The following is a 55,830-nucleotide window of genomic DNA, read 5'->3' on the forward strand; positions in this document are numbered from 1 at the left end:
ACCATGGCCGAGGCTGTCCATCGGCTCGGTCAGGAATGGACCGAAGCTGCGCTGCGCGTACAACGTCATGGATGGGATGACTGAATGATCACTTCCGCGCTCTCATCCCCAAAATGAGGCGGTTCCACGTCACCGTCAACAGCGGCACGCTGATCGATGAGAACGGCGATCCTGTGGAAGCGTCCGGTATCACGGTCGAGATGTTTGAGGACGTGACCAGTTCCTTTGGAGAGCCCGACCAGACTTTGACGGATCAGAGTTCAGATGCCAGCGGCAACTTCTCCTGGGAATTCAGTATCGGCGAACTGACGGGCACCGAAGCCGTATTCGTACGCTACACCGAGCTTAACCCTGGCAATCCGCCGGCACGGTTCGGCGCTGGGGTGTTCACGCCGACGTATGAATGAAAAAGCCCGGTCGCGAGCACCGGGCTTGAAGTGGAAAGGGTAGTCTGAATTCAGACGAACCTATTTCGCCGATTCGCACCGGGGCTTGCAGGTGGGCCAATTGGCACGGCTGCCTACAACGTGCCTCCCGTCTTCATCCATTCCGCCTTAAACCAGCGCTCGAACGCTCCCAAGCGGCCGGCGGGGTTCTCGGCCGCGACGCTGCGGATAGCGTCCTCGAACGCGTCGTGACGGGCCTGCGCGATCCGTGCGGCGATGACTCTCTTGAGCCGGCGAGTGCGGGCGGCGCGCTTCGCTGCATCGGTGCGCTTTCTCATGGCGCGGCCCTCCGCAGTCGGAGTTGCAGCCGCTCATTCGGCGATAGCCCGGTCCACACGCGGCGCAGCTGTTCGGGTTTGAACCAGACAAACCGATCAAGCTCGCCATCACTGCAGCGGATCTTGCGATCAAGGGATTGCGCCAACCAGCAGTGCCGCGAGCTTGGATCGAATTTGGTGATGAGCACGCGAATGCCGTCGTTTTCAGGCTTGTCGCGGCTACCAGCGACTTCGGCGAGGACGCCCACCTTGAGCCGGGAGTAGTGCTTGATGTTCGCGACGCCCCGAGGCAGCCGACCGCGGCGCTTGCTCCGCTCGGGCGCCTTGAACAGCGAATGCGGGTACATCCGCAGGACGTTAGCGGCCATTGCTGCCTCCCTGGCGCCGCAGAAAGGCGACGAGCTGCTGGCAGGCAGTGCCGGCGGCGTTCACCCGGGCTTGCAGTTCGGGATCGTTGGGCGAGAGCGCTGCGACCGAGCGCAGGTGATTGGCGAGCATTTGGAGCATCTCAACCTTACGGACAGTATCTCGTGACACATTTGCAAGTTCGGCAACCGACTCATCGGTGCGAACTGGTTTTGCTTCGTCAGAATTCTGACGAAGCAATGTGCCGCCTTGCCCGCCCTGCTGACGAGCGAGACGACGGGAGCGGGAATCGGTTCCGCAGATTTCTGCAGAACCGGTATCTGTTCCGGCAGAAGTGGGTACGGATAACAGAAACGCCGGGGCGCACCCGGTATGCTTAGAGTCAGGCATGACAGCACCTCTATCTCAGGTGAGGTTGTGCTTAGGGCCGTCGCGGTGCTCTAACACTGCGGCGGCCCGCTCTGTCAGGTGACTCAGTGGTGACTCAGCAAACGCTGAAAGTGCTCAGAATTGCTGAAAATGCGGGAATTTGCTGGTGCCGGCTGAGGGACTCGAACCCCCGACCCTCTGATTACAAATCAGATGCACTACCAACTGTGCTAAGCCGGCCCGGGAGAGGGGCGGCATTGTATGCCAGTTCGGGGCTGGCGGCTACCGGGGTGGGGCGTGTCAACGGTAGCGGATGACGTAGAGGTCGGCGCTGCCGGCGCCGGCTTCGAGCGCTGGCTGGAGAAAAAAATTGCACGCTTGCTGGTACCCCGATCCGGCGGCGGCTCGACCCACTCGCCGAGGAAAGCGTCGGCTTGTTGCCTCCGCCTGACGATGCCATGCTTCGCGTTTGCCCGCAGAATTGGCGCGTGACGTGGTGTCATCGGTGGCGCATGCGCGCGTCCTCTAACGAAGGAGAAAATGAATGAAGCACTCATCATCCATGGCAGGGGCATCGGCGGCAGGGCGCCTCGCGCAAGTGTCAGCGCTGGCGATATTCGCTGCGCTTGCGGCGTGTTCGAAACAGGAGCCCGCAACGCAGGCGGCCGCCGAGACTACGCAGCCCGCGGCCGCCGATCCGTTGTCCGCCAGCATTGCAGGCGAGTGGCGCAGCGCCGAGGACAAGGCGCGCGACGAATATCGTCATCCGCAAGAAGCGCTGGAGTTCTGGGGGCTCGCGCCGGGAATGACGATTCTGGAGGTGCAGCCTGGCGGTGGTTGGTGGAGCGACATTCTTGCGCCATATGCAAAGGCGACGGGCGGCAAGTACTACGCGACCGCAGCCGACTTGGGCAATCCCGAGTTGTCGGAGGCCGCAAAGCAGAGCCGTGCTGAATTCGCAGCGCGCTTCGCCGCCAAGCCCGATGTGTATGGCACGGTGGAGCTGGTGAACTTCGGACCGAAGTCTGCTCCGCTGCCGGAGAACACGTTTGACTTCGCGTTGACCGCACGCTCGTTTCACGGCTGGATGGGCAGCGGCGTTACCGAGAAATATCTCAATGATCTGTACGGCGCGCTCAAGCCCGGCGGCATTCTCGCGATCGAGCAGCATCGCGCCAATCCGGGCGAGCAGGATCCGAAGGCCACCAGCGGCTACGTCACCGAGGCGTACGTCATCGAGCAGGCACAGAAGGCCGGCTTCGAGCTGGTGGAGAAGTCCGAGATCAATGCCAACGCGAAAGACACCAAGGATCACCCGTTCGGCGTGTGGACGCTGCCGCCGACCAAGCGCACGAGGCCCTACAGCGAGGGTCCGAATGCGCACGATCCGAATTTCGACCGCACCAAGTACGATGCGATCGGCGAGTCGGACCGCATGACGCTGAAGTTCCGCAAGCCGCAGAGCGCCACCACCTGACGCCCGCACTCGCGCGAGCTGCGGACCGTCCGCCGAGCCCATCCCGGTGGCGGGATGCAGACAAAGCCAGCCGAGCAATCGGCTGGCTTTGTCAATTCAACGATTTGAATTTGGCCGCGGCGTTCAGATCTCGTAGTCGAGCACCCAACGCTCGGCTACCCGCGGAGCCATGAACTGCTTGACCGGCACGTGCAGCGGATGCTCGGCATATTCCTCCAGCGCTGCACGATCCTTGAATTCGGTGTACACGCCCAAGTCCACCGGCGAGCCCTCGGCGAAATTGATTCCGACTTCCAGGCTCAACAGGCAAGGGATTTTGCCGCGCATGCCTTCCAGCTCCTGCTTGATGAGCGCCGTGTCGGCCTTGTTCTTGAGCCGCCAGAGAACGATGTGTTTGATCATGCCTTGCTCCGCCATCGCGAGATAAAAAAACAGGTGCGCGATAGTACCAACTTCGAATATCTAGAGCGCGGTGGCGAGGTCGCTGCGGCGTAACGCGAGATACGCGGCCAGCAGAATCGACCAGCACACCGTCAGCAGGATCGGAACGAGCTCCAGGCCCAGGTGCTGTGCCACCAATCCACATAGCGCAGGCAGCACGGCCAGGCCGACGGCGGCAATGGATATCTGAAAGCCGACGGTGTTGGCGGTGTGGCGTGGTCCTACACGCGCCGGCGTGGTTGCGATCAAGGACGGGAAAATGGGCCCCGCCGCGAATCCCATCAGCGAGATGGCGACTGTATCCACCAGTGGATGCAGATTCAGGGCAAGCGTGACTACGCCGCCGAGTGCGGCGATGAGACAAAGCCGGATCACCGCGTCGGGGCTCGTTGCGGCCGGCAGGAATGCATAACCCAATCGGCTTGCAAACAATCCGCCCCAGTACAGAGTGACGGCGGTGCCCGCGGCAGCTGTCGCGATGTCGCGCGACTCGAATAGCAGCGAGAAAACCCAAGCGCCGGCCGCCGCTTCACATCCCGTGTACAGGAAGAACACGAGAAGCGACAGCTGCACCTTACCGAGCCGCAATGTCTCGACCAGGCGTGCGGGGCGGCGATGTTCCTCGTGATGGACTACGGGCGGTGGCCACTGCTTGCGCGACAGGACGAAGGCGATTGCGAGCGCGATCTCCACGCCGACAATGATGCGATAGCCGAGTTGCCAGTCCTGTCCCGCCGCGAGAACGGCCGTCATCAGCGCCGGACCTGCCGCGGCTCCTACGCCATAGAAGGCATGCAGCACGTTCACGAGCCTCGCTGAATAGCTCGTGGCCGCGTAAGTGTTGATGGCCGCGTCGATCGCGCCGGCGCCGAAGCCGGTCATCAACCCGAGCGTCACCAGCACGATCCAGGAAGGCGCGATGGTGTAGCCGAACAAGCTGAGCGCCGTGATCACGCAGGAGATCGTCAGTAACTCGCCGATGCCGATGCGGCTCAGGATCGCGCCGGTGGCCATGCTTGCCATCACCGAGCCGACGGTGGCGGTAATGAACAGGGCGCCGAGCGCATCCTGGTTCAGATCGAAATGAGCACGCAGCGCCGGCCACGCGACACCGATGACGGCATCGGGCAGGCCGAGCGCAATGAAGCCGACGAAGCTCAGTGCGAGCAGCAGCTTGTTGGTTTTTGACATGGAGCTGAACGCACATCCGAGCGGCTGGCAAGTATTACCTGACAGCCCGGCCAGCAAAAGTGCTGACGACGACCGGCTGGCCAAAGTGTCCGCATGCTCCTACTCTTGCCGCATGCCCAACATCAGCATCAGAGCAGTCATCCTTGCCAGCCTCGCCGTGCTCGGCGTCGACTTCGTTTCCAGCATGGTGCTGACGCAGATGTTCGGCGGCCCCAGCTTCGGTTCAGGGATGTCGCAGGAGCAGATTCGCAGCGCCTACCAGGTGCTGCTCCAGGACGTGCGCTATCTCACGTTGGGGTTGATCCTGGGCACGGCATCCACCGTGCTCGGCGGCTATCTGGCGGCGCGGCTGGCGGGCAGCGTGCCTTACTTCAATGCGCTGGCGTTTGGCGTGCTTGGTTTGCTCCTGAGCATGATCGGCGCGGGCGAACTGCCGACCTGGTTCAAGGTCATCGGCCTGCTGTTGACCCTGCCGGCCGCGCTGCTCGGCGGGCATCTGGCCAAGCTGCACATGAGCAAGCCCGTGTCATGAGCCACTGCCCTATGGGCGCATGATGCGGGGGTGCGGGATACGGCCCGTTCGGGCTGTAATCCCTTTCGAGCTATAACGTCGGGGCTATAACCAAGGATAGCTGAAAGATAGGCAATCCCACCGTAGCCCGTGCCGGCGCGGCTTCGTATCCTCGGGATCCTTTGCACTTCGAGGAGCTTGCCATGCCGCGTTATCTCATCGAGCGTACTTTTCCCGACGGCCTGGGTCTGCCCGCCAACGCCGAGGGCGCCAAGGCGGCCGCCACCGTGATCGGCAACAACGCGCAGGAAGGGGTGACCTGGATTCATTCCTACGTCACGCCGGATCGCAAGAAGACCTACTGCATCTACGATGGACCCTCGCCCGAGGCCATCCGGTCGGTCGCCGAACGCAACGGCTTGCCCGTGGATCGCATAACGGAAGTGCGCGTGCTCGATCCCTATTTCTTACATTGACACGCCATCCCGCGCCGGCGCCGCCCGCCGGCGCGCATTCGCGTTGGGCGCGCTGAGAGTCGTGACGATTCCGCTACGCGTGCTGCTGCGCAACGCCGCCGAAGGCCAGTTTTGTTGCGCCCGCTACGATCAAAGCGCGAGCATGCGCAACTTCCACCACTTGGGCAACAGCTCGCGCACCTCGCGACGCGCGTAGCGATCGTCGATCAGATACAAGACACCGCGATCGTTGCGTGTACGAATCACTCGCCCTGCGGCCTGAATCACTTTCTGCAGGCCGGGATATAAATAGGTGTACGCATCGCCGGCCTCGAACAGTTGATCCATGCGCAAGCGCATCTGCTCGGTCACATCGTTGAGTTGCGGCAGGCCGAGAGTGGCAATGAATGCCCCAATTACGCGTTCGCCGGGTAGATCGATGCCTTCGCCGAATGCGCCGCCCAGCGCGGCCAGCGCAATACTGCGTCCGTCCGGCGCGAAGGCATCCAGAAATTCCTGGCGCTCGCTCTCGGTCATGTTGCGGCTTTGCAGGCGATTGGGAATGTGCGCAGCGACGCGGTCCAGTTGCTCGGCAATTCTCGCCAGGTAGTCGAAGCTGCTGGCGAACACGAAGTAGTTGCCGGGCAGCCGTTCGTACTGCCGGACGATCAGCTCGACCATGGGCGCAATGGAATCGTCGCGATGCCGATAGCGCGTAGAAATGTGCCGCACTATCCACACCTCGAGCTGCTCCGCCGAGAACGGTGATTCCACATTCAGCCAACGGGTCGTCTCCGGCAGTCCCAATAGATCCAGATAGAACTCGCGCGGTGTGAGCGTGGCCGAGAACAGCGCCACGCAATGCGCATGAGTGAAGCGCAATTTCAGGAAAGGGGCGGGCACGACATTCCTGATGGTGAATGTCGCGTGTTCCGGATGGGTGATGTCGAACAACGAGTGCTCGGCGAATTCCTGAGCGAGCCCGTTGAATGCCAGCGCATCGAAGAACAGCCGCTCCAGGCCATCGGGCAGCACCATGGCTTGATCGGCCAGCGTGGTGTGACGATCGATATAAGTGTCCAGTGCTTTCAGCAGCGACTTGGGCACGGCCTCATAAACCTGATAAGGCTCCGACTGCGCGTTTGCTATTCGCTGGAATTCACGGCTCAGTCGCTGGGTCGCGCCACGGAGCATGGGCGGCGCTTGCTTGCGAGCCTGCCGCAGTGTCTCGGCGTCGAGCGTGGCAGAGTACATGCGCCGTGCACGCTCGATCAGGTTGTGCGCTTCATCCACCAGCACGCCGACGCGCCAGCCTTGTTCCTGGGCCAGCAAGTACAAGAAGGCGCTGCGATCGAAGTAATAGTTGTAGTCGCCGATGATCACATCGCTCCAGCGCGCCAGCTCCTGTGACAGGAAATACGGGCAGACGCGGTGCTCAGTGGCGACGCTGCCAATGACGGAGCGCGTCATCGTGCCGCGTTCGAGCGCGGCGGCTCGAGCGCCGGGCAGCCGGTCATAGAATCGCTTGGCGAGCGGGCAAGAGTCGCCATGGCAAGCCAGGTCCGGATGTTTGCAGACCTTCTCGCGCGCGGTGATTTCCAGAACACGCAGCTCCGATGTCGTGAGCACACGCAACGCATCCAGCGCGAGCCGGCGGCCCGTTGTCTTGGCGGTGAGATAAAAAATGCGATCGATCTTCTGCGCGCCCAACGCCTTGAGCATGGGAAAGAGCGTGCCCATGGTCTTGCCGACGCCGGTCGGGGCCTGCGCCAGTAGATGCTCGCCCATCGCAGCTGCTCGATAGACAGCCTCGGCGAGCTGACGTTGCGCGGGATAGAAATCGAAAGGAAAGCTCAGCGATTGCAACGCTCGATCGCGAGCCTCGCGACGCTCGAGCTCGGAGCGCCCCCAGGCCGCGTATCGGCAGCAGTGCTCTTCGAAGAATGCTTGCAGTTCCTCGGCCTGGAAGTCCTGGGCGAACACCGTTTCATCCTCGGTGTCCACATGGACATACACCAGCGTGAGGCGAATCTGCGGCAGCTGCTGCTTCCGACACAGCATGGCGCCATACATTTTCACTTGTGCCCAATGCAGCTCGCGATGGTTCTCGGGCATGCGGGCGAGATCGCCGCGATATGTTTTGCACTCGTCGAGGCGCCGCTCCTTGCTATCGTAGCCGTCAGCACGGCCGCGAACTCGCAGGCCATCATGTGTGCCTTCGAGGGTGACTTCGACTTCATAGTCGCGTCCGCGACGCGCCGCCATCAGGATGTGGCCGGCGATGCCTTCACGTGAGGTTGGAGCGGGAGTAAAGCGCAGGTCCAGATCGCCGCGCTTGGCAGTGAACTGGCAGAGCACTCGCACGGCCACCGACATATCGGTGGCGGCGGCTGAAGAGAGCGGCGAAGGCGCCGCTTGCGGGGAGATCCCGGGCGACATGGAGACACGCTGAGCATGTGGTTATATACAGTAACATGCTGCCTGGCTCCTGCCTATCGAAAGCGGCACGATCGCGACTCGTGCGAGCGGCGGTACTGTCAGTCGTAACAGCGTGTCGCCTCGCGTGTCGGCGGATGCCGCACGGAAGGACGCAGCCGGAGAGCGAGCTCAACGACTAGCTCGGGCTACCAATTGAACAGCGTGCCGTCCTCGAGCCGGTTCACCGGCAGGCTCGCCGCGCGATAGGGATATTTCGCGGCCAGCGCTTCGTCGAGATCCACGCCATGGCCGGGCGCCGTGCCCGGGTGCAGATAGCCGTCCGAGAACGTATAGGCGTGCGGGAACACCGCGTCGGTCTCGGGTGTGTGTCGCATGTACTCCTGAATGCCGAAGTTCGGCACCCAGAGATCGAAATGCAGCGCGGCGCCCATGCACACCGGCGACAGATCCGTCGCGCCGTGGAAACCGGTTCTCACATTGTTCAGCTCCGCCAGATGAGCGATGCGACGCACGTGGCTGATGCCGCCGGCGTGCACGATGGTCGTGCGGATGTAGTCGATCAACTGTTCGTCGATGAGTTGCTTGGCATCCCACACCGAGTTGAACACTTCGCCGACGGCGAGCGGCGTCGTGGTGTGCTGACGAATCGTGCGGAAGCCTGCCTGGTTCTCCGCGGGCGTGCAGTCTTCCAGCCAGAACGGCCGAAACGGCTCCAGGTCTTTTCCCAGGCGGCCGGCTTCCAGCGGCGTGAGGCGGTGATGCACGTCGTGCAGCAGGTGCACCTCCCAGCCCAAAGCTTCGCGCGCGGCAGCGAACAGCTTCGGCACCGTCGGCATGTACTTGCTCGTCGACCAGACATTCTCGGTGGGCCGGGCACTGTCGGCAGGCTCGTAGTACAGCTTGTCCTTGGACACGCCATACGTCGAGGCGAGGCCCGGCACCCCGCTTTGCAGGCGGATGGCTTTGTAACCCATGTCCTTGTAGTGCCTGGCCTGCGCGATGGTCTCGTCCATGTCCTTGCCGTTGGCGTGGCCGTACACCATTACGCCGGTGCGGCTGGCGCCGCCGAGCAGATCGTAGAGCGGCATGTTGGCGTTCTTGGCCTTGATGTCCCACAGCGCGACGTCCACCGCGGCGATGGCCGTCATGGTCACCGGGCCAGTGCGCCAATAGGCGCCCCGATAAAAGAACTGCCAGATGTCCTCGATCTGCCGCGCATCGCGGCCGAGCAGGCAGGGGACGATGTGGTCGGTGAGATAGCTGGCCACCGCCAGCTCGCGGCCATTCAGGGTGGCATCGCCCAGGCCGTAAACACCGCTCTTGGTGGTGATCTTGAGCGTGACGAAATTGCGGCCCGGGCAGGTGATGATGACTCGGGCATCGACGATCGTGTGCATGGCGCTGTCTGGCAGATACTGGTCATGCCACTCTGGCCTGACCAGTGCGCGATGTCAACGCTGGATTGCGGGGTGCCGGACTTTTCCGCGCGGCGAGCTGAACGGCAGGGGCGCCCCTAAGGCCAATGGTGCTTAGTTAACCGTCTTTGTCGCAGCGGTTCGCGGATGGCGGATAGCGGTTAGCCAGAAATGAGCTAAATCCTGGCCTCCGTTCTGCCCTAACCGCCAACCACTGGAGGGCGCTAACTAAGTGCCATTGCCCCTAAGGGCTCCTGCAGGTGATCGAGAGCAGGGCGATCGCTACTTGCCGCCGGCGTAGCGCTTGCGTTGCTCGGCGATCTGCTGGCGGGCGCGCTCCAGCTCCTCGACCTCGGTGGCTTTGAGCAAAGCGTCGATGACGCGCGACAGATGCTCTCGCATGGCCGCTCGCGCCGCGTCCGGATTGTGTTGACGAAGCGCCTTGAGTATTGCGGTGTGCTCATCGATGCGGGGCTTGATACCCGTGGCGCGCACCTTTGCGCTCAACGACCGACTTTGCGGCGAGCGAGTACGTGCATCCCACAACATCTTCACGGCTGCGATGATTCCGCTGTTTTGAGTGGCCGTGGCGATCACTTCGTGAAAACGCCTGTCCGCGTCTTCGCTCTGCATCACGTCGTGCTCGTTTTCAGTGCGCATTTCGTTGACGAGCTCGGCCAGCTCCGCGAGCTGGGAATCATCGATGCGGGTAGCAGCGAGCGCAGCCGACTCGCCCTCGATGCAACGACGGGCCTCGAGCAATTCAAAGGGGCCGATGTCGGTCGCGCCCGCCTTGCCACCCGGCGGCGCGGTGTTGGTGACATACACACCGGAACCGACGCGCACTTCGACCAGACGGTCCAGCTCCAGCGCAATGATGGCTTCGCGAATCGTGGGGCGGGACACCGAGAACACCTGCGCCAGCTCGCGCTCGGATGGCAACCTCTGGCCGACTTTGTAATCGCCGCGCGCAATGCCACTGGCGAGCTTCTGCGCGATGCGTTCGTACAGGCGCTGTGATTCAGGTGGCATTGGCGGCTGACGGCCCAGGCTGCGATGGGGGGATTATTGCTGGCTTGACCAATTGTCACAAGCGCCGGGTGCTGGCAACGGCACCGGTTGTCGCGGTGGGCCTATGTCGTTGCTTAGAGAGAGAATAACGGCAATTTTCCACCGCGATGCCGGGCGCCGGCCATTGGTCAGGCCAATTCCCGTGGCGCGCCTTGGTAAGCTAGCGGCACTCTCTCCATTGGCATCGCAATGAACCTGGGCATCCTCGAGACCGGCGCGCCGCCGGCAGATCTGAAAGACCGTTTTGGCTCCTATGGCGATATGTTCCGCCGACTGCTGGGACCCGGCTACCGCTACTCGTATTACGACCTGCGCGCCGGCAAGTTGCCCGACCCGGCCAGCAGTCACGATGCGTATCTCATCAGCGGCTCCGCCTCCGGCGTGCATGACGGCGATCCCTGGATCGAGGCGCTGAAAACGTTCATTCGGGAACTGTCCGGCGGCACGCCGCTGGTGGGCATTTGTTTCGGCCACCAGATCATGGCGGAAGCCTACGGCGGACGGGTGATCAAGTCGCCGAAGGGCTGGGGCGTTGGCCTGCACAGCTACGAGATCAAACGTCGTGCCGCATGGATGAGCTCGGATGGCGTACCGACACTGAAGATTCCGGTATCGCACCAGGATCAGGTGACCGAGCTGCCGCAAGGCGCGACGGTGCTCGCAGCCAGCGAGTTCACGCCTTACGCCGTGATCGAATATTCGGAGCGCCGCGCGATTTCGTTTCAAGGGCATCCGGAGTTTTCGCCGGAGTATGCCGCAGCGTTGATCGACTTGCGTCGAGGCACGCTCTACCGGCAGGACTTCGCGGACGCCGCGGTTGCGTCATTGCAAGAGCCGAACGATGCGCAGCGAGTGGCCAGCTGGGTTCGTAACTTTCTCGATGCGTCCCGCTAGCGTCAGGAGAGGCGGCTGACTGGAGTTGCAGCGGGCCAGGCAACCGCTACCTTCAGTCCGCCCAGTTCCGAACGCAGCAACGTAATCGTGCCGCGCGTGGCATCGACCAGGTCGTGCGCGATGGCCAGACCGAGGCCGTGACCGGAGCCGGCTTCGTCGAGTCGGCCACCACGTAGCAATGCTTCGGCGACTTTATCGGGCCCGATGCCTGGCCCATCGTCTTCCACCAGCAACACACCGCCTTCGACGGCTTCTCCGGTGATGCGAACACGGCGCCGTGCGTAACGCGCGGCGTTCTCGATCAGGGCTCCGGCGATTTCCAGCAAGTCCTCACTCGCCACCGGCAGGCGCAAATCCTCCGGAATGTTCACTTCGAACACCAGCCTGGCGCCGAACTCGGTTCTCTCGACCACGCCGATCAATGATTCGATCAATGGCAATGCCGTGGTGCTATCGCCGCTTGGAGCGGCACGCAGGGCTGCTGCGCGACTGCGTGCCAGCTCGCTTTCGATGGCCAGCCTTGCAGCTGCGATCGCGCGATCGAGGCCATCGGCAGCTTCAACTGCACCGGCTTCTCGCGCACGGCGGCTTTGCGCCGACAATGCAGCCAACGGCGTTTTCAATCCGTGTGCGAGATCGGCGGCACGTCGCCGGGCACGGCTCAAATCCTTCTCACGTGCATCGGCCAACTCGTTGATGGCGAGCGTGAGCGGCTCGATTTCCGCCACATGCGCGGCGGCCATGCGTTCCCGCGGATTGCGCTTCAATGTTTCCACTTCATTGCGCACATGGCGCAGCGGTCTCAAGCCCAGCTCCACATGGATCCAGGCAGCGGCGGACAGGATGAACCAGAGGATCGCCAGGAACAGCGCCAGCTCGTGACCAAACTCTTCGCGCGCGTCGTGCAGCGATTTTTGTTCGTGCGCGAGTTGGATCAGCACGTCGGCGCCGCTGCGCTCCGGCCGAACGTAACGTTCGACCAGTAACACCTGTTGATTGAACGGCCCGTCGATCACGCGCTTGCGCCATTGCGATGAAGTGGCGTTGACCGGCGGAGGCAGGTGCTGATCCCACAGCGACCGCGAGCTCAGGGCGGCTTTGTCGGTGGAGACCTGCCAGTACAGGCCGCTGGCGGGCTCGAAGAACCTGGCATCGCCCGGCTCTCGTTCGAGCGCGGGAGCGCCGTCGGGACCGACCGATACGGCGGCGGCGAGTTGCAGTCCTTCACGAATCAGGTCGGCTTCGATGCGGCGCTCGACATGCCGCTCGAACAGCAGCGTCATGACCACCCAGGCGGCGGCCAGCGCGAGAAAGATCGCGATCGCGGCGCTCAGCAGCAGCCGAACGCGCAAGGATCGCGGCATCACCCACCATCACCCGCGAGCAGATAGCCGAAGCCGCGCCGGGTCTCGATGACTTGCGGCCCGATCTTGCGGCGTAGCCGTACCACCAGCGCTTCGATGGCATTGGTGTCACCGGGCTCGTCGGCGCCATACAAGTGTTCGGCGAGCTCGCCGGCCGAAACCGCGCGGCCGGATTGATGCGCGAGGTAATCGAGGAAACGAAATTCCAGTTGTGATAGACGGATCGGCCGGCCCGCGTAAGTGGCCGACATGCGATGCGTGTCGAGCACCAGTTGGCCGACTTCGATGATGGAGGAGGCGCGGCCCGCGGCACGCCGCACGAGCCCACGGACGCGGGCGATCAGCTCGCCCATTTCGAACGGCTTGCCCAGATAGTCGTCGGCGCCGGCTTCGATGCCCGCGACTTTTTCGGTCCAGTCATTGCGGGCCGACAGGATCAGGACCGGAAAGGTGCGCTGGGCGCTGCGCCAGCGTTTGAGCACCGACAGACCATCGATGCGCGGCAGGCCGAGATCGAGCACCGCCACGTCGTAATCCTCGACGCTGCCCTTGTACCAGGCATCCTCGCCTTCGCTGGAGATGTCGACCACGAAGCCGGCGCTGGACAAGGCCTGCGCCAGGTCCTGGGCCACCGCGGTCTCGTCTTCGATCACCAGCGCACGCAATCAATCGTCCTCGATGCTCAGCACCTTGCCGGTGCGTGCGTCTATTTTCACTTCGCGCACGCGGCCGGTGCTAGTGAGTATTTTTATTTCATAGACCAGGCCCTTGTTCTCGTCCTCCAGCTCCACCTCGATCACGTCGCCGGGCACCTGCTGATTGGCGATGGCCAGGATCTTGGTGAGCGGCAGCACTTCGCCCCGCTGCAGGGCTTCGCGGACCACGTTGTGCTCGTGCTTCTTGTCCCGCTTGTCGGCGTGTCCCGTAGACATGCCCAGGCTGAGCATGCTCAGCAGCAGGACCAGGGTGATGGAGTATCTGGATTTCATGCCGCTACTGTGACTGCCGGGACCTGACAGCAGGCTGACGGGGCGTGGCGGGCTGGTGTCAGTGCGCGGGGAGTAGTGTCTTTCGCCATGACGGCCCGGACCCAAACCAGTCGCAAAACGGTTGATTGGGGGCGGGAGTCGGATTCAACCAGTTCTATAGGCAGTTGTAACAGGAACGAGGAGAAGTGACATGACTATCGTAAAGGGCAGTGGCATTCGTGGCGGCATGTTGGGCGCGATGTTGGCGGCTGTCGTGGCCCTGGCAGGCATTGGCGGCGCGGCGGCCTGGGCGCAGACCGCGGGGCAAGAGCGGGTGGTCAAGGTGCCCGACAACGCGTTGAGCGCCGGTGAAATCGAGGCCCGGCTCACGGCCCAGGGCATCAGGGTGAAGGAGATCAAGATCCGCGATCTGCTCGCCAAGGTCGAGGGTTACGACGCGCAGGGGCGCGAGATCGAGGTCGTAATCGACCGCCGCAACGGCGAGATGCTGTCGCACGAGTTCGACGACTGACAGGCCCGCCTGAACGGCGGCCGGCATCGACCGAAGCCCGTTCTTCCGACAGGAGGAGCGGGCTTTTTCGCTGGTGTCGGTCGATCAGGGCGAAGACAGGCCCGCCGTGATCTGCTTGGCTGCGTTGGCCTGCACGACCGTCAGCGCGGCCACATTCACTATCCTGCGCACCGTCACCGACGGCGTCAGGATGTTCACCGCCGCCGAACATCCCAGCAGGATGGGGCCGACCGCCACGTTCTGGCCGGCGGCGGTCTTCAGCAGGTTATAAGCGATATTGGCCGCGTCCAGGTTCGGCAGCACCAGCAGGTTCGCCGAGCCTTGCAGCGTCGTTTCGGGCAGCGCCGTCTTGCGAATTTTTTCGTCGAGCGCCGAGTCGCCGTGCATTTCGCCGTCGATTTCCAGTTCCGGCGCGTGGGCGCGCACCAGTTCCAGCACGCGCCGCATCTTGACCGCCGACGGCGCGTCGCTGGTGCCGAAGTTGGAATGTGAGATCAACGCGACCTTGGGCTCGATACCGAAATTTCTCACTTCTTCCGCCGCGAGCAGTGTGATCTCCGCCAGTTGCTCGGCGCTGGGGTCCAGATTCACGTGCGTATCGACGATGAACAGCTGCCGGCCGGGCAGCACCAGCGCGCTCATCGCGCCGTACACGGTCGTGCCCGGCTTCTTGCCCAACACGCGGTCGACATATTTCAAATGCCGCGCGCTGCTGCTGATGGTGCCGCAGATCATGCAGTCGCCTTCGCCTTTTCTCATCAGCATCGCCGCGATCAACGTGGTGCGCCGGCGCAGCTCGAGCTTGGCGAACTGTGCCGTGACGCCCTGGCGTCCCATCAGGCGGCGGTATTCCTCCCAATACTCGCGATAGCGCGGGTCGTACTCAGGATCCACGTTGGTGAAGTGCTCGTCGCGCTTGAGGCGCAACCCGTATTTCTGGATGCGTTTGTCGATGACGCTACGCCGCCCGATCAGGATGGGCTTCGCCAGCTTCTCGTCCACCAGGATCTGCGCGGCATGCAGCACGCGCTCTTCTTCGCCCTCGGCAAAGATGATGCGCGTGTGCTGGCCGATGCGGCGCGCTGCCGCGAACACCGGCTGCATGAACGTACCGGCGTGATACACGAACTGCTGCAGCTTCTGGCGATAGTCGTCGAAATCGGCAATCGGCCGGGTCGCGACGCCGCTCTCCATGGCCGCCTTGGCCACCGCCGGCGCGATCTTCACGATCAGCCGCGGGTCGAAGGGCTTGGGAATGATGTATCTGGGACCGAAGTTCAGGTCTTCGGTGTTGTAGGCGCTGGCAACGATGTCGCTTTGTTCCTGGCGCGCCAGCTCGGCGATGGCATGCACCGCTGCGATTTCCATCGAGCGCGTGATCGTGGTCGCGCCGACATCGAGCGCACCCCGGAAGATGTAGGGGAAGCACAGGACGTTGTTCACCTGGTTCGGATAGTCGGTGCGGCCAGTGGCCATCACGGCATCGTCGCGCACTGCCATGACTTCTTCCGGCAGGATCTCGGGCGTCGGATTGGCGAGCGCGAGAATGAGCGGGCGCGGTTTCATCGTCGCGACCATGTGCGGTTTGAGTACACCGCCAGCGGACAGGCCGAGGAATATGTCGGCGTCGACGATGACCTCGGCCAGCGTGCGCAACTGCGTGGGCTGCGCGAAGCGCTCCTTCTCGGGGTCCATCAACTCTTTGCGGCCGGCGTAGACCACCCCGGCGAGATCGGTGAGCCACACGTTCTCGCGCGGCAGACCGATGTCCACCAGCAAGTCGACGCATGCGAGGGCCGCGGCGCCGGCGCCGCTGACCGCGAGCTTCACCGATTTGATGTCCTTGCCGACCACTTGCAGGCCATTGAGCACGGCGGCGGCGACGATGATGGCCGTGCCGTGCTGATCGTCATGGAACACGGGAATTTTCAAGCGCTCGCGCAGGCGCCGCTCGACGATGAAGCATTCCGGGGCCTTGATGTCCTCGAGGTTGATGCCGCCGAACGTGGGCTCGAGCGCGGCGATCACATTGATCAACTGCTCCGGATCGTGCACGTCCAGCTCGATGTCGAACACGTCGATGCCGGCAAATTTCTTGAACAGCACCGCCTTGCCTTCCATGACCGGCTTGGCGGCCAGCGGACCGATGGCACCCAGGCCGAGCACGGCCGTGCCGTTGGTGATGACCGCAACCAGGTTGCCGCGCGCCGTGTAACGAAATGCGGCGAGCGGATCTTCGGCGATGGCCTCGCATGCCGCGGCGACGCCGGGAGAATAGGCCAGCGCCAGGTCGCGCTGATTGGTCAGCTGCTTGGTGGCCGTGATGGCCAGTTTTCCGGGGGTGGGGCGCTCGTGATACTCAAGGGCCGCCTGGCGAAGATTATCCCGTGCGTTCGCTGACAAGGAGCTGTCTTGACTCATTAAGCTTGGGCTCGGTGACTGATCGGTAACGACGTGACCAATTTTGGGGGCGTCACTGTATTCGATTCGCCGCCTGGGTGCATGTGAAGTGCGCCTGATGTGCCCCCGGGGGCTGGAGCCGCCGGCCGCGACCGCCTATCCTATGCTCCGCCTACTCATCGGTAGGTGATTTAGCATATGAGTAATGCCCCTGAAATGACCCTTCCCTGCGAGTTTGTGGCGCCCATCCGGCGGTCTAAAGAGGTCAAGGCAGTCTGCGCGGCCTTGCGCGCTCTGGTGGAGCGCGGTGAGCTTCGAGGTTTTCAGGAAGGCAAGCTGCGGGTCGGCCGCATGCCTCTGGATCTGGAATGGCCGGATGGCCGGGTCAGCCGCCTGCGCATCGACATCGAAGCCGCGACGCTGACGTTCTCTGCCTTGTTCGAAGCGAGCGCGGGCTCGCCGTTGCTCCGGGAACTGAAAACTTTGTTGCGCGCGGCGCAATTGCCCGGTCGCGAGCCACCTCGCATCGATCCGGCTCGAGCGATGTTGCAAATGACGGAGCAGGCCGGCGCGGTGTCGTTATCGATCGTCGTCGTCCGCGGGGAATACGAATATTGCACGCGGCACCTGGTCGAGCTGGCCCGTGAGGCCCTGATGTTGGCGCACGATCTCGTGCCGCACGCCCCAAATTATCGGCCCGCCGTCGCGAGCCGATAACGGTAGCGGAGCGCGCTTTAGTAGGACTTGCCGTCGAACGGATTGCGCTTGACGCTGGCTAGATCGAAGTTCTCCAGGCAGCGCACATTGATGGCCGCCACCTTGCCGCCTTGAGGATTGGCGCCGAAACCGAACGGCGCGCAGCCGCAGCGTTTGCAGAATTGATGCTGGATGACGTGCTTGTTGAACGTGTAGGTGGCCAGGCTGGCCTCGCCGCTCTTCAATGTGAACTGCTCGGCCGGCACGAACGTCAGCAAATAGCCTTTGCGGCTGCAATGCGAGCAGTTGCACTCGATCACCGCGTCGAACTCGGCTTCGAAGTCGAACGTGACATCGCCGCAATGACAGCTGCCTGAATATTTCATGATTGTTCCCTCGATTTTATCGTTGCACAAATGTTAACAGCTCCTGTCGCTCGCATCAGGAGCCGCGGATGTAAGCACGGCTTGCAGGTTTGCGAGTGTATCCGCTTCATTGGCGGGCTTGTCGGTACGCCAGCGTAAGATTCTCGGGAAACGCAATGCGATGCCCGACTTGTGCCGGCTCGACGCTGCAATTCCTTCGTAGGCGAGCTCGAAGACCTGGGTCGGTTCAACAGCGCGCACCGGGCCAAACCTTTCCAATGTGTGCGCGCGAATCCAGCGATCGAGCTGTTCGATCTCCGGATGGCTCAATCCCGAGTAGGCCTTGGCGACCGGCACCAGCTCGTTGTCGCGCCAGACACCGAAGGTGTAGTCGGTGTGCAGATTGGAGCGCCGGCCCTGGCCGGGTTGCGCGTAGATCATCACCGCATCGAAGGAGTGGGGCTCGATCTTCCATTTCCACCATGCGCCGCGCTGGCGGCCCGTGCCATAGCTGGAATCCAGCGCCTTCAGCATCAGTCCCTCGACATTTCTTTCTCGCGACTCGGCGCGTGCCGCGGCGAGCTCTTGCCAGCTTGCGGCCGTGACGATGGGTGAGACTTGTAACACGGGCGATGCGTTGGCCAGCAACTGCTGCAGTTGCTGGCGCCGTTCGCGCAATGGCACGGCGCGAAAGTCGCGACCCTCGACTTCCAGCAAGTCGTATGCGACAAGTTGCACCGGCACGGCGGTCAGAATCGCCGCTGTCAGCTTCTTGCGGCCGATGCGCTGTTGTAACAGCGAGAATGGCTGGATGCGGCCATCCTTCCATGCGACCACTTCACCATCGAGCACCACACCGTCCGGCAGTGAGCCGGCGGCATCGATGATTTCGGGGAAGCGCTCGGTGATGCGCTCCTCGCCCCGCGACCACAAGTGACATTCGCCGGCGCGTCGAATGAGCTGGCCGCGAATGCCGTCCCATTTCCATTCGGCCTGCCATGCGCAGCGGTTGCCAAGCTCCGCCGGATCGCCTTCGAGCGGGGAAGCCAGGAAGAAAGGATAGGGAACCGCCGGATCGGTGCGAGGGCTCTCGGCCGCATGCAGAGCCTGCCAGAACGGCGCGCCGGGCTGCCATTCGCCCATGAGGCGGCCGGCCAGCTCGGTGCGCTCGAGGCCGGTGACATCGGCCAGCGCGCGCGTCACGAGCAGCTGAGAGACCCCGACGCGCAACTCGCCGGTCAGCAACTTGTTCAACAGGAAACATTGGCGATAGGGCAGTTCACGCCACCAAGTGGTGATGGTCTGCCTTCGAGCTTCGTCAGTGGCCTCACGCAGCGGCAGCACTCGTTCTTCCATCCAGTCGGCAAGGGATGTGTCTGAGGCGCTCGCTTCGCCGCGCGTGGTGCCGGCGGTGAGCAATGCAATGGTTTCGGCCAGGTCGCCGACCGAGCTGTAGGACTCGTCGATCAACCATTCCGGCAGCGTCGATTCCTCGACGAGCCAGCGCTTCAGCAAGGCGGGCCCGATGAACCGCTTCAGCCGGCGCCCCGACAATATATAAGTAGCCCAGGCCGCGTCGGCGGGCGGGGCGACGCGAAAATAGCGGGCCATCGCCGCCACCTTGAGATTGGTGGACTTGGTCGTGTCGATCTCTTCGTACAACGCGGCGAAGGCTTTCATTGCCGCCCCTCGTCGCCATACGCTGTTTCCAGTGCGCTGGCGGCGATGCCAAGCTCGTTCAAGTAGCGCGCCAGAGCGTCGGAGTAGCCGTGAGTCAGCAGGATCTTGCGTGCGCCGGTCTCTTTGAACGTGTCGATGAGGCCCGGCCAGTCGACATGATCGGACAGCACGAAACCTCGATCGTAACCACGCCAGCGGCGATTGCCGCGCACGCGCATCCAGCCGGAGCAGAAGCCCGTGGAGTGATCGCCGAAGCGTCGCATCCATGGCGTACCGGCTGCGCTTGGCGGGGCGAGGATCAAAGCGTCGCGATAGTCTTTCTTGCGTTCGCCGGTAACCGGCATGGTCGGCAACATCTCGATGCCTTCACGGCGATACACGTCCGTAAGGACGTTCACCGCGCCGTGCAAGTAGACAGTTTCGTCTGTGAATGCCCGCAGCTCGGCCAGCACACGTTGGGCTTTGCCGAGCGCATAGCAAAACAGCACGGAAGCCAAGCCGCGATCACGGTTCGCGCGCCACCACTGAAAGATCTCTTCGATCACTTCGCCGGTGGGTTGCCATTGATAGATGGGAAGGGCGAAGGTGGCTTCGCTGATGAACACGTCGCATTGCAGTGGCTCGAATGGGGTGCAAGTTGGGTCGGGCTGACGTTTGTAGTCTCCCGAGACCACCCAGACCTGTCCGTCGTGTTCTATGCGCAGCTGCGCCGAGCCAAGGATGTGACCGGCAGGATGCAGCGAGATCGTCGTCGCGCCGAGCTGCAGTCGGTCGCCATACTTCAACGTAACGGGATCATGAGCCTCGCCGAGCCGATGCCGCGCGATGGTACAGCCTGACTCCGCCAGCAGATAACGTGTGTTGCCGTGGCGAAGATGATCGCCATGTGCGTGCGTGATTACGGCGGTTTCGACTGGCCGCCATGGATCGATATGAAAGCCACCGGCCGGGCAGTACAGCCCCTTGTCGGTGACAGTCACGAGCGGTGCGGGCGAGGCGGACATCAATGATGCAAGCGTACCGTTACGCGGCGAGTTCCCGGGCGCGCCGCAGATCGCTAACCAAGTGCGTGCGAAGCTGATCGGCATTCGCCGGGTCGGCACGCAGGATGGCGGACGGGTGATACGTGCATACGACTTTGGCGCCGCTGGCGTGAGCGAGTTGTAACTGTCGGGCCGATTCGATGGCGTCGGTCAATCCCGCCACCGCACGTAGCGCCGACGCACCCAGCGCGACGATGATCCGAGGCTTGACCTGCGAAACTTCCGCTTCGAGCCAATGGTTGCATGCGGCAACCTCGGCGGCGTCCGGGCGCTTGTGCAGGCGGCGTTTACCGCGCGGCTGCCACTTGAAATGTTTGACTGCATTGGTGATGTACAGCTCGTTGCGTTCCAATCCGGCGCTTTTCAATGCGTCGTCGAGCACACGACCGGCCGGACCGACAAACGGACGGCCGCGCAAATCTTCTTCGTCACCCGGCTGCTCGCCCACCAGCATGATCGATGCCGAGGTGGTGCCTTCGCCCAATACGGCTTGAGTGGCATGGCGCCAGATGTCACAACGCCGGCATGCGGCCGGCCCGCCCGAATAGTCGGGCAGATCGGCCAGCGCCCGCTGCATGGCGCGAGATGTGGGATGTAGTTGCGCCGATAAAAAGAGAGCGTGAGGTCGACGACTTCCTGGACCGAAAAGCGCGCTCGCGGGATGTCGCTGGAGCGGCGGTTGATGCAATACAGGCAGTCGTACAGACAGAAGTTGGTGAGCAGAATCTTGAGTAGCGAGACGCAACGGCCATCGGGCGTGTAGCTGTGGCAAATGCCCATGCCGGTGGTCGAGCCCATGTCTTTGCCGGGAGCGGCGCTGCGCTTGGGCGCGCCACTGCTGGCACAAGACGCGTCGTACTTGGCGGCGTCGGCCAGGATGGCAAGTTTGGTCTCCAGCTCCATTCTGGTTGTATATACAGGTGGCGCGGCTCGCGCAAGCTGCGGGCTGCGGCGTCGGCGGAACGCGTGCAACCCGCAAAAATGTGGCAGGTTTCAGCGTTCGAATTTGGTCGACAGTACGATGGAGGAGGTGGTGCGCTCGACGCCATCCAACTCGCCGATGGCATCGATCAGCTCGTCCATGTCGGCGATCGATTCGGTGGCGGCCAGGGCCATCAGATCGAACGCGCCGCTGACGGCCTGCAGGACACGCACCTGGCTCAGCTTGCGCACTTCCCGCTCCACCTGGCCGGTGTGCTTCGGCTTGACCGTGATCATGATGTAAGCGTGGACCGTGCCACGCTCCTGCGCTTCCGACAGACGCACCGAATAGCCGGTGATGACCTTGGAGCGTTCCAGTCGTTCGAGCCGGCTCTGCACCGTCGTGCGCGACAGCCCGAGGCTGCGAGCCAGGGCGGCGGTCGGCGCGCGGGCGTTTTCCCGTAGCAACGCAATCAGTTGCTGATCGACGGAATCGAGAGGTTGCGGGCGCTGCTTCATGCGAAAACGAATAGTTGCACGGCGGATCGACGAAGGGAACCGACGAAACGCCGAAACATTGCCGGCTGCTCGGCGCTTTGGCAATACCGGCTGGCGCTGGCCTTGCCGACAATGGCCCCATGAAGCAAGTTGTTGTCGCAGGCGCCGGCAAGATCGGCGTCACCATTGCCGATATGCTCGCCGCCAGCGGCGACTATCGCGTCACACTCATCGATCGGGTGGTCAACCGCTTCGACGGCTTGAATCCCGCCATCGAAACCAAAGCCGTGGATGTTACCGATCCGCGCGCCTTGAGTGCCGCGCTCGAGGGCAACTTCGCCGTGCTGAGCGCGGTCCCGTTCAATTTGACGGGCGATATCGCGGTGGCTGCCAAGGAAGCCGGCGCTCACTACCTCGATCTGACCGAAGACGTGGCCACCACGCGCAAGGTCAAGCGCCTCGCGGAAGGCGCGCAGACCGCGTTCATTCCTCAGTGCGGCCTGGCACCGGGCTTCATCACCATTGCCGCGTACGATCTGATTCGCCGCTTCGACAAGCTCGACGAAGTGCGCATGCGTGTCGGCGCGCTGCCGAAGTTTCCGTCCAATGCGCTCAACTACAACCTGACGTGGAGCACCGAGGGCCTGATCAACGAGTATTGCGAGCCCTGTGAAGCCATCGTCAATGGCGAGCGCCGCGAGGTGCCGCCGATGGAAGAGCTGGAAGAGTTCTCGCTGGACGGCGTGACCTACGAAGCGTTCAACACGTCGGGCGGGCTGGGATCGCTGTGCGAAACGCTGGATGGCAAGGTGCGCACGCTCAACTACCGGACCATTCGCTACCCGGGCCATTGCGCCATCATGAAGGCGTTGTTGAACGATCTGCGACTGCGTGATCGGCGTGACATACTCAAGGACATTCTGGAGAACGCGCTGCCGACGACGTTGCAGGATGTGGTGATCGTGTTCGTGACGGTGAGTGGCACGCGCAATGGGCAGCTGGTGCAGGATACATACGCGAACAAGATCTACAGCGCCGAGGTTGGTGGCGTGATGCGCAGCGCGATCCAGATTACGACGGCGGCGGGGATCACTGGTGTGCTCGATCTGTTGGCGACTGGGAAGATCGCCGATCGTGGATTTATCCGGCAGGAAGATATCGATTTGAGCACGTTCCTGGCGAATCGCTTCGGGCGCGCGTACGCGCCCCGCGGTTGAAAGTTTCTAAACGCCAGTAACAGCGCCGAGAATTGAGCTTCATGCGCCCGGACGAGCGCTAGGCCACGGCTTGGCGCCGCCATACTAGCAGACGGTTGTTGGCCGGCATCGTGTGATCCTTCACGAGTTGGCAACCAATCTGACTGGCCAGCCGGTCCACGGCTTCGAAATCACGAATGGCGCTCAGGGCCGAGCGTTGTTTGAGCCAGACGTCGAACTCGCGGTTGCTGTCGCTGGTGTAGGTGCCGTTGTAGTTGAAGGGGCCGTAGACGGCGAGGATGCCGCCGGGCTCCAACACGCGACCCACGCCGGCGAAGAACTGTTTCACCGCACTCCACGGCATGATGTGCAACGAGTTGGCCGAGAAGACGGCGTCGAAGCGAGTGTCGGGCCAGGGGCCGGTGACATCGAGCGTGAGCGGAGGCGGCAGATTCGGCAATGCCGCTTCATCGAGCCACATCCGAATGCCGGGCAGGTTCTCTTCGACGTCGGACGTTTGCCAGATCGCGTTGGGAAATGCGGGCGCGAAGAATACCGCGTGCTGACCCGTACCGCTGGCGATTTCGAGCACGCGGCGCCGATCCGAAAAATACTGCCGCAGCACTTCCAGGATGGGCCCTTGATTGCGCTCGCAGGCGGGCGCGAACGGTTTCGATGATGTCATGGCGGCAGCACGCGGAGGCTCACGAGAACACGGCAAACCGTCAGCGCGGGCGCAGGCCCAGCTCGAACAATTCGATGAAGCGCTGCGCGATCTCGCTGGCGGCGAGTTGGTCGTCGCTGCGATACCAGTGCGCGATCCAGTTCAAGGCGCCGGCCAGCGCGAACGCGGTCATCTTCTCGTCGCAAGGGCGGATGGAGCCATCCTCGACGCCGGCGCGAATCAAACTGCGCATGCCCTGGTCGATCTGCGATTTCAGGGCTTTGACCTTGCGGCTCATGGTCGGGCTCAGGTCCTGGTTTTCGGCCTGCACCATGCACCAGCCAAAATCCGAGGTGATCGCTTCGGCATAACGCGCGATTACCGCGGCCAGCCGCTCGCGGCCGGTGGCCTTCGACTCCTGCTGCTCCGCGATGCCATGCATGATGAGCTCCAGGCCGGCGCGAAAACATTCGAACAGCAATTGTTCCTTGTTCTCGACGTAGTGATACACCGTCGGCTTGGTGACATTCAGCTCGCTGGCGATGTCATCCAGCGAGGTGTTGTGGTAGCCGCGTTCCCGGAACGCGCGCGCGGCAGTCATGATGACCGCGTCCCGCTTGCGCTCGCGATCGCGTACGCGCGCCCCAACCGAGGCCCATAGGGCCGGTCCACTGGCTCGTTGTGGAGTGTTCTTGCGCGCTTGTCGACCTGCCACCGGATAGCTGCTCCTTCAAAGGGGCCACGATCATAACGTGAGCCAGGGTAGGGCGCCGCACGGGGGCTGATTGACCGGGCGGGGTCCGGCTAAATATACTCGCGGGTAAATTAGAGCGCCAGCACTGCATGGCGTTCCCCCAGCAATGTAGTCGATCCGCCCTGCTTGGCCTCGAGGCGTTCCCGAATGAATACCGCCGCTGTTCTGCCGTTTCGTGCCGACAATAGTGCGACCCGCACCGAGGCGCACCCGCTGCGCTTCGTGAGTGCCGCGTCGCTGTTCGACGGCCACGATGCCGCCATCAACATGATCCGCCGCCTGCTGCAGGCCCACGGTGCGGAAGTCGTGCACCTCGGCCACAACCGCAGCGTGGCCGACATCGTCCGGGCCGCCATTCAAGAGGATGCCGACGGCATCGCGGTGTCGTCCTATCAGGGCGGACACAATGAATATTTCGCCTACATGGTCGATATGCTCAAGGAGCAGGGCGTCGAACACATTCGCGTCATCGTCGGCGGCGGCGGCACCATTGCGCCGCATGAAGTCGAGGCGCTGGAGAAACACGGCGTCGAGAAGATCTATACACCCGAGGACGGGCGGCGCATGGGTCTGGATGGAATGATCGACGACGTGTTCAAGCGCGTCGCCGCCGCGGCCAAGCCGAAATATCGGTTCGACGCCAGCTCGCTGAATCCGCGCGATCAACATCAGCTCGCACAAGCCATCTCGCTGCTCGAATCGACCTCTGAAGACGATGCCGCCGCCCAGGAGATGCGCAAGGCCATCGCCAACGCGCAGGGCGGCACGCCGGTCATCGGTTTGACCGGAACCGGCGGCGCCGGCAAATCCAGCTTGAACGACGAACTGTTGCAACGATTCGTGCGGCACTTCCCGGATCGCAATATCGCCGTCGTCGCGATGGACCCGACCCGCCGACGTTCTGGCGGCGCGCTGCTGGGTGATCGCATTCGTATGAATTCGCTTGCGGCCCCGAATGTGTTCATGCGCTCGCTTGCGACCCGTCGTCAGAACCTCGCCACCAGCGCGGTACTCAAGGACGTGATCGGCCTGCTGCGGCTGGCGAAGTTCGACCTGATCATTGTCGAGACTGCCGGCATCGGTCAGTCGGACACCGAGATCACCGACATGGTCGATGTGTCCGCGTATGTGATGACCAGTGAATACGGCGCGGCCAGCCAGCTCGAGAAGATCGACATGCTGGATTTCGCCGATCTGATCGTGCTGAACAAATTCGAGAAGCGCGGTGCCGAGGATGCCCTGCGGGACGTGCGCAAGCAGTGGCGCCGCAATCATCCGGATCAGGCGCGGCTGCCAGATGAGCAGGTGCCGGTGTTTCCGACCATCGCCAGCCGCTTCAACGATCCGGGCGTCAATCACTTGTTCGCCGAGCTGTGCAAGCTCATCAACCAGAAGCGTCCTGGCACCATCGAATGGCAGCCGGGCGATGTCGGTCCGACCAAGTTCGTATCGCGCGATCCGCTGATCCCAGGCACGCGCAGCCGTTATCTTGCGGAGATCGCTGCCGCGGGTCGCAAGGCTCGGTCCAACCTGGAAGCGGCCGTCGATGCGGCACGCCGAGCCTTCGGCATCTACGAATCGCTGCGCGCTTTGCACGACGCGCGGCTGCCGGAGCCATTGGATCGCTTCCCACAGGAGGCGCTTGACGATCAATCGGTGGACGCGACTCGCCGTGAGCTGCGCGCTGCTTATAACAATGCGCTGGATGAGATTGGTGCCGAGGGCGTGGGCGAGTTGAAGCGCTGGCCTGGCCGGGTGAAGGGCGTCAGCGACGAAAAGTATTCGTACAAGGTGCGCGACAAGGTCGTCACCGGCGACAACTACGTCACATCGTTGAGCGGCAATGCCATGCCGAAGATCGCCGTGCCGCGCTTCAAGGATTGGGGTGAAACGCTGCACTTCATCCTTTCGGAGAACCTGCCGGGCAGCTATCCGTACACCGGCGGCGTCTATCCTTATCGCCGCACCGAAGAGGATCCGATTCGCATGTTCGCCGGCGAGGGCGGGCCGGAGCGCACCAATCGGCGCTTCCACTATCTCGCCAGCGGTCACGGTGCGACGCGCCTGTCGACGGCGTTCGATTCCACGACGCTATACGGCGAGGATCCGGATACGCGGCCCGATATCTACGGGCGTACCGGCAACTCCGGCGTGTCCATCGCGACGCTCGATGACATGAAGAAGCTGTATTCGGGGTTCGACCTGTGCGCACCGACCACGTCGGTGTCCATGACCATCAATGGTCCGGCGCCGATGCTGCTGGCCATGTTCATGAATACGGCCATCGACCAGCGCGTCGAGCGTTTCCTGCGCGCCGAAGGGCGTTGGGAGGCTGCCGAGAAACGCATCGCCCAGCTGCACAAGGACATGCAGGCCAAGGGGTACACGGTGCCGTTCTACAACGGCGATCTGCCGCAAGGTCACGACGGTTCCGGCATTGCATTGCTGGGGATCACCAGCGACCAGCTCATCGCGCCTGGCGTGCTGACGGTGGAAGAACACGCGAAGCTGCGCGCCGAGGCCATGTCACAGGTGCGCGGCACAGTGCAGGCCGACATTCTCAAAGAGGATCAGGCGCAGAACACCTGCATCTTCTCTACCGAGTTTGCATTGCGCATGATGGGCGACGTGCAGCAGTTCTTCATCGACAACAAGGTGCGGAACTTCTACTCGGTGTCCATCTCCGGATATCACATCGCCGAAGCCGGCGCGAATCCCATCAGCCAGCTGGCGTTCACGCTGTCCAACGGCTTCACCATCGTCGAGTACTACCTGGCTCGCGGCATGAAGATCGACGACTTCGCGCCCAACCTGTCGTTCTTCTTCTCCAACGGCATGGACCCGGAGTATGCGGTCATCGGTCGCGTGGCGCGCCGTATCTGGGCGCGTGCGATGCGTGACTTGTATGGCGCCGGTCCGCGCAGCCAGATGCTCAAGTATCACGTGCAGACCTCGGGCCGTTCGTTGCACGCGCAGGAGATTCAGTTCAACGATATTCGTACCACGCTTCAGGCGATGTACGCGTTGTTCGACAACTGCAACTCGCTGCACACCAACGCTTATGACGAGGCTCTGACGACGCCGACCGAGGAAAGCGTGCGTCGCGCGGTTGCCATCCAGCTCATCATCAACAAGGAGCTGGGCCTGAACAACAACCAGAATCCCTGGCAGGGCTCGTTCTTCATGGAGCAGCTGACGGACCTGGTGGAAGAAGCGGTGTATCGCGAGTTCGAATCGCTGTCCGAGCGCGGCGGCGTGCTGGGTGCCATGGAGACCATGTACCAGCGCGGCAAGATCCAGGAAGAGAGCATGTACTACGAGAAGCGCAAGCACGATGGCTCGTTGCCGCTGATCGGCGTGAACACCTTCCTGTCGGATGCGGATTCCAACGAAGCCGCCAAGAGCGTGGCGCTGATCCGCTCCACCGACGAGGAGAAGGACTTTCAGGTGAATGCGGTCAAGGCGTTCCAGCGCCGCAATGCAGAACATACGCCGGAGGCGCTGGTGAAATTGCAGCAGGCGGCCACGTCGGGCGGCAATGTCTTTGCCGAGCTGATGAACGCGGTTAAGGTGTGTTCCCTGGGCCAGATCTCCCGCGCACTGTACGAAGTCGGCGGACAGTATCGGCGCAGCATGTAACGGATCGCGAGACGCTACTTCATCGTTTCAATTGTTTTGTCGGATAGAGACTCTCATGTACAAGGCACCACTCAAAGAACTGCGCTTCGTCATTCATCAGCTGGTGGGTGACCAGAAGCTGGTCGGGCTGCCGGAGCTGCGCGACTACTCGACCGAGCTCACTGACGCTGTGCTCGATGAAGCCGCGCGCTTCGCCGAAGGCGTGCTCGATCCCATCAATCGCCTGGGCGATCGCACTGGCGCGAAGTGGACCGAGGAAGGTGTGCGCATGCCCGCCGAGTTCAAGGCCGCCTACCAGAAGTTCGTCGAAGGCGGCTGGACGCAGCTGCGCGCCGCGCCCGAGTTCGGCGGCCAGGGTGCGCCCATCATGCTCGGCACCGCGGTGGAAGAGCTGTGGGCCTCGGCCAATCTTGCTTTCAAGCTGTGCCCCATGCTCACGCAGGGTGCCGTGGAAGCCATCGATCGCTGCGGCAGCGAGCAGCAGAAACAGAAATTCCTGCCGAAGATGGTGAGCGGCGAATGGACCGGCACCATGAACCTCACCGAACCGCAGGCGGGCTCCGATCTTGCGGCCATCCGCACGCGCGCCGTGCGAGACGGCGATCATTTCCGGATCCATGGCCAGAAGATCTTCATCACCTACGGCGATCACGACTACACCTCGAACATCATTCACATGGTGCTCGCGCGCATCGAAGGTGCGCCCGCCGGTGTGCGTGGCATCTCGCTGTTCATCGTGCCGAAGGTGCTGGTGAATGACGACGGCAGCCTCGGTGCGCGCAATGACGTGCGCTGCGTTTCCATCGAGCACAAGCTCGGCATTCACGCCAGCCCGACTTGCGTGCTGTCGTATGGTGACAAGGAAGGTGCCATTGGCTATCTGGTCGGCGAAGAGAATCGCGGCCTGGAATATATGTTCATCATGATGAATGCCGCGCGCCTGTCCGTCGGTCTGGAAGGCTATGCGCTCGCCGAGCGTTCCTATCAGCAGGCGCTCGAGTACGCGCGCACCCGCGTTCAAGGCAAGCCGAAGACCAGTAATGCGCCGGAAGGTAAGACGCCGCCCATGGCGTACCACCCGGACGTAAAGCGCATGCTGCTGACGCAGAAGGCGTACACCGACGCGGCTCGCTCGGTGGCCTTGTATGCAGCGCTGCAGCTCGACCTTGGCAAGCATCTGCCGGATGGCGACGAGAAGAACAAGGCGCAGGCGCGCGGTGATTTGTTGATCCCCATTGTGAAGGGCTGGTCGACGGAGCTGGGCGTGCTGATGTCGTCGCTGGGTATCCAGGTGCACGGTGGCATGGGCTTCATCGAAGAGACGGGGGCCGCACAAACGTTGCGTGATGCGCGCATCGCGCCGATTTATGAAGGCACCACCGGCATTCAGGCGAACGATCTGGTCGGCCGCAAAGTCGGTCGCGACAATGGCGCCGCCATGAATGCGTTGCTCGCGGACATGCAAGCGGAGCTCGAAAAGTTGTCGTCGAGCGATGCGGGAGTTGCTGCGAGCAAGGCTGCGGCGCTGGAAGGTATCGCTGCGCTGAAGGAAGCGACGGTGGCGATTCTCAAGGATCCGGAGGGCGCGCTGGCGACGTGCGTGCCTTACTTGATGCTGGGCGGCGTAGCGATCGGTGGCTGGCTGACGGCCAAGGCTCACGACCTTGCGGTCCGCAGGTCGGAGGAAGATCCAGATTTCTATACAGCCAAGCAGCAGATCGCGAGGTTCTACGCGGCGAATCTGTTGCCGGAGGCGCAGTCGTTGGCGCGCGTCGTGAAGTCGGGTGCGGCGGCGATTCTGGAAGCGGACCCCGCCAAGTTGTAATTGCATGATCGATACGCGCCCTCCCGCGAACCGGGAGGGCGCTGATCGAGCCGGTCAATCAGGCTGCCTGGCAGACGTCCTCGAAAGCGATTGCCAGCGAGTGCACGTCGGTGATCACCGTCAGCTTGTCCTGTTCGATCAACCAGCGTCGATTCAGCTCGTGCAGCTCGTTATCCGGTTCGAACCGGTTCAGGAACACCACGGTCGGTGTCGAGCCGACCGCGGCCATCGTCAGACGGACTGAGTTGATCGTGCCCAGTTTCGCGTCGGCGACCAGCAGCATGCGGTCCACGTGCAGGCGGCGCAGCAGTTCGAGGCTGTCGCCGTCGCAAGCCAAGGGTGAACGTACGCCACCCGCGGTTTCCACGAACCCGATCTCCACGTTGGGCGGCCAGCGGACCTCGCTGATGATGTCCGCCATCCGCAGCGGACCTCGCCCGAGTACCTCAGCCGCCATCGGCGGTGCGAGTGCCACCGGATAACAACGATGCGCGGGACAAATGTCCGCCACGTCTTCGCCGCTCGCGCCCGCGAGGAGCGCGGCATCGGTGTTGATATCGTCGGGCGCATACGACTGCACCGGCTTTCGTGCGGCGACCCGCGTGCCGCGCAATTTCAACGTTGCGAGTAGTTGGGCGGTCACCCAGGTTTTTCCAACTCCCGTACTCGTGCCAATGACACCAATCAATAGGGAAGGTCTGGAAGCAGTCGCTGTCATGCGTGTTCGAGTTGATGCGAAGGAATGGAATCGAGTCGGGCGAGCGCGCCCCGCAAGCTGTCGAGCATCGCTTCGGTATGTGAGGCGGACAATGCCACTCGCAACCGCGCCGTTCCCTTGGGGACGGTGGGTGGACGGATCGCCGGTACATGGATGCCCGCAGCTCTGAGCTGCGCCGAGGCCGCCAGTGCCGCGGCATCTTCGCCCAGGATGATGGGTACGATGGCCGATGCATGGCCGGGTCGCAGCATGTCGATGAGAGATCGCAACCTGGCGCGCAATTGATCGCCTTCCTGGCTCTGGCAGATCCGTGCCGCCGCCAGCGCCGCGGCCGTATCGGCCGGCGACAGACCGGTGGTGAAGATGAAGTTCCTGGCGCGATTGATCAGTAATTCGATCAGACGACTGGAACCGGCAACGAATCCGCCCAACGCGCCTAGCGTCTTCGAAAGCGTGCCGACGTGCAACACCTGCAAGCCAGGGGTCGGTGCAAGCTTGGGGCCGAGTGCCGCATGCGCTTCGTCCAATACCAATAGAGCGCCGTGATCGCAGCAGAGCTCCGCGAGCGCTGGCAGCGGCGCAGTGTCGCCATCCATGGAGAACACCGATTCAGAAACCACGATTTTTCGGCCCGACGTCTGGCTCAGCAGCTCCCGCAGGTGCTGCAGATCCAGGTGACGGTAAATCAAAGTGCGCGCTTTGGCCAGACGACATCCGTCGATGATCGAAGCGTGATTGAGCTCGTCGCTAAATAGCGTCACATCCTGTTCGCCTAATGCGGTCAGCACGCCCAAGTTCGCCAGGTACCCGGACGAGAACACGAGTGCGCGTTCCGAAAGGTTCCATTGCGCGAGCTGAGATTCCAATTCCCCGTGCAGGCTGCGCGTGCCGACGATCAAGCGCGAGGCCGTCGCGCCGGTGCCGAAGCGTTCGATTGCGGAAATCGCCGCGAGCTTGACCTGGGGATGGCAGGCCAGGCCCAGATAGTCGTTGGACGCAAATGACAGGACCCGTTGGCCGCGTACCGTGCCGATCGGTCCGTCGCCATCGAATGCGATGAGCTCGCGATATCTATTGATGGCGCGCAAGCCGGAGAGCTCGCGCTCGGCCCAGGTGTTCCAGTCGTTCATGTCGTCTCCCGCAGTGCCGCCGCCAGTGTCGTAACGATGCGATCGATTTCCGCCGCGGTGATGGTGAGAGGCGGCACGATCGTGATGACCGGCCCCATGGAGCGCGACAGAACGCCCCGCTTCACCATGGCCGCGCAAGCTCGGCGCGCAAGCTTGGGGTCATCACTCGTGTTCAGCTCGACGGCGCCCATCAATCCGGCGAGTCGAATGTCTGTTACGCGCTCGAATGGACGGACGTGTTCCTCTAGTGCCGCGCGCAGTTGCGTCGAGCGCTCAGCAACGTTGTCGAGTACGCGCAGCGACGCCATTAGCTCGAGATGTTTGAGCGCGACGGCCGCGGCGAGCGCGTTCCCGCCGTATGAATGACCGTGATACAGCGTTTTCTCGCTCAGGTCCGGACCTAGAAATGCAGCGAACACGCGTTGCGAGGCGACGGTCGCAGACATCGGCAGATAGCCGCCGGTGATTCCTTTGCCCAGGCACAGCAGGTCCGGACGCAGACCGCACTGCTCGGAAGCGAACAGGGTGCCGGTGCGGCCGAAGCCAGTCGCTACCTCATCGCATATCAACAGCACGCCCGTTTCCTGGCACGCCTTGGCGAGCATCGAGAAGTCTTCGGCGGGCGCGATCAACATGCCCGCCGCGCCTTGCACCAGTGGCTCCACGACGACTGCTGCGAGCTTGCGATGATGCTCATGAACCATTTGGGCGGCGGTGCGCAGCGCGCCCGGCTCGGAGAAGGATGGGGCGCGGATCACCGGAAAGCGCAGCGGATCGAAGATCTGCGTGCCGAAGCCGCCACCACCGAGCGACAGCGAGCCGATGGTGTCGCCGTGATAACCGTCGCCGAAGGCGAGATAAGTGGTTCTGTCTCGCTCACCCTGGTTGGTCCAATACTGGAACGCGATCTTCAATGCCTGCTCGACAGCGGCCGCGCCGTCGGAGGCGAACAGCGTGTGTGCGCGATCGACGGGCACGACCCGCGCCAGCGCTTCGGCGAACTCGATCACAATCCGATTGCCATTGCCGAGCATGGTCGAGTGCGCTACGCGCTCGAGCTGGTCGCGAATGGCCTGGTCCAGCTCGGGCACGCGATGGCCGAGGGTGGTTACCCACAACGAGGAGATCGCGTCGAGGTACCGGCGCCCTTCGACGTCAATCAGCTCCCGGCCCTCGGCCCGTTCCACGATGACGGGGCTGTTTGCGCCATAACAGTCCATTTGGGTGAAGCCGTGCCAGACGGCGGCGGCATCCCGTTCGAGCCAGTTCATGCTGTCGACCTTGTCTACGGAGAAAGGTAGACAGTGTAAGCGACTCTGGCCGGCGCGGTATGATCCGGCGATGGAAAAAACCTATATCTCGGCTGAGTCCCTGCTGCGGGACTCGCTGGCGCTGGGAGCGCAGATCGTCCGCAGTGGCTTTCGCCCGTCCTTCCTGGTCGGCATTTGGCGTGGCGGGCGGTGTTTCGTTCTTTCCGAACTTGATGCAAATCTGTTACGGCCGCATCAGATCCACCAACGCCAGCGCTATTACCGCTGTCGCTTTTCTCAGGTCGCTCAGTCGCAGACATTCGTCCGCCGCGTGAGCGTTTGCGTCTTGTAATGTTTGCGGACCGGCGCCGTACAACACGGCGGGAATGCCGAGGGTCGAGTAGTGTCTCGCATCGGTGTACAGCGGTGTGCTGTTTACCGGGATTGGGACGCCGAACTCCGCTTCGGCATGCGTGCGCAGGGCGATAATCATGCGTGCGGCGCCGGGCAGTTCCTGCAACGGTTCGGCCATCAGGATCGGCTCGATCTGCACCGAGATCCCGGGACGATGAGCGATCGCTTTCTGGATGAGCGCGCGCAATTCTGATTCTGCTTCGGTTGCGGACTCTTCGGGGATGATGCGGCGCTCGAGGCGCAGCGTAACGCGATCGGGCACGACGTTGGTGTTGATGCCGCCTTGAATCAGGCCGACGTTCAGCGTTGGTGTCTCGATGCCGGGAATCCGGGAACGCTTGTGCGACAGTCCGGCGCGATGTGCGTACAGCGCGTTGAGCACATCTGTCGTCGCTTCCAGCGCGTCGACGCCGCTGGAGGGAATCGCGGCATGACCTGACTTTCCGTCGATCACGACCTCGAGATGCAAACAACCGTTGTGAGCACTGGTGATCGCGTAAGAGAGCCCGGCACAGATCGCCAGATCGGGTTTGCTGAGTCGCTGCTGCAGCAGCCGCTTCGGACCGATGCTGCCGCCGACTTCCTCGTCATAAGTGAAGTGCAGTTCCACGACGCCGTGCAAGGGCACGCCGTGTTTCTCCAGGTCGATCAGTGCCAGCAGGGCCCAGGTGTAGGTCGCGAAATCCGCTTTGCTCACCGCTACGCCGCGCCCGAACATCATCAGGCCGTGATCGTGATCGTCGATGATCTCCGCGCCGAAAGGATCGCGCGTCCAACCTGCGCCGGCAGGAACAGCATCGCCATGGGCGTTGAGCGCGATGGTCGGTCCACCGCTGCCGAAACGGCGGCGCACGATGAGATTGGTGGCGGAGATCATGCCGTTGGCTTCGACCATGTCCTGCGGCACGACGTCCGTTTCGACTTCCAGATCGAGCAGGCTCTCCAACAATTCGTGCGCGCGTTCGGCGACAGGGCTGCAATCGCCGGGCGGATTGTCGCTCGGTACGCGCACCAGTTCGGCAAGGAACTCCACTTGTCGGATGAACTCGCGCTCCAGGAAGTCGTGCACCAAGGCGCGGGCGGATTCGGACATTCTCGTGATCCCTGTCGAATGACTGGCGAGCTGGAAATTCGGCGGTGCCAGGCTAGGTACTCAAGCTCGCGTAAGCGCGCACCGGGAAGGTGCCCATGCCTTTGATCTTCGGCGGCACCGCTGAGAAGCGAAAGCCTGCGTCCGGCAGCTGTTCGAGTCCGCACAAGTGCTCGACGATGGGAATGCCCGCGCCAAGCAGCACCGTGTGAACGGGGCGATGACCGTCGTCGGTGCAATCGATGTTGTAGGAGTCGATGCCGACAAGCGTGGCGCCGCGGTCGCGAAGATATTCGGCGGCGTCGCTCGTGAGGAAGGGGTGGCCTTCGAAATACTGATCGGTGCGCCAATGCCGGGCCCAATTGGTATGCACCAGCACTGCCTTGTCGTCGACATCGACACCTTCGAACACGGAGCGCGAGATCGCGCGCGCAGGCAAGTCGAGAGCGCGCACCACGACGCCGTTCACTTCGGTGATGCGTTGTAATGGCAACCCCGCGATATCGATGCCGTCCTCGAAACGATGAAACGGCGCGTCGATGTACGTGCCCGTGTTGGCCACGAGAGTAATCTTGCCGATCTGAAACTCGGTGCCTTCAGCATACAACTGCCGTGACTGCACCCGGCTCAGATGGTCGCAGATCACCGGTGCCGGCAAACCTTTGTAAGTAAGCATGCCGTCTTCGATGGTGTGATTCAGCTCGATCAAGCGCGTGTGTGGGTTCATGTTCGTGTGCGTCTGGTGTGCCGCCAACTGCAGACATTATAGGGATGACACGATGCTCGGCGCAGCGCTCGACATTGACGAAACATTGACATTTATTTTCAAGCGCTTGCATTGGAACTCCCGCCGCGGATGAATCGCTTAGTAGGCGACCCGAGTCCATTCGGAAGTTTTCTGGAGGATGAAAGCCATGCGTTTTTATGCTTTGTTTGCCGTCGCGGCCACGAGCCTGTTGCTCGCGGCTGGATGCGCTAAAAAGGATGACAGTGCCGATATGACCGCACCGCCGGCGGACTCGGCGCCATCGACGATGCCGAACGAGCCGGCCCCGGCTCCGACGCCGTCGGAAACACCGCCGCCTCCGGATGCGACCACGCCGCCGGACGCTACCACAACGCCGCCGGATGACACGGGCACGACGCCTCCTCCGCCGCAGTAATAGTAGTAGCTCATGAGGGCGGCGTTACCTGATGCCGCCCTCGCTTCGAACAACGACGATTTCTTTTTCTTTCTTGCCCACATCGCGCACAAGCTCGGCGCACAAGCTCCGTTCACAGCTGGGCACTCTTGACTGGCGACAACGTCTTTTCTGAATTTCGCAGTACAGACCGCCTCCTTGCCGAGTGATTGCGCTGCCGGCCCATTCGCGCCATCCTGCCGCGCTCTCTAGCGGGGAATCTGTATGAGCGAAGTTCTGTATGAAGAGCGCGGCCGGCTGGCCGTCGTCACCTGGAATCGGCCCGATGCGTTGAATACGTTCACGCGCGAGATGCGCATCGCTTTTATTGACGTGATGAAGCGGTGTGCGGCGGCTGATCACATTCGCGCGGTCGTGCTGACCGGAGCGGGGCGGGGTTTCAGCGCCGGCGCCGATCTCAACAGCCTGCCGCCGGCTGGCGTGCAAGTCGCCGCCATGCTGGAGAATGAATTCGGCCCCGGCATCCTGGCCATTGGCGAGTTGCCCAAGCCGGTGATCGCCGCGGTGAACGGTTTCGCCAGCGGGATCGGCGCCGGCTACGCGCTGGCCTGCGACATGGTGCTGATGGGCGAGAAAGCGTTCCTGCAGCTGCCGTTCGCGAGGATCGGATTGGTCCCGGACGGCGGCCTGACGTGGCAATACGCCCAGCGCATCGGCCCGAAGCTGGCGTTCGAGCTCGCGCTCAGCGGCGACCGCGTCCCCGCGGCTCGCTGCGTCGAGCTGGGTCTGGCGAACAAGGCAGTTCCGGACGCCGACCTGCTCAACGAAGCTTGCGCGCTCGCCGAGAAACTCGCCGACGCGGCGCCACTCGCCCTGGCGGGGACCAAGCGGCTGCTGCGCCGGGCGCCATCGCTGGATCTCGCCGGCGCCATTCGGGAAGAAGGCGCGATCCAAAAGGACTGCATCGACAGCCAGGACTTCCGTGAGGGCGTCAAGGCGTTCTTCGACAAGCGCGCGCCGAAGTTCTCCGGACGCTGATCGGCGACCGATCTGGCCGCGCCCGACCCGAGGGGCGCGGTCGAGATCGCCACTGGACGTGGCCGGACTGCCATCCATTATCGACCGATGAGGCGAATATGACTGGGAAGGTCGTGCGCTGAACGGCAGGGTCCCTTGCAAGCCTGTGGGGGCCTTCGCCAGCGGCGCCGCGTAGGTCGGTGGGTTGCAGCAAGCAAAGGAGCTCCGGTGGTCATGGCATGCAGCAGGGAACGGAGGGCGGCTGAACGGAACGCGGCGCGGCTGCGGCCGCTGGAACGGGAGCCGTTGCGATGACCCAGGTACTGGCGCTTTCCGGAGGCATCGGCGGAGCCCGGCTGGCGCTGGGATTGCAGCACACGCTGCCACCCGGCGAGCTCACCGTCGTGGTCAACACCGGCGACGATTTCGAGCACCTCGGGCTATCGATATCGCCGGACATCGACACCGTGCTGTACACGCTGAGCGGCCAGGAGAATCCCGATCGGGGCTGGGGCCGTGGCGGCGACAGCTGGCATTTCATGGCCGAGATCGAACGCCTCGGCGGGGAGCGCTGGTTCCGGCTGGGAGACAAGGAACTGGCCGTTCACATCGAGCGCACGCGCCGGCTCAATGCTGGCGAAAAGCTGTCCCGCATCACCGCCGACTTCGCCGGGCACTTCGGCATCCTGGGCAAGGTGGTGCCAATGACCAACGACATGGTGCGCACGATGGTGGTCACCGAGGGCGAGGGCACGCTGGATTTTCAGCAATACTTCGTCGCGCGGCGTTGCGAGCCGGTGGTGAAGGGCATGGCTTATGCCGGCGCCGCCGACGCGCAAATGCCGCCCGTTCTGCAGGAAGTGCTCACCGATCCGTCCTTGCAGGCCATCGTCATCTGTCCCTCCAATCCCTGGCTGAGCATCGCGCCCATGCTGGAAATTCCCGCCTGGCGCGAGGCGTTGCAGGAAGCGACGGTGCCGGTGATCGCGGTATCACCACTGCTCAACGGCCATGCGGTCCGGGGGCCGGCCACCAAGATCATGAGCGAGCTGGGACTGGAGCCTTCTTCGGCGTCGATCGCACAGTTTTATGGCAACCTCATCGACGGCTTCGTGCTCGATAGATCCGAAGCACACGTGGCGCCGGAGATCGGCGTGGCCACGCACGTGACCGCTACCTCGATGAAAACACCGGCGGACAGGCAGCGTTTGGCCGGGGAAGTCCTGGAATTCGCCGGATCTTTCCGCGGCGTTGGGGTATAAGCGGCTGCGCGACGGCCTGGCGGGACGGCCGTGCGTTTATCGAACGCCGACGTCGGGCGTTTTGCCCGCTCGCAACATCCCGACCGCTGGGTCACAATGCTCACTCTGGGCCCACTCTGGGCACGCTTTGACGTGCTTCCGGTGCGGTATTGTGCTCGGCCGGATGGCCGTGGCCCTTGGCCACTTTTGGGGCGACTTATTTGGGCGGCTTGATGTTGCCCGCTCGCGGAAAAATATTAGACAGATGGCTGGAGCATTTGAATGAGTATTCGGTTGAAGGTGGTGGATCGCAACGGCGATGAGCACGAGATCGAGGCGGCGCCGGAAACCTCGTTGATGGAAACGCTGCGCGAGCTGGACTACGGCGTAGCGGCCATCTGCGGTGGCATGTGCTCTTGCGCCACTTGTCACGTCTACATCGCACCGGAATGGGTCGACAAGCTGCCGGCGCGGCAGAGCGACGAAGGGGATCTGCTCGCCGAGCTGCAGTTCCGCCAGGACAACTCACGCCTGTCGTGCCAGATCCAATTGAAAGCAGAGTACGACGGCCTGCGCCTGACGCTCGCGCCGGAAGAATGATCGGCCATGGCCCACACTGAAGAACATATTTATGTCATCGGCGCCGGCCATGCCGGCGGCGAGACCGCATTCGCGCTGCGCCAGCAGGGCTATGCAGGTCCGTTGACGGTGATTGGCGAAGAAGCGCACGTGCCGTATCAGCGGCCGCCGCTGTCGAAGGCCTATCTGAAAGGCGATTGCGAAGCGCCGTCCTTGTATCTGCGGCAACCGGCCGCGTATGAGAAAGCAAACATCGGGTTGTTGCTGAGCCGTCGTGTCGAGCGCATCGATCGCGCCAGCAAGAAACTGGTGTTGGACGATGGTCGTGAGCTCAACTACTCGAAGCTGGCGCTGGCCACGGGTGGCCGGGCGCGTCGCATCACGATCAATGATGCCGCTCGGGCCGAGCGCACCAGCAACTTCCACTATCTGCGCACCATCGATGACGTGAATGCAATCCGCTCGCGGTTCCAGTCCGGACAGCGGCTGGTCGTCGTCGGCGGTGGTTACATCGGATTGGAAGTCGCCGCATCGGCGATCGCGAGCGATGTGCATGTCACGGTGCTCGAAGCGTTGCCGCGCGTGCTTGCGCGAGTGACGGCGCCACAGATGTCCGAGTTCTACGAACAAGTACATCGCAATGCTGGCGTCGATCTGCGCACCAACATCGAAGTCACCGGCTTGGATTTCAATGCAGCGGGAGATGCTGTCACTGCTGTTCATTGCAGCGGCGGAGTGGTGATTCCCGCGGACTTCGTGGTCGTGGGCATTGGGTTGTTGCCGAACACGGAGATCGCGCAGGCCGCGGGTCTGGATGTCGACAACGGCATCGTGGTCGACGAGCACGCCGCCACCTCCGATCCCGACATCGCCGCCGCTGGCGATTGCACCAATCATCCCAGCGTGTTCTGCGGCCGTCGCATTCGTCTGGAATCGGTGCCGAACGCGGTGGAGCAGGCGCGGGTCGCCGCAGCCTATCTCGCTGGCAAGCCGCGCGTGTATGACTCGGTGCCGTGGTTCTGGTCCGATCAGTACGATTTGAAACTACAGATGACTGGCCTGTCGCAGGGCTACGATCAATTCGTGCTGCGCGGCTCGATGCAGAACAAGTCGTTCGCTGCCTTCTATTTGAAAGAGGGTCGGCTGATCGCCTGCGACGCCGTCAACCGGGCCCAGGAATTCATGGTCGCCAAACGCATGGTGGCCGCGTGCCAGCCGTTCGATCCGGTGGCGCTGGCCGACGAGTCGGTGCCGCTCAAGACGCTGGCTCCGCCGGTTCAAGCCGCCGCTGCCGCTAACTGATCTGGAAGCGGCGGCGCCCGCCGCCGCTTCGGCAAGACCCCATTGTTCGACGCACGTGCCGCTGTGGCAAAGTGGCGCAACACGTAACTATCGGGGGGCGCGCGATGTCGGAAGCAACTTCGAACCCTGCTTTCAAGCCGAAGAAATCCGTGGCGTTGTCGGGCGTGACGGCTGGCAATACCGCGCTGTGCACGGTGGGCCGCAGCGGCAACGATCTGCACTATCGCGGCTATGACATCCTGGATATCGCCCGCAGCTGCGAGTTCGAGGAAATCGCCTACCTGCTGATTCACGGCAAGCTGCCAAATCATGCGGAGCTCGCGGGCTACAAGGCCAAGCTCGCGCGGTTGCGCGGCCTGCCGCTCGCGGTCAAATCGGTGCTGGAGCAGTTGCCCGCCGGGGCACATCCGATGGATGTAATGCGCACCGGCGTGTCAGCGCTGGGCTGCGTCTTGCCGGAGCCCGAGCATCATGCTCCCGCCGCCGCGCGTGATATCGCCGATCGGCTGATCGCCAGTCTCGGCTCCATGCTCACGTATTGGTATCACTTCAGCCATCGCGGCCGTCGCATCGAGGTCGAGACCGAAGACGATTCCATCGGTGGCCATTTCCTGCATCTGTTGCATCAGAAAACGCCGTCGCGGCAGTGGGTGCACGCGATGCATACATCGCTCATCCTGTACGCCGAGCATGAGTTCAATGCATCGACGTTCACTGGCCGCGTCATTGCCGGCACCGGGTCGGATATGTATTCGGCCATTACGGGCGCCATCGGTGCGTTACGCGGGCCGAAGCATGGCGGCGCGAATGAGGTCGCGTTCGAAATCCAGCAGCGTTACGACACGCCCGATCAGGCCGAAGAGGACATTCGCAAGCGAGTGGCGAACAAGGAAGTGATCATTGGCTTCGGTCATCCGGTCTACACCATCTCCGATCCGCGCAATGAGGTCATCAAGGCTGTCGCCCGGCAGCTGGCGCAGGATGCGGGCGACACCAAGATGTTCGACATTGCCGCGCGCCTGGAAAAGGTGATGAAAGAGATCAAGAACATGTTTCCCAATCTCGACTGGTACTCGGCAGTGTCATATCACCTGATGGGCGTGCCGACCGCGATGTTTACGCCGCTGTTCGTCATCGCCCGCACCACCGGCTGGGCGGCGCACGTGATCGAACAGCGCGAGGATGGCAAGATCATCCGGCCGAGCGCCAACTACATCGGCCCGGAGAATCAGCCGTTCGTGCCACTGGATCAAAGACCGTAGCGAATTCGACTCGAGGAATCATGTCCCTGCACGATATCAAGTCCGCCGAGCGACCCGCGCCCGACGACGTTCTGACGGCGATCGCCGACTACGCGCTTTCATATCGCATCGACAGCGAAGTGGCCTACGAGACGGCCTACTACTGCTTGATGGATACGCTCGCGTGCGGCTTTCAGGCGCTGCAATACCCAGCGTGCACGAAGCTGCTCGGGCCTGTGGTGCCTGGCGCGGTAATGCCCGGTGGTGCGCGTGTGCCTGGCACGAGTTACGAGCTCGATCCGGTGCAGGCTGCATTCAACATCGGCGCGATGGTGCGCTGGCTCGACTTCAACGACACGTGGCTGGCCGCCGAATGGGGACATCCTTCGGACAACCTCGGCGGCATTCTCGCCGTTGCCGACTATCTGTCGCGCCGGAACGCCGCTCGAGGCAAGAACGGGTTCAAGGTGCGGGACCTGCTCACGTTCATGATCAAGGCCCACGAGATCCAGGGTGTCGCGGCGCTGGAGAACAGTTTCAATCGGGTCGGACTGGATCACGTGCTGCTGGTGAGGGTTGCTTCGACGGCGGTCACGACCGTGATGCTCGGCGGCACGCGAGAGCAGGTGATCAACGCTGTGTCGAATGCGTGGATCGATGGCGGCGCGTTGCGAACCTATCGTCACGCACCGAACACTGGCTCACGCAAGAGTTGGGCGGCCGGAGACGCGACCAGCCGCGCTGTGCGTCACGCGTTGATGGCGATGGCCGGAGAGATGGGCTACCCCTCCGCGATCACGGCGCCGACGTGGGGATTCCAGGATGTGCTGATGAAAGGCAAGCCGCTGTCTTTCCCGCAGCCGTTTCGCAGTTACGTGATGGAGAACATCCTGTTCAAGATCTCCTATCCGGCGGAGTTTCACGGGCAGACGGCGGTTGAAGCCGCCATGAAGCTGCATCCGCAAGTGCGGCGGCACATTGACGACATCGAGCGGGTGGTGATCGAGACACAGGAGTCGGGCATTCGCATCATCGACAAGACCGGACCGCTCGCCAACCCCGCGGATCGCGATCACTGCATTCAATACATGGTCGCGGTGCCGCTGATCTTCGGCCGGTTGCAGGCGTCGGACTATGAGGATGCCGTTGCGAGCGATCCGCGCATCGATCTGCTGCGGGCCAAGATGGTCGTGACCGAGAACCCCAAGTTCACCGAGGAATACTACGCGCCCGACAAAAGATACATCGGCAATGCGGTGCAGGTGTTCTTCAAGGACGGTACGCGGACGGAGCGCGTGCAGATCGATGTTCCGCTCGGTCATCGCGAGCGTCGGGCGGAAGGGATGCCGGTGCTGGTGCAGAAGTTCGAGTCGTCAGTCGCGGCGCACTATTCACCGAAGCAGGCAGAAGCGATCAAGGCGATGTTTGCCGAGCGCGGCAAGCTGGAGAAGATGTCGGTGCAGGAGCTGGTGTCGGGGCTGGTGAAGAATCGCTGATTCAGCGCGCCTCATCCCGAAATGCCCAACGCAGCACCTCGGTGAGTCGATAACCCGCCAGGGTCAGTCGCTGCTCGGCGGTTTGTAGAGATTGATCGACATATTCCTTGGGCAGTTCTGGCGCCGACGCGGCGGAATCACTCGCTCTCAAGTCGGGGCCATAGCTGATGGTCGTGGCGAGATGATGGCTCTCCTGCGCCCACGTCGAAAATTCCGCCGTGCTTCGAAATGGCTGCAACTCCTTGAACCGGGCACGAGGCAGGCGACGCATGAGATCGGCTGCCTGGCGCGTTACTGCCTTCGTTTCGCCATTGCGAATGACACTGTCGTCCCAGAGCCAGTGCAATGTGACTGGCCTGCGCTCGGAGGGAGCGAGGACGAACTGCCTGCTGCCGCCGCGATCGCCTTCGGGAAACTGTTTGGAGACTTGCGACACGGCATGCAGCGGTTGATGCATGTCACTCACCAGATGAAATATCCAGCAAAGTGCTACCGCACGTTCGCCCGCGGAGGCGCGAGGATCGGAGGCCATGCTGAGGTTCAGCGCGAACGCCTCCATTGCCGAACCTTGCGGCACGTCGTCGGGCAACTTCGCTGGTGGCGACTTCGCATCGATGATGGGCCGTGACCAATAGTGCCAGGTCGGGTGGTCGTAAACGCTGCCCCGGATGTCGTCTGGCCAGCGTGCCAGCTGCAGAAAGATTCGACGCGCACGTTCTTTACCGCTGGCGTTGCCGACGGCTACCGACAACGTGCCGCGATCCGGATGTTTCTCCGCCAGCGCGACGATCTTGTCGATGATCCGCCGCTCTTTTGGGCTGAGCTCCTCATAGGCAATGGCCGCACTGACCATATGGCCTGCGCGAGACCAGGCGAATGCGCCGGAGCAGGGTAGAAGAGAGGCGAGCAGCAGGACGACGAGTGGCTTCATCCGCGCGATCGATTCAGCGATGGCGAGCCGCGTCGACTCAGCTATGGTTGGTGTTTCGTTCCGCGTGCAGTACGTTGCGCACCAGGCGAGTCGCGATCACGGATACGAAGGTCTTGACGCGGGCTTGGGAATTCAGGCGCGCATGCTCCATCTCGTACAGCTCGCGCACATGCTCGACCGGGGCATCGCTCTCCTTGGCGAGAGCTTCGATGGCTTGCTGCTGCCTGGCCGGATCACCTGCGTCATTACGCAAGACGGTCATAGTCCCTCCGGTGTTTTTCTGCCCGACGAACGCATCGCAGAGCGAATGTTAGCCGCAGCCGCGTCGGCAGCCGCGAACTTCCCGCGCCGCGCCCCGGTTCGGGGTCCGCTCCAGAATCGCTTTTTCCGGTGGTTCAGTCACTTGCGGTCGCTTGCTGGCTCGTTGCCGATGAGCTGTCACATTCACGGAACGCGCCGTTTGCGCAAGTCAAGCGATAAGTAGCCGGGCCGCCGAGGTCCATGCCTGTGATCAGCAAGCCGATCGTTGCCGTGCATCCTAGGACTCAGAGTCGGATGTCGCCGTCGCATGGTCGGCGGCAGTCGCGGCGGCCTGTGGCAGCGTGAAATGGAATGCCGCGCCGTGACCGACGGCGCTTTCCGCCCAGATCCTTCCTCCATATCGCTGCACGATGCGTGCAGCCGTTGCCAGTCCGATGCCGACGCCGGGAAACTCCGCCATGGTGTGCATGCGTCGGAACGGCTCGAACAGATGCTGCGCGAAATTCATATCGAAGCCGACGCCATTGTCGCGCACCAGGAAAGCCGGTCCGCTCTCGTGGGCGACTCTCGTGAGCTCCACGACGGGGCGTTCAGTGTGCGTCGTATATTTCCAGGCGTTGCCCAGCAGATTGAACAGCAGGCTGCGTAGCAGGCGCGGATCGGCATGGATGGGCGGCCCGCAATCGGTCCGGCATTGCACGCAATGCGATGGATACTGCTGCCGCAGCTCCGCGATGACTTCGGCGGCGAGCGCGTCGAGGTCGATGGGCCGGCGCGCCAGCTCGATCTTGGTGAGCTGAGCCAGCCCGAGCATGCCGTCGATGACGTCGTTCATGCGCCGTAGTGACACGTCGACGCGTTCCATGTGATGTAGCGCATCTGGGTCGGCCTGCTGCTGGATGAGCTCGCGCAGGATGCCGCAATGGCCCGCCATGGCATTCAATGGTGCTCTCAGGTCGTGCGCGGCCGAGGCAGTGAACTCTTCCAGATCGCGATTGGCGTAGGTCAGCTCCTGGTTCATCACCTGCAACTCGCGCGTCCGCTCTTGCACGCGGCGTTCGAGCGATGCGGTATGACGATCGATATCTTCCCGGAGCAGTGCCTGTTGGAGCGCGATTGCCAGCTGATCGGCGATGGTATGCACCGCCTGGAGATGTTCCCGGGTGAAACAATCGGGCCGCGCATCGCTCAGCTCCAGCATGCCGAGGAGATGTTGCTCGCCGCGCAGTGGCAATGCGGCGTAGGAAACGGCGCCGGCCTGGCGCCATTCACGAAACAGCGGCGAAGTGGATTGCAGCTTGCGCAGATCGCCGAGATCGATGGCTTGGCCGGTGCCGACAGCGCGTAGTGCTTGCTCGTAAGTTGCGATGGAATGCGCGCGCGGCACGAAGTCATCATTGCCACACGTGCCTGCTGCCAGCAAACGATGGGCTCCCGAGTTGCGATCGAATACGACGACGCTGGCGCACGCGCACGGCACCATGCGGCGCAGATGATCGACCGCCTTTCCGGCGATCTCTTGCATGGAGCGCATGCCGAGAATGGCGCGATCCATTTCGGCGACGGCTTGAACGCGCCGCAAGTGTGCCAGCAATGCCGCTTCGCCGCGGCGTACCACCTGCGCGTTCCACCAGACCAGGCCCGAGAACACCAGCATGTTGGCGGCGGTGAACGTCGCCAGCCCGATTTCCGGGCCATACCAGCCGCGCAGCTGACCTTGCAGTAGCAGCCAGCCGACCAGGCAGGGCAACAGCACGGCGGCCGGCAACAAACGACGCATCTCCGCGCCGGCCTGGTCGGATGCCGTGAGCTGACGGGCCATCAGGAAGCGCGGATGCACGGTGAGCACGGCCGTGGTCAGCAGCAGCAACCCCAGTGCCGTATGCAAGGCGACTACCGAAAAGCCGGGCAGCGAGTACAGCGATGCGGCACGGTAAGCATGTCCCAGCACCATGATGAAGGCGCTGATCGCGATCAGCAGAACGATCAACTCCAGCGCCAGCCAGAGTCGCCTCGAGCGCGCCGGCCAGGGCAGCAGGGCCATGGCAATCAGGCTGAAGCTGAGCGCCGAGATCGGCGACATGCGCCAGGGAAACACGCTCAGGTGATTGGGCGAATCCTCGGCCACCAGCAGCCGGTCGATGCCCGTTGGGAGTTGCAGCACGTAGCTGAGCAGAGTGGTGCTCGCGACCAGCAGCAACAGCAACGCCGCCACAGGCTGTATTCGGGCCAGGCCAAGCTGAATGACGCCGCTGGTCGACCGGGCCGCGAGGCCGGCCAGCGACAGGCCGCCCAACACGAAGCTCATTGCCGTGTTGGGTTTCATGGTGAATCCGGGCAGCAGACTGGTGAGCCAGGGTCGGGACAGCCACCAGCCGGCCAGCGCCAGCAGGCCAGCGGCCATGCACAGCGCGGCAATGACGTGAGCAAATGGCATCAACGCCAGTGCCGGGCCGGACTGCGGTGTCAGCGCGCTGGCCGGACTCGTCGAGGAATGTTTATCCTTGTTGTACAGGGAATCTCCTCGTGACGCGCCTGCCGCCGCGGCGTCGCCGTACCCTGGATGTTTCGAGTTTAAGCAGCCGGCTCGCTGCTCGGCGTCCGCATCTATACGCAGGTCCACTTAGGGCTGCCCCTTCAGAGTGAGGGCGCATGGGCATGCCGCACAAGCGGGCTTTGGTCCAATCTCCCCCGTTACCCGCCGTTGTGAGCGGCGTTCATGACTGCGCCGTCACGACTCCCGGCTGGCGCCCCCACCCGATTCAATGATCATGTGCATACGGACCAGATGCGCCAGCGATTGCGCCCCCATCTTGTCCATGATGTTGCCGCGATGGACCTCGACGGTGCGCTCGCTCAGCCCCAGGTCGAGCGCGATGACCTTGTTGGCGCGCCCGTCCACCACCAGCTGCAGCACTTCTTTTTCGCGGGCGCTGAGCGTCTGGAAACGGGCGCAAATATCGGCGTGCCGCCGGATGCTGTTGCGGTTGCTGGCATCCTTCTGGATGGCGGCGCTGACGCGTTCGAGCAGGTCCTGACTGCGCACCGGCTTCTCCAAAAAGTCGAATGCGCCTTCGCGCATCGCTTCCACCACCATGGGAATGTCGGCGTGGTTGGTGATCAGGATCACCGGCAGGATGGAGCCGATGTGATTCAAATGGCGCTGCAACTCCAGCCCGCTCATCTCGGGCAGGCGCACATCCAGCACCAGGGCACCGGGCATGGCGTGATCCAGTTTCTCCAGGAACTGCGAAGGTCGACTGTAAGAAACCACGACATATCCGGCGGCTCGCACCATGGCGGTCAAGTCATCCCGGACCTCGTCGTCATCGTCCAGTACATGCACGACCGGCTGCGCTGCTTTATTCATCCCCACCTCTCCCTGATGTTTGATTATTCGTCTGGCAGTGTACATCTGTTGTTAAAGACTGGGCATCCGAGCAATGACCTGCAGTGGTGTTTCGTGACGGCCAGGTTGGGCCGGCAACGGTTGTGATATGACACCGGTCGAACCGGCCCGGGACACTTCAGTCGCGCTCCGAAGCACTCCGTGTTGCAGATCAGGGCGCGTTAACTACCGATTGCCCCCCACAGGATCGGTACCTATCGTGCCCCGCGGCGCAGAACGACCGCCGCTGCCTGATGCTGAAACATTTACTGGACCATGCACGCCAGCTCGTTAGGATCGACTGGGCTGTCTGACCCCGCTCTGAAGGCCGTCAACCCCGAGCGGGTGTCGTCATCCGCTCTCTCCGCATATTCCGCGCGTCGCCCTCCGCATTCCGTCGGTGTACGCATCGGCGCCGGATTTGCCTTGCCCGGCTCTCTGGCGATATCGATCTGCAGGACAATCGACTGCTGAGCGAACGCCGCACGCGGCCTGAGCGGCGCGCATGACCAAGGCGAGGAGCAACGGTCGAGCGCCCGGGAGGTGAGTTGATGAGCCAATCGACCTTTAGATCCAACATTCTGTTGGTCGATGATGAGCAGGCCAACCTGGACGCGCTGGAGGCGGTGCTGGAAGGGCTGGGCCAGAATCTGATCATCGCCTCGCACGGCGACCAGGCGCTGAAGTGCGTGCTCGAACATGACTTCGCGGTGATCCTGCTCGACGTGCAGATGCCCGGCATGAGTGGCATCGAGGCCGCGGCATTGATTCGCGCGCGCGAACGGTCGCGTGCCACGCCGATCATCTTTCTCACCGGCATGATGCGCACCGCCGAGATGGTGTTCAGCGGCTACTCGGCGGGCGCGGTCGATTACCTGATGAAGCCGCTGGAGCCGGAAGTGTTGCGGGCCAAGGTCCAGGTATTCGTCGAGCTGGACAAGGCGCGGCACGAGTTGGAACAGGAGATCGCCGAGCGCGCGCGCATTGCCGAGCAGGTCAGCGAGCTCAATACCGCTCTGCGCCAGAAGAACGATGACCTGCTGGCCGCCAACGCCGACCTGGAATCGTTCTGTCACTCGATCTCGCACGACCTGCGCATGCCGTTGCGTCACGTCCATTCCTATGTTTCGTTGCTCGAAGCATCGGCGGGCAGCAAGCTCAACGCCGAGGAGCGGCGGCACGTGCAGACCGTGCAGAAGGCGGCGATGCGCATGACCCGCCTGATCGACGATCTGCTGGCTTTCTCGCGCATCGGCCGCGCGTCCATGCACCGGCAGTGCATTCACATGGACGAGTTGATCGATGAAACGTTCCAGGAACTGGGGCCCGAGTTGAACAACCGGCAGATCGACTGGGAACGCCGCGAGATTCCGGACACCGTGGGCGATCCGCAGCTGGTGAAACAGGTGTGGGTGAATCTGCTGGCCAATGCAGTGAAGTACACGCGGCCACGCAACCCGGCCAAGATCGAAATTGGCGCCGATATGGGCGACAACGAGATCATCTACTACGTGCGTGACAATGGCGTCGGCTTCAACATGCAGTACGCCGACCGGCTGTTCGGCGTGTTCCAGCGCCTGCATGCGGACCCCGATTTTGAAGGCACGGGAGTCGGGTTGGCGAACGTGCGGCGCATCGTGCAGCGGCACGGTGGCCGCACCTGGGCCGAAGGCGTCGAAGGCCGTGGCGCGACGGTTTATTTTTCCATGCCGATCGCCGGCAACGGGTGAGGCCGGCTCCAGCGTTGCAAGGCTCGTTCGAAATCCTGTTCCGAGTAGGGCTTGGTGATGTAGTCGTCCATGCCCGCTTGCAGGCACTGCTCGCGATCCTCGCTCATTGCATTCGCGGTCAGCGCGATGATCGGTATGCGATGGGTCCCGGCGCGCTCACGCTCGCGGATGAGTCGCGTTGCTTCCAAGCCGTCCATCTCCGGCATCTGGCAATCCATGAAGATCAGGTCGTAGGTCTGCTGTGCCGTGCGCTCGCAGGCGATGCGGCCGTTCTCGGCCAGATCCACCTCGCAACCCAATTTGCGCAGCAGGCGCGTGGCGAGCATGCGATTGACTGCATGATCCTCCACGATGAGGACTCGCGGATGCGACGTGTTCGCTTGCTCCGGCGACGGCTCGATTGGAGCAGCTACCGTCAGCGTGCGACTGGTGGCAGACGCGTCGGTGCGTGATGCTGCTGGTAGGGTGAACCAGAATATCGAACCAGCCCCAGGATGACTGTGCGCTCCGATCTGGCCACCCATCAGCTCCACCAGTTGTTTGGAGATCGCGAGCCCCAGGCCGGTGCCGCCATATCTGCGAGTGGTGGAAGAGTCGGCCTGCGTGAACTTCGCGAACAAGCGCGACAGCTGTTCCGGCGTGATGCCGATGCCAGTGTCTTCGACTTCGATGCGCAGCTCGTCGTCGGCATTGCTGGAGGCGCGAATCGTCACGCGGCCGGCCTCGGTAAATTTGATGGCGTTGGCCGCGAGATTCACAATGACCTGGCGCAGCCGTCCAGCGTCTCCCACCAGGCCGGCCGGCACCGAGCCCGGCCACTCGACTGTGAGCTCCAGGCCTTTCTCGGCCGCGCGCGGCGCCAGTAGCGTCACCACGTCCTGAGCGATCTTCCTGGCATCGATCCAGCGGCGCTCGATCGTCACGCGGCCGGCTTCAATGCGCGAAATATCCAGGATGTCGTCGATGATGGTCATCAGCGCGCTGCCGGAGTCCCGGATGGTGGTGGCCATGGCCCGTTGCTCGGGGTCCAGCGCCGTCTGCAACAGCAGATGGGTGAAGCCGATGACGCCGTTCATGGGCGTGCGGATCTCGTGGCTCATCGTCGCCAGGAACTCACTCTTGGCCTTGCTCGCGGCTTCGGCGGCATTGCGCGCCTTGATCAGCTCGGTGATGACGGTCTTGAGCTGCGCCTCCGACTGTTCGGCCTGATGCTGCGCCTGTTTCAAAGCGGAGATCTCGATGGCGGTGCCGGACATGCGCAGCGCCAGGCCGTTCTCGTCGCGCTTGTTTACGCAGCCACGGATCAGCATCCATATCCAGTGCCCGTCCTTGTGGCGCATCCGCGCTTCGCTTTCGAAGTACGGCGTGGCACCGTGGCTGTGACGTTCGACCAGCTGCAGGGTCTGTGCGAGATCGTCCGGGTGCATGTTGCCGTTCCATGCTTCGCGCGACATGAGCTCGGCTTCCTGACCGGTGTATCCGAGCATCCGTCCCCAGTTGCTGTCGAACCGCAAGGCGTCGCTCACCATGTCCCAATCCCACAGGCAGATGCCCGAGCCTTCGATGGCCAGCGCATGGCGTTCGCGTAGCTTGACCAGCATTTCCTCGGCTTGCTTGCGCGCGGTGATGTCGACGCACACGGACGTGTAACGACTCACCCGGCCAAAGCTGTCGGTGGTCGGAATGATGGTGATGTCCAGCCAGAAGTGCCTGCCGTTCCTGGCGCGGTTGCGGATCTCGCCTCGCCACTGCTGGCCGGTGGCTATGGTGCGATACATGTCCATGAAGAATTTGCGCGGGTGGTGGCCGGAGTTGATCACGTCGTGATTGCGGCCGAGCAGTTCCTCTCGTGTGTAACCGCTGATGCGGCAGAACAGCTCGTTCACGTGTGTGATCCGGCCATTGGCATCGGTGCTGGAAACGATGCTGCAACTGTTCAGCACCTCGAGCTCGGATTCGAGCTCCTGAACTCGATTGCGCAAGCCGCCGGTGAACGGCCGGGCCACCAGCGCGCACAACTGCGCCAGCGGGCGAGGCCAGCTCCAGGTCAGGGATTTTTTGGGCGCCGACGCGCCCGGGCGGGACGGCGACGGGGCAGTAATGGAAACGGACACTGGCATGGACGGACTATCGGGCAGAACGTGCGACTCTGACGCGTGCCGGGATCACAGCAGGTCACATTGAATCGCAGGTCCGATCCGGGATTGAGCAACGGCCTTATGTCGGCAAGAGGGTCCCGCACCAGCCGCGGAACCGTCACTACGGTGACACCAGGTACCCCTGGCCCCGAGGTTCTCGAGTCGGTGTTCATGGAGTTGCGACGTCGGGATTGGCGGCGTGGAGGCGCGCTGCCGCATAATTACGCAATCGTTGTGACCGGGACCGCTGTGACAGAGAACACTACTCGATGATCGCCATTCTGGAGGCGCACCGCGCCGGATTGCTGGGACGCGCGCATTGGGCGCGAAATATCGTGTCGGGCGTGGTTGTGGGCGTGGTGGCGCTGCCGCTGGCGATGGCATTCGCGATTGCGTCCGGGGCCAAGCCCGAGCAGGGGCTGTACACTGCCATCGTCGCGGGGCTGCTGGTGTCCCTGTTCGGCGGCAGCCGCTTGCAGATCGCCGGGCCGACCGGCGCCTTCATCGTCATTCTCTCCGGCATCACCGCCCAGTACGGCATCGACGGCCTGCAGATCGCGACTCTGCTGGCCGGCATCATGCTGTTTCTACTCGGTATCGCGCGCCTCGGTGCCATCATCAAGTTCATTCCCGATCCGGTGATCCTCGGCTTTACCGCCGGCATCGCCGTGGTCATCTGGACCGGCCAATGGCGGGACTTCTTCGGTCTGCCGGAGGTGACCGGGCAGCACTTTCACGAGAAGCTCTGGCATACGTTGCAGGTGCTGCCGCAGGCGCAGCCCGGCACCACGGCATTGGCGACCGTGACTCTGGCGATCGTGCTGTTTGCGCCAAAAGTGAGCTGGTTGAAGCGCGTGCCCGGGCCCTTGCTGGGGTTGTTGTTCGCCACCGTGGTGCAGGCGACCTTTCATATCGATGGAGTCGCCACCATCGGCTCGGCCTTCGGAGGCATTCCGCGAGGCTTGCCGACGTGGCACGTGCCCGAGATCACGGCCGCCCGAGTCATCGAGCTGATCGGGCCGGCGTTCACCATCGCCATGCTGGGAGCGATCGAGTCATTGCTGTCTGCCGTGGTCGCCGACGGCATGGCGGGCACGCGGCACGATTCGAATCAGGAGTTGATCGGGCAGGGCATCGCCAACATCGCGGCGCCCCTGTTCGGCGGATTCGCAGCCACCGGCGCGCTCGCCAGAACCGCGACGAACGTTCGCAATGGCGGTTCGAGCCCGCTCGCAGGCATCGTGCATGCGATCACGCTGGTGTTGATCGTGCTGGCTCTGGCGCCGTTGGCGGTGCACATCCCGCTGGCGGCGCTTGCGGCCATTTTGTTCGTGGTGGCTTGGAACATGAGCGAGGCTCGCCATTTCATGACGATGGCGCGGCGGGCGCCGCCGGCGGACATCGTCGTCCTGCTGGTGACGTTCGTGCTCACCGTGTTCGTCGACCTGGTGGTTGCCGTCAACATCGGCGTGATCGTCGCGACACTGCATTTCCTGCGCCGCATGGCGAGCAGCGTGGAAGTGCAACAGCAGACGCATCAGGATCTCAGCAGGGAGTTCGAGCATCGGGGCCTGAAGTTTCCCCCGGGCGTGCTCGCGTTCGCGGTCGAAGGACCTTTCTTCTTCGGCGCCGTCGAGAATTTCGAGCGCACGCTCGCCAGCACGGGCACCGATCCGGAGGTGCTCATCATCCGCTTGCGCTGGGTGCCGTTCATGGACATCACCGGCCTGCAGACGCTGGAGGAGGTCGTTCGCGGCCTGCAGAGGCGCAAGGTGCGAGTGATGATGACCGGTGCCAACGATCGCGTCAGCGCCAAGTTGCGCCGTGCCGGTATCGTGGAGCTGATCGGCGAGGAGAATTTCTGCGTGAACCTGGAGCAGGCGCTGAGCCGGTTGAACGGTGCGCCGGTTTAGGAATGCTCCTTTAGGAATGTTCAGTGGTGATGGGCGTGCCCGCCGGCGGGCAGGGCAATCCAGATCATCCACGCCCCGAACATCAGCAACAGCAGGCCGCTGGCGAAGCGGGGCCAGCGGTTGTTGAGCACTCTTTGCACTTGCGATGCGAGCACGCTGCTCGTGAGCATGGAAGGCAGCGTGCCAAGACCGAATGCCAGCAGGATGGCGGCGCCATTCAGTGCGTGCCCGCTCAACGCGGCGAACAACAGCATGGAATAGACCAGGCCGCAGGGCAGCCAGCCCCACAGGAAGCCCAAGGCGATCGCCTGGGTGTGACCGGTGAGCTTGCCGGTGCCGAGTGTGTAAGGTTGCAGCCGGCGCCAGAACTTCGCGCCAAATGTTTCCAGCCATCGCAGCGGATTCCACGGCGATAGCATTCGCAAGGCGATCAGCACCAGCAGCACGCCACTGGCAATCCGCAACGTCGTGCCGATGCGTGCCAGGTCGAGCACGGCCTGCAACGTTGCACCGATCAGTCCACAGATGGCGCCGGCCGCCGTGTAGCCGCCCAATCGGCCAACGTGATAGGACAGCGCATTGGTGAAGGCACTGCTCGGACTTGCCGCTGTGGCGCGAGCGCGCATGCCGAGGGCGCCGGCCAGTCCGCCGCACATCGCGAAGCAATGAGCGCTGCCGGCGATCCCAGCGATGAAGGCGGCGGAGAGACTGAGCGCGTCGCTGGGATCAGTCATCGCTGATGGGAGGGTCCGCGGGCGCATCGTCGCGTAGCGCATCCCACCCCGGCGATTCCAGATCGTCGAATTGGCCCGCGCCGACGGCCCAGAAGAATCCCCAACCGGCGAAGATGACCAGCGCCAGGCTCAGGGGAATCAACACCAGAAGAATGCTCATGCGACCGTCTCCCGCAATCTGGCTGATGTTATCACCGGCGCTCGATCTCGTTGCGGTGGCCGAGGCAGCAGCCGGGTGGAGTTCAACACCACCGCGACCGAGCTGATCGACATGCCGAGCGCGGCCAGCCAGGGAGGAATGAATCCCAGCGCGGCCAGCGGAATCGATCCCAGGTTGTAGATCGCGGCCCACAACAGATTCTGCCGCGCAATTCGTAAGGTACGTCGCGCCAGCTGCACGGCTTGCGGCAAGGCATCGAGATTGTCGCTTACCAGGATCAATCCAGCGCTCGCATGTGCCAGCGCCGCGCCCCTGCCCATGGCGATGGAAACATCGGCCGCGCCGAGCACCGGCGCGTCGTTGACGCCATCGCCGATGACCGCCACGCGTTTACCTTCCTTCTGCAAGGAAAGCACATGAGCCAGCTTCTGCTGAGCGGTGCGCCGGGCTAGGTAATCATCCACCGCGCACTGCTGCGCCACGGTCATCACCGCTGCCTGGCCATCGCCGCTCAAAATCTGTGGCGCGATGCCGAGTGCGCGCAGCTGGTTCACCGCCTGCGCCGCCATGGGTCGCAGCGAGTCGGTGAGCTCGAACCAGGCAAGGGCCACTTGCTCGTCGCCCAGCAGGACTACGCTGCCGGTCAGTTCGTCGGGGCTCTGGGGAACGTCGGGCACCTTGCGCAGCTCGGCGACAAAGTCGGGACTGCCGATGCGAAACAGGCGGCCATTGACGCGAGCCTGCACACCGCGACCGGGAACCGTCTCAACGTCTGCAACTGTGCCGTCGCCATGGAACGGGGCAAATGCGCGCGCCAGCGGATGCTCCGACGATTGCTCTATCAGGGCCGCTGTACGCAAGCATTGTTCTTCGCTCATGTTCGTCAGCGGAATGCATCTGGCAACACGCAGCTCGCCGCGCGTCAGCGTGCCGGTCTTGTCGAAAACGATGTGATCCACTTTCGCCAGACTTTCCAGCGCGTCGGGGTCCGTGAGCAGAATGCCAAGGCGGCCCAAGCTCGCGGTGGCCGCAGCCAGCGCGGCGGGCATGGCTATCGCAAACGCGCACGGACAGGCCACGACCAGCACTGCCAGCGTCGCAGGGAACGCGCGCGATGGATCGATCGCCAACCACGCGGCACAGGTCAAGCCGGCGCCCAGCAAGACGTAGCGGAGAAACCTGGCGGCGGCGCCATCGGCATTGCGCGCCAGCGCCGGTTTGTTTGTTTGCGCTCGCTGCATGAGCGAGACGATGTGCGAGAGCGCCGTGTCGCTACCCAGCGCCGTCACCGACAGACGTATCGGAGCCTCGAGGTTGATGGTTCCCGCGACGACCCGATCGCCGCTGCGCCGTTGTACCGGCAGCGATTCGCCGGTGAGCATGGCTTCATCGAGCTGCGCCTCGGAGTCGATCAGTTCGCCGTCGGCCGGCAACACTTCACCCCGCCTTACCTGGATCACATCGCCGATTTGCAGCGATGTCACGGGGACATCGTCCACGCCGCCCGGGCCGACGCGATGCGCGATCGAGGGCAGCTGCCTTGCCAGCGCGTCCGTCACACCCGCAGTGTGCTGACGCACGCTCATCTGGACGAAGCGGCCCAGCGTGAGGAAGAAAATGAACATGGTCACCGAGTCGAAATAGACTTCGCCGCCGTTGGCGCTGAAGATGTTCCAGACGCTTGCGCCATAAGCGAGCACCAGTGCAATGCTGACCGGCACGTCCATGCCGATGCCGCGGCTGCGCAGGCTATTCCAGGCACTGAGCAGAATCGGTGCGCCGGCGTAGAACATTACCGGCGTGGCGACCAACAAGCTGACGATGCGGAAGTAACTCAGCAGCGTGGGGTCCATGACCTCGTTGGCGAGCTCGGCCGAGTAGACGGACACCGCGAACATCATGACCTGCATCATGCCGAAACCGGCGACGAGCAACCGCTTGAGACTGTCACGCCGTTCTTCACGCAGCGTGCGAGCGACTGTTTCGTCGGTCAGGGGATGCGGTACATAACCGAGTTGCGCGATCGTGCGCATGACCTCGGCGAGATCGAGCTGCGA

The 55,830-nt window shown here is 63.0% G+C and carries 51 protein-coding genes, 1 tRNA gene and 1 pseudogene (1 of these 53 only partly in view); 19 read left to right on the top strand and 34 right to left on the bottom strand.

Going from position 1 to position 55,830, the window contains the following annotated elements; genetic code table 11:
* The first annotated feature begins 113 nt into the window (after positions 1-113).
* Positions 114-407, top strand: coding sequence for a hypothetical protein (locus VGE08_RS04690; RefSeq protein ID WP_331066702.1), 294 nt, complete (start codon positions 114-116; stop codon positions 405-407).
* A 113-nt stretch (positions 408-520) separates the two neighbouring features.
* Here VGE08_RS04690 and VGE08_RS04695 read toward each other — a convergent pair whose 3' ends face one another.
* The 4 genes from VGE08_RS04695 to VGE08_RS04710 form a co-directional block, all read right to left on the bottom strand.
* On the bottom strand, positions 521-724 hold the full coding sequence (locus VGE08_RS04695) for a hypothetical protein (protein WP_331066703.1): 204 nt from the start codon (positions 722-724) through the stop codon (positions 521-523).
* On the bottom strand, positions 721-1,092 hold the full coding sequence (locus VGE08_RS04700) for a hypothetical protein (RefSeq protein ID WP_331066704.1): 372 nt from the start codon (positions 1,090-1,092) through the stop codon (positions 721-723). Before VGE08_RS04700 ends, VGE08_RS04695 begins: the two co-directional genes overlap by 4 nt.
* Positions 1,082-1,480 (bottom strand): hypothetical protein, encoded by a 399-nt coding sequence (locus VGE08_RS04705; protein WP_331066705.1) that lies wholly within the window; start codon positions 1,478-1,480, stop codon positions 1,082-1,084. The genes VGE08_RS04700 and VGE08_RS04705 overlap by 11 nt, the downstream gene beginning before the upstream one ends.
* A gap of 143 nt (positions 1,481-1,623) precedes the next feature.
* Positions 1,624-1,699 (bottom strand) — tRNA-Thr (locus VGE08_RS04710).
* A gap of 304 nt (positions 1,700-2,003) precedes the next feature.
* Here VGE08_RS04710 and VGE08_RS04715 point away from each other — a divergent pair.
* On the top strand, positions 2,004-2,936 hold the full coding sequence (locus VGE08_RS04715) for a class I SAM-dependent methyltransferase (RefSeq protein WP_331066706.1): 933 nt from the start codon (positions 2,004-2,006) through the stop codon (positions 2,934-2,936).
* 123 nt (positions 2,937-3,059) lie between these two features.
* Here VGE08_RS04715 and VGE08_RS04720 read toward each other — a convergent pair whose 3' ends face one another.
* On the bottom strand, positions 3,060-3,338 hold the full coding sequence (locus tag VGE08_RS04720; protein WP_331066707.1) for a Dabb family protein: 279 nt from the start codon (positions 3,336-3,338) through the stop codon (positions 3,060-3,062).
* 60 nt (positions 3,339-3,398) lie between these two features.
* A complete protein-coding gene (locus VGE08_RS04725) occupies positions 3,399-4,568 on the bottom strand; it encodes an MFS transporter (protein WP_331066708.1) in 1,170 nt (389 codons plus the stop codon).
* A 112-nt stretch (positions 4,569-4,680) separates the two neighbouring features.
* Between VGE08_RS04725 and VGE08_RS04730 the strand changes: the two genes are divergently transcribed.
* Positions 4,681-5,100, top strand: coding sequence for a hypothetical protein (locus VGE08_RS04730; RefSeq protein ID WP_331066709.1), 420 nt, complete (start codon positions 4,681-4,683; stop codon positions 5,098-5,100).
* Between the two features lie 182 nt (positions 5,101-5,282).
* Positions 5,283-5,555, top strand: a complete 273-nt coding sequence (locus tag VGE08_RS04735; protein ID WP_331066710.1) for a DUF4242 domain-containing protein — start codon at positions 5,283-5,285, stop codon at positions 5,553-5,555.
* Between the two features lie 129 nt (positions 5,556-5,684).
* Here the strand turns inward: VGE08_RS04735 and VGE08_RS04740 are convergent, their stop codons facing one another.
* The 3 genes from VGE08_RS04740 to VGE08_RS04750 all read right to left on the bottom strand — a co-directional run bounded on the left by VGE08_RS04740 (position 5,685) and on the right by VGE08_RS04750 (position 10,420).
* Positions 5,685-7,973, bottom strand: coding sequence for an ATP-dependent DNA helicase (locus VGE08_RS04740; RefSeq protein WP_331066711.1), 2,289 nt, complete (start codon positions 7,971-7,973; stop codon positions 5,685-5,687).
* A 185-nt stretch (positions 7,974-8,158) separates the two neighbouring features.
* Positions 8,159-9,370, bottom strand: coding sequence for a D-mannonate dehydratase ManD (manD, locus tag VGE08_RS04745; RefSeq protein WP_331066712.1), 1,212 nt, complete (start codon positions 9,368-9,370; stop codon positions 8,159-8,161).
* A gap of 300 nt (positions 9,371-9,670) precedes the next feature.
* Positions 9,671-10,420, bottom strand: a complete 750-nt coding sequence (locus VGE08_RS04750; protein ID WP_331066713.1) for a FadR/GntR family transcriptional regulator — start codon at positions 10,418-10,420, stop codon at positions 9,671-9,673.
* Between the two features lie 228 nt (positions 10,421-10,648).
* Here VGE08_RS04750 and VGE08_RS04755 point away from each other — a divergent pair, with 228 nt between their 5' ends.
* Entirely contained in the window at positions 10,649-11,353 is a 705-nt protein-coding gene (locus VGE08_RS04755; protein WP_331066714.1) for a glutamine amidotransferase-related protein, read from the top strand.
* 2 nt (positions 11,354-11,355) lie between these two features.
* Here VGE08_RS04755 and VGE08_RS04760 read toward each other — a convergent pair whose 3' ends face one another.
* Genes VGE08_RS04760 through VGE08_RS04770 form a run of 3 tightly spaced genes read right to left on the bottom strand, consistent with a single transcriptional unit; the run spans position 11,356 to position 13,706 of the window.
* Positions 11,356-12,717 carry a sensor histidine kinase gene (locus VGE08_RS04760; protein ID WP_331066715.1) on the bottom strand — a complete coding sequence of 454 codons (1,362 nt, stop codon included), beginning with the start codon at positions 12,715-12,717 and terminating at the stop codon, positions 11,356-11,358.
* On the bottom strand, positions 12,717-13,382 hold the full coding sequence (locus VGE08_RS04765; protein WP_331066716.1) for a response regulator transcription factor: 666 nt from the start codon (positions 13,380-13,382) through the stop codon (positions 12,717-12,719). The genes VGE08_RS04760 and VGE08_RS04765 overlap by 1 nt, the downstream gene beginning before the upstream one ends.
* A complete protein-coding gene (locus VGE08_RS04770) occupies positions 13,383-13,706 on the bottom strand; it encodes a PepSY domain-containing protein (RefSeq protein ID WP_331066717.1) in 324 nt (107 codons plus the stop codon).
* A 190-nt stretch (positions 13,707-13,896) separates the two neighbouring features.
* Here VGE08_RS04770 and VGE08_RS04775 point away from each other — a divergent pair, with 190 nt between their 5' ends.
* The gene (locus tag VGE08_RS04775; protein WP_331066718.1) at positions 13,897-14,217 is read left to right on the top strand and encodes a PepSY domain-containing protein; all 321 of its coding nucleotides are present in this window, start codon (positions 13,897-13,899) and stop codon (positions 14,215-14,217) included.
* Positions 14,218-14,301: 84 nt separating this feature from the next.
* On the opposite strand, the gene VGE08_RS04780 is transcribed toward VGE08_RS04775, so the two are convergent.
* Positions 14,302-16,638, bottom strand: a complete 2,337-nt coding sequence (locus tag VGE08_RS04780; protein ID WP_331066719.1) for an NADP-dependent malic enzyme — start codon at positions 16,636-16,638, stop codon at positions 14,302-14,304.
* A 177-nt stretch (positions 16,639-16,815) separates the two neighbouring features.
* Here VGE08_RS04780 and VGE08_RS04785 point away from each other — a divergent pair, with 177 nt between their 5' ends.
* Entirely contained in the window at positions 16,816-17,334 is a 519-nt protein-coding gene (locus VGE08_RS04785; protein ID WP_331066720.1) for a hypothetical protein, read from the top strand.
* Positions 17,335-17,351: 17 nt separating this feature from the next.
* On the opposite strand, the gene VGE08_RS04790 is transcribed toward VGE08_RS04785, so the two are convergent.
* The 6 genes and pseudogenes from VGE08_RS04790 to VGE08_RS04810 all read right to left on the bottom strand — a co-directional run bounded on the left by VGE08_RS04790 (position 17,352) and on the right by VGE08_RS04810 (position 21,841).
* Positions 17,352-17,699 (bottom strand): GFA family protein, encoded by a 348-nt coding sequence (locus VGE08_RS04790; RefSeq protein WP_331066721.1) that lies wholly within the window; start codon positions 17,697-17,699, stop codon positions 17,352-17,354.
* Positions 17,700-17,732: 33 nt separating this feature from the next.
* Entirely contained in the window at positions 17,733-19,358 is a 1,626-nt protein-coding gene (locus VGE08_RS04795) for an ATP-dependent DNA ligase (RefSeq protein ID WP_331066722.1), read from the bottom strand.
* On the bottom strand, positions 19,355-20,362 hold the full coding sequence (locus VGE08_RS04800; protein WP_331066723.1) for a ligase-associated DNA damage response exonuclease: 1,008 nt from the start codon (positions 20,360-20,362) through the stop codon (positions 19,355-19,357). The genes VGE08_RS04795 and VGE08_RS04800 overlap by 4 nt, the downstream gene beginning before the upstream one ends.
* 19 nt (positions 20,363-20,381) lie before the next feature.
* Positions 20,382-20,978, bottom strand: a complete 597-nt coding sequence (locus tag VGE08_RS04805) for a UdgX family uracil-DNA binding protein (protein WP_331066724.1) — start codon at positions 20,976-20,978, stop codon at positions 20,382-20,384.
* Positions 20,969-21,304, bottom strand: a pseudogene (locus VGE08_RS26280) (biotin synthase); the annotation flags it as partial. The gene VGE08_RS04805 and the pseudogene VGE08_RS26280, both read right to left, overlap by 10 nt.
* 90 nt (positions 21,305-21,394) lie before the next feature.
* Positions 21,395-21,841, bottom strand: coding sequence for an Lrp/AsnC family transcriptional regulator (locus VGE08_RS04810; protein ID WP_331066725.1), 447 nt, complete (start codon positions 21,839-21,841; stop codon positions 21,395-21,397).
* 119 nt (positions 21,842-21,960) lie between these two features.
* Between VGE08_RS04810 and VGE08_RS04815 the strand changes: the two genes are divergently transcribed.
* Complete coding sequence (locus VGE08_RS04815; RefSeq protein WP_331066726.1) at positions 21,961-23,037, top strand: saccharopine dehydrogenase family protein; 1,077 nt, start codon at positions 21,961-21,963, stop codon at positions 23,035-23,037.
* Between the two features lie 58 nt (positions 23,038-23,095).
* Here VGE08_RS04815 and VGE08_RS04820 read toward each other — a convergent pair whose 3' ends face one another.
* On the bottom strand, positions 23,096-23,701 hold the full coding sequence (locus VGE08_RS04820) for a DUF938 domain-containing protein (protein WP_331066727.1): 606 nt from the start codon (positions 23,699-23,701) through the stop codon (positions 23,096-23,098).
* Between the two features lie 40 nt (positions 23,702-23,741).
* Positions 23,742-24,281, bottom strand: a complete 540-nt coding sequence (locus VGE08_RS04825; RefSeq protein ID WP_331066728.1) for a TetR/AcrR family transcriptional regulator — start codon at positions 24,279-24,281, stop codon at positions 23,742-23,744.
* 300 nt (positions 24,282-24,581) lie between these two features.
* Between VGE08_RS04825 and VGE08_RS04830 the strand changes: the two genes are divergently transcribed.
* A complete protein-coding gene (locus VGE08_RS04830) occupies positions 24,582-28,073 on the top strand; it encodes a methylmalonyl-CoA mutase family protein (RefSeq protein WP_331066729.1) in 3,492 nt (1,163 codons plus the stop codon).
* Between the two features lie 55 nt (positions 28,074-28,128).
* Positions 28,129-29,898: an acyl-CoA dehydrogenase gene (locus VGE08_RS04835; RefSeq protein ID WP_331066730.1), complete on the top strand. Its 1,770-nt coding sequence runs from the start codon at positions 28,129-28,131 to the stop codon at positions 29,896-29,898.
* 58 nt (positions 29,899-29,956) lie between these two features.
* On the opposite strand, the gene VGE08_RS04840 is transcribed toward VGE08_RS04835, so the two are convergent.
* The 5 genes from VGE08_RS04840 to VGE08_RS04860 all read right to left on the bottom strand — a co-directional run bounded on the left by VGE08_RS04840 (position 29,957) and on the right by VGE08_RS04860 (position 35,227).
* Entirely contained in the window at positions 29,957-30,616 is a 660-nt protein-coding gene (locus VGE08_RS04840) for a dethiobiotin synthase (protein WP_331066731.1), read from the bottom strand.
* Positions 30,613-31,746 (bottom strand): 8-amino-7-oxononanoate synthase, encoded by a 1,134-nt coding sequence (locus VGE08_RS04845; protein ID WP_331066732.1) that lies wholly within the window; start codon positions 31,744-31,746, stop codon positions 30,613-30,615. Before VGE08_RS04845 ends, VGE08_RS04840 begins: the two co-directional genes overlap by 4 nt.
* The gene (gene bioA, locus VGE08_RS04850) at positions 31,743-33,017 is read right to left on the bottom strand and encodes an adenosylmethionine--8-amino-7-oxononanoate transaminase (RefSeq protein WP_331066733.1); all 1,275 of its coding nucleotides are present in this window, start codon (positions 33,015-33,017) and stop codon (positions 31,743-31,745) included. The genes VGE08_RS04845 and bioA overlap by 4 nt, the downstream gene beginning before the upstream one ends.
* Positions 33,018-33,240: 223 nt before the next feature.
* Complete coding sequence (locus VGE08_RS04855; protein WP_331066734.1) at positions 33,241-34,503, bottom strand: M20/M25/M40 family metallo-hydrolase; 1,263 nt, start codon at positions 34,501-34,503, stop codon at positions 33,241-33,243.
* A 52-nt stretch (positions 34,504-34,555) separates the two neighbouring features.
* Positions 34,556-35,227: a cyclase family protein gene (locus VGE08_RS04860; protein WP_331066735.1), complete on the bottom strand. Its 672-nt coding sequence runs from the start codon at positions 35,225-35,227 to the stop codon at positions 34,556-34,558.
* 187 nt (positions 35,228-35,414) lie between these two features.
* Between VGE08_RS04860 and VGE08_RS04865 the strand changes: the two genes are divergently transcribed.
* From VGE08_RS04865 to VGE08_RS04895, 7 genes are all read left to right on the top strand, one after another.
* Complete coding sequence (locus tag VGE08_RS04865; RefSeq protein ID WP_331066736.1) at positions 35,415-35,663, top strand: hypothetical protein; 249 nt, start codon at positions 35,415-35,417, stop codon at positions 35,661-35,663.
* A gap of 243 nt (positions 35,664-35,906) precedes the next feature.
* Complete coding sequence (locus VGE08_RS04870; protein ID WP_331066737.1) at positions 35,907-36,680, top strand: enoyl-CoA hydratase/isomerase family protein; 774 nt, start codon at positions 35,907-35,909, stop codon at positions 36,678-36,680.
* Positions 36,681-36,970: 290 nt separating this feature from the next.
* On the top strand, positions 36,971-37,921 hold the full coding sequence (gene cofD / locus VGE08_RS04875) for a 2-phospho-L-lactate transferase (RefSeq protein WP_331066738.1): 951 nt from the start codon (positions 36,971-36,973) through the stop codon (positions 37,919-37,921).
* 261 nt (positions 37,922-38,182) lie between these two features.
* Entirely contained in the window at positions 38,183-38,500 is a 318-nt protein-coding gene (locus VGE08_RS04880; RefSeq protein ID WP_331066739.1) for a 2Fe-2S iron-sulfur cluster-binding protein, read from the top strand.
* A 6-nt stretch (positions 38,501-38,506) separates the two neighbouring features.
* A complete protein-coding gene (locus VGE08_RS04885) occupies positions 38,507-39,781 on the top strand; it encodes an NAD(P)/FAD-dependent oxidoreductase (protein ID WP_331066740.1) in 1,275 nt (424 codons plus the stop codon).
* A gap of 104 nt (positions 39,782-39,885) precedes the next feature.
* A complete protein-coding gene (gene prpC, locus VGE08_RS04890; protein WP_331066741.1) occupies positions 39,886-41,043 on the top strand; it encodes a bifunctional 2-methylcitrate synthase/citrate synthase in 1,158 nt (385 codons plus the stop codon).
* 20 nt (positions 41,044-41,063) lie between these two features.
* Positions 41,064-42,518: a bifunctional 2-methylcitrate dehydratase/aconitate hydratase gene (locus tag VGE08_RS04895; RefSeq protein WP_331066742.1), complete on the top strand. Its 1,455-nt coding sequence runs from the start codon at positions 41,064-41,066 to the stop codon at positions 42,516-42,518.
* Between the two features lies 1 nt (position 42,519).
* Here the strand turns inward: VGE08_RS04895 and VGE08_RS04900 are convergent, their stop codons facing one another.
* From VGE08_RS04900 to VGE08_RS04915, 4 genes are all read right to left on the bottom strand, one after another.
* A complete protein-coding gene (locus VGE08_RS04900; protein WP_331066743.1) occupies positions 42,520-43,449 on the bottom strand; it encodes a S1/P1 nuclease in 930 nt (309 codons plus the stop codon).
* Positions 43,450-43,486: 37 nt separating this feature from the next.
* A complete protein-coding gene (locus tag VGE08_RS04905; RefSeq protein WP_331066744.1) occupies positions 43,487-43,711 on the bottom strand; it encodes a DUF3562 domain-containing protein in 225 nt (74 codons plus the stop codon).
* Between the two features lie 276 nt (positions 43,712-43,987).
* Positions 43,988-46,333, bottom strand: a complete 2,346-nt coding sequence (locus VGE08_RS04910; RefSeq protein WP_331066745.1) for a sensor histidine kinase — start codon at positions 46,331-46,333, stop codon at positions 43,988-43,990.
* 108 nt (positions 46,334-46,441) lie between these two features.
* Complete coding sequence (locus tag VGE08_RS04915) at positions 46,442-47,080, bottom strand: response regulator transcription factor (RefSeq protein WP_331066746.1); 639 nt, start codon at positions 47,078-47,080, stop codon at positions 46,442-46,444.
* 569 nt (positions 47,081-47,649) lie between these two features.
* On the opposite strand from VGE08_RS04915, the gene VGE08_RS04920 reads away from it, so the two are divergent.
* Positions 47,650-48,828, top strand: a complete 1,179-nt coding sequence (locus VGE08_RS04920; protein ID WP_331066747.1) for a sensor histidine kinase — start codon at positions 47,650-47,652, stop codon at positions 48,826-48,828.
* Here the strand turns inward: VGE08_RS04920 and VGE08_RS04925 are convergent.
* Complete coding sequence (locus VGE08_RS04925) at positions 48,795-50,948, bottom strand: ATP-binding protein (RefSeq protein ID WP_331066748.1); 2,154 nt, start codon at positions 50,946-50,948, stop codon at positions 48,795-48,797. The two genes, VGE08_RS04920 and VGE08_RS04925, sit on opposite strands and share 34 nt — an antisense overlap.
* A gap of 287 nt (positions 50,949-51,235) precedes the next feature.
* Between VGE08_RS04925 and VGE08_RS04930 the strand changes: the two genes are divergently transcribed.
* On the top strand, positions 51,236-52,879 hold the full coding sequence (locus VGE08_RS04930; RefSeq protein ID WP_331066749.1) for a SulP family inorganic anion transporter: 1,644 nt from the start codon (positions 51,236-51,238) through the stop codon (positions 52,877-52,879).
* 20 nt (positions 52,880-52,899) lie between these two features.
* Here VGE08_RS04930 and VGE08_RS04935 read toward each other — a convergent pair whose 3' ends face one another.
* The 3 genes in view from VGE08_RS04935 to VGE08_RS04945 are tightly spaced (each overlapping or abutting the next) and all read right to left on the bottom strand, a layout consistent with a single transcriptional unit that may run on beyond the window.
* Positions 52,900-53,613 (bottom strand): sulfite exporter TauE/SafE family protein, encoded by a 714-nt coding sequence (locus VGE08_RS04935; protein WP_331066750.1) that lies wholly within the window; start codon positions 53,611-53,613, stop codon positions 52,900-52,902.
* Positions 53,606-53,773 carry a cbb3-type cytochrome oxidase assembly protein CcoS gene (ccoS, locus tag VGE08_RS04940; RefSeq protein ID WP_331066751.1) on the bottom strand — a complete coding sequence of 56 codons (168 nt, stop codon included), beginning with the start codon at positions 53,771-53,773 and terminating at the stop codon, positions 53,606-53,608. Before ccoS ends, VGE08_RS04935 begins: the two co-directional genes overlap by 8 nt.
* Positions 53,770-55,830: the 3' portion of a heavy metal translocating P-type ATPase gene (locus tag VGE08_RS04945; protein ID WP_331066752.1), read on the bottom strand. It continues 399 nt past the right edge of the window; 2,061 of the gene's 2,460 nt are visible here — the last part of the coding sequence; its start codon lies beyond the right edge, outside the window; its stop codon occupies positions 53,770-53,772. Before VGE08_RS04945 ends, ccoS begins: the two co-directional genes overlap by 4 nt.

The sequence above is a fragment of the Steroidobacter sp. genome (genome assembly GCF_036406195.1).
Classification (GTDB): Bacteria; Pseudomonadota; Gammaproteobacteria; order Steroidobacterales; family Steroidobacteraceae; genus Steroidobacter.

What these genes read in the sequence shown, in the direction of transcription:
- VGE08_RS04690 (WP_331066702.1), top strand. Translation starts at nt 114, where the DNA reads ATGAGGCGGTTCCACGTCACCGTCAACAGCGGCACGCTGATCGATGAG.
- VGE08_RS04695 (WP_331066703.1), bottom strand. Translation starts at nt 724, where the DNA reads ATGAGAAAGCGCACCGATGCAGCGAAGCGCGCCGCCCGCACTCGCCGG.
- VGE08_RS04700 (WP_331066704.1), bottom strand. Translation starts at nt 1,092, where the DNA reads ATGGCCGCTAACGTCCTGCGGATGTACCCGCATTCGCTGTTCAAGGCG.
- VGE08_RS04705 (WP_331066705.1), bottom strand. Translation starts at nt 1,480, where the DNA reads ATGCCTGACTCTAAGCATACCGGGTGCGCCCCGGCGTTTCTGTTATCC.
- VGE08_RS04715 (WP_331066706.1), top strand. Translation starts at nt 2,004, where the DNA reads ATGAAGCACTCATCATCCATGGCAGGGGCATCGGCGGCAGGGCGCCTC.
- VGE08_RS04720 (WP_331066707.1), bottom strand. Translation starts at nt 3,338, where the DNA reads ATGATCAAACACATCGTTCTCTGGCGGCTCAAGAACAAGGCCGACACG.
- VGE08_RS04725 (WP_331066708.1), bottom strand. Translation starts at nt 4,568, where the DNA reads ATGTCAAAAACCAACAAGCTGCTGCTCGCACTGAGCTTCGTCGGCTTC.
- VGE08_RS04730 (WP_331066709.1), top strand. Translation starts at nt 4,681, where the DNA reads ATGCCCAACATCAGCATCAGAGCAGTCATCCTTGCCAGCCTCGCCGTG.
- VGE08_RS04735 (WP_331066710.1), top strand. Translation starts at nt 5,283, where the DNA reads ATGCCGCGTTATCTCATCGAGCGTACTTTTCCCGACGGCCTGGGTCTG.
- VGE08_RS04740 (WP_331066711.1), bottom strand. Translation starts at nt 7,973, where the DNA reads ATGTCGCCCGGGATCTCCCCGCAAGCGGCGCCTTCGCCGCTCTCTTCA.
- manD (WP_331066712.1), bottom strand. Translation starts at nt 9,370, where the DNA reads ATGCACACGATCGTCGATGCCCGAGTCATCATCACCTGCCCGGGCCGC.
- VGE08_RS04750 (WP_331066713.1), bottom strand. Translation starts at nt 10,420, where the DNA reads ATGCCACCTGAATCACAGCGCCTGTACGAACGCATCGCGCAGAAGCTC.
- VGE08_RS04755 (WP_331066714.1), top strand. Translation starts at nt 10,649, where the DNA reads ATGAACCTGGGCATCCTCGAGACCGGCGCGCCGCCGGCAGATCTGAAA.
- VGE08_RS04760 (WP_331066715.1), bottom strand. Translation starts at nt 12,717, where the DNA reads ATGCCGCGATCCTTGCGCGTTCGGCTGCTGCTGAGCGCCGCGATCGCG.
- VGE08_RS04770 (WP_331066717.1), bottom strand. Translation starts at nt 13,706, where the DNA reads ATGAAATCCAGATACTCCATCACCCTGGTCCTGCTGCTGAGCATGCTC.
- VGE08_RS04775 (WP_331066718.1), top strand. Translation starts at nt 13,897, where the DNA reads ATGACTATCGTAAAGGGCAGTGGCATTCGTGGCGGCATGTTGGGCGCG.
- VGE08_RS04780 (WP_331066719.1), bottom strand. Translation starts at nt 16,638, where the DNA reads ATGAGTCAAGACAGCTCCTTGTCAGCGAACGCACGGGATAATCTTCGC.
- VGE08_RS04785 (WP_331066720.1), top strand. Translation starts at nt 16,816, where the DNA reads ATGAGTAATGCCCCTGAAATGACCCTTCCCTGCGAGTTTGTGGCGCCC.
- VGE08_RS04790 (WP_331066721.1), bottom strand. Translation starts at nt 17,699, where the DNA reads ATGAAATATTCAGGCAGCTGTCATTGCGGCGATGTCACGTTCGACTTC.
- VGE08_RS04795 (WP_331066722.1), bottom strand. Translation starts at nt 19,358, where the DNA reads ATGAAAGCCTTCGCCGCGTTGTACGAAGAGATCGACACGACCAAGTCC.
- VGE08_RS04800 (WP_331066723.1), bottom strand. Translation starts at nt 20,362, where the DNA reads ATGTCCGCCTCGCCCGCACCGCTCGTGACTGTCACCGACAAGGGGCTG.
- VGE08_RS04805 (WP_331066724.1), bottom strand. Translation starts at nt 20,978, where the DNA reads ATGCAGCGGGCGCTGGCCGATCTGCCCGACTATTCGGGCGGGCCGGCC.
- VGE08_RS04810 (WP_331066725.1), bottom strand. Translation starts at nt 21,841, where the DNA reads ATGAAGCAGCGCCCGCAACCTCTCGATTCCGTCGATCAGCAACTGATT.
- VGE08_RS04815 (WP_331066726.1), top strand. Translation starts at nt 21,961, where the DNA reads ATGAAGCAAGTTGTTGTCGCAGGCGCCGGCAAGATCGGCGTCACCATT.
- VGE08_RS04820 (WP_331066727.1), bottom strand. Translation starts at nt 23,701, where the DNA reads ATGACATCATCGAAACCGTTCGCGCCCGCCTGCGAGCGCAATCAAGGG.
- VGE08_RS04825 (WP_331066728.1), bottom strand. Translation starts at nt 24,281, where the DNA reads ATGACTGCCGCGCGCGCGTTCCGGGAACGCGGCTACCACAACACCTCG.
- VGE08_RS04830 (WP_331066729.1), top strand. Translation starts at nt 24,582, where the DNA reads ATGAATACCGCCGCTGTTCTGCCGTTTCGTGCCGACAATAGTGCGACC.
- VGE08_RS04835 (WP_331066730.1), top strand. Translation starts at nt 28,129, where the DNA reads ATGTACAAGGCACCACTCAAAGAACTGCGCTTCGTCATTCATCAGCTG.
- VGE08_RS04840 (WP_331066731.1), bottom strand. Translation starts at nt 30,616, where the DNA reads ATGACAGCGACTGCTTCCAGACCTTCCCTATTGATTGGTGTCATTGGC.
- VGE08_RS04845 (WP_331066732.1), bottom strand. Translation starts at nt 31,746, where the DNA reads ATGAACGACTGGAACACCTGGGCCGAGCGCGAGCTCTCCGGCTTGCGC.
- bioA (WP_331066733.1), bottom strand. Translation starts at nt 33,017, where the DNA reads ATGAACTGGCTCGAACGGGATGCCGCCGCCGTCTGGCACGGCTTCACC.
- VGE08_RS04855 (WP_331066734.1), bottom strand. Translation starts at nt 34,503, where the DNA reads ATGTCCGAATCCGCCCGCGCCTTGGTGCACGACTTCCTGGAGCGCGAG.
- VGE08_RS04860 (WP_331066735.1), bottom strand. Translation starts at nt 35,227, where the DNA reads ATGAACCCACACACGCGCTTGATCGAGCTGAATCACACCATCGAAGAC.
- VGE08_RS04865 (WP_331066736.1), top strand. Translation starts at nt 35,415, where the DNA reads ATGCGTTTTTATGCTTTGTTTGCCGTCGCGGCCACGAGCCTGTTGCTC.
- VGE08_RS04870 (WP_331066737.1), top strand. Translation starts at nt 35,907, where the DNA reads ATGAGCGAAGTTCTGTATGAAGAGCGCGGCCGGCTGGCCGTCGTCACC.
- cofD (WP_331066738.1), top strand. Translation starts at nt 36,971, where the DNA reads ATGACCCAGGTACTGGCGCTTTCCGGAGGCATCGGCGGAGCCCGGCTG.
- VGE08_RS04880 (WP_331066739.1), top strand. Translation starts at nt 38,183, where the DNA reads ATGAGTATTCGGTTGAAGGTGGTGGATCGCAACGGCGATGAGCACGAG.
- VGE08_RS04885 (WP_331066740.1), top strand. Translation starts at nt 38,507, where the DNA reads ATGGCCCACACTGAAGAACATATTTATGTCATCGGCGCCGGCCATGCC.
- prpC (WP_331066741.1), top strand. Translation starts at nt 39,886, where the DNA reads ATGTCGGAAGCAACTTCGAACCCTGCTTTCAAGCCGAAGAAATCCGTG.
- VGE08_RS04895 (WP_331066742.1), top strand. Translation starts at nt 41,064, where the DNA reads ATGTCCCTGCACGATATCAAGTCCGCCGAGCGACCCGCGCCCGACGAC.
- VGE08_RS04900 (WP_331066743.1), bottom strand. Translation starts at nt 43,449, where the DNA reads ATGAAGCCACTCGTCGTCCTGCTGCTCGCCTCTCTTCTACCCTGCTCC.
- VGE08_RS04905 (WP_331066744.1), bottom strand. Translation starts at nt 43,711, where the DNA reads ATGACCGTCTTGCGTAATGACGCAGGTGATCCGGCCAGGCAGCAGCAA.
- VGE08_RS04915 (WP_331066746.1), bottom strand. Translation starts at nt 47,080, where the DNA reads ATGAATAAAGCAGCGCAGCCGGTCGTGCATGTACTGGACGATGACGAC.
- VGE08_RS04920 (WP_331066747.1), top strand. Translation starts at nt 47,650, where the DNA reads ATGAGCCAATCGACCTTTAGATCCAACATTCTGTTGGTCGATGATGAG.
- VGE08_RS04925 (WP_331066748.1), bottom strand. Translation starts at nt 50,948, where the DNA reads ATGCCAGTGTCCGTTTCCATTACTGCCCCGTCGCCGTCCCGCCCGGGC.
- VGE08_RS04930 (WP_331066749.1), top strand. Translation starts at nt 51,236, where the DNA reads ATGATCGCCATTCTGGAGGCGCACCGCGCCGGATTGCTGGGACGCGCG.
- VGE08_RS04935 (WP_331066750.1), bottom strand. Translation starts at nt 53,613, where the DNA reads ATGACTGATCCCAGCGACGCGCTCAGTCTCTCCGCCGCCTTCATCGCT.
- ccoS (WP_331066751.1), bottom strand. Translation starts at nt 53,773, where the DNA reads ATGAGCATTCTTCTGGTGTTGATTCCCCTGAGCCTGGCGCTGGTCATC.